The organism is Vogesella mureinivorans (assembly GCF_007644035.1).
Classification (GTDB): domain Bacteria; phylum Pseudomonadota; class Gammaproteobacteria; order Burkholderiales; family Chromobacteriaceae; genus Vogesella; species Vogesella mureinivorans.
Map to the genome: position 1 here is coordinate 1 of NZ_VMTV02000178.1, position 57,671 is coordinate 57,671.

48 protein-coding genes and 1 rRNA gene (1 of these 49 running past the window's edge) are annotated in these 57,671 nt (G+C 61.0%); 13 read left to right on the forward strand and 36 right to left on the reverse strand.

Going from position 1 to position 57,671, the window contains the following annotated elements; all coding sequences use genetic code 11:
* From FLQ44_RS06380 to FLQ44_RS06410, 7 genes are all read right to left on the reverse strand, one after another.
* Positions 1 to 1,015: ribosomal RNA gene (locus FLQ44_RS06380) — 16S ribosomal RNA — on the reverse strand; the annotation flags it as partial.
* A gap of 316 nt (positions 1,016 to 1,331) precedes the next feature.
* Positions 1,332 to 3,641, reverse strand: coding sequence for a Tex family protein (locus FLQ44_RS06385; protein ID WP_147693594.1), 2,310 nt, complete (start codon positions 3,639 to 3,641; stop codon positions 1,332 to 1,334).
* Positions 3,642 to 3,783: 142 nt separating this feature from the next.
* Complete coding sequence (locus FLQ44_RS06390) at positions 3,784 to 4,140, reverse strand: SpoIIAA family protein (RefSeq protein WP_147693595.1); 357 nt, start codon at positions 4,138 to 4,140, stop codon at positions 3,784 to 3,786.
* 91 nt (positions 4,141 to 4,231) lie between these two features.
* Positions 4,232 to 5,062 carry a DMT family transporter gene (locus tag FLQ44_RS06395; RefSeq protein WP_240801198.1) on the reverse strand — a complete coding sequence of 277 codons (831 nt, stop codon included), beginning with the start codon at positions 5,060 to 5,062 and terminating at the stop codon, positions 4,232 to 4,234.
* On the reverse strand, positions 5,062 to 5,916 hold the full coding sequence (locus FLQ44_RS06400; protein ID WP_147693596.1) for a DMT family transporter: 855 nt from the start codon (positions 5,914 to 5,916) through the stop codon (positions 5,062 to 5,064). Before FLQ44_RS06400 ends, FLQ44_RS06395 begins: the two co-directional genes overlap by 1 nt.
* A gap of 4 nt (positions 5,917 to 5,920) precedes the next feature.
* Positions 5,921 to 6,448: a hypothetical protein gene (locus tag FLQ44_RS06405; RefSeq protein WP_147693597.1), complete on the reverse strand. Its 528-nt coding sequence runs from the start codon at positions 6,446 to 6,448 to the stop codon at positions 5,921 to 5,923.
* Between the two features lie 70 nt (positions 6,449 to 6,518).
* Positions 6,519 to 7,628 carry an aromatic ring-hydroxylating oxygenase subunit alpha gene (locus FLQ44_RS06410; RefSeq protein WP_147693598.1) on the reverse strand — a complete coding sequence of 370 codons (1,110 nt, stop codon included), beginning with the start codon at positions 7,626 to 7,628 and terminating at the stop codon, positions 6,519 to 6,521.
* Between the two features lie 466 nt (positions 7,629 to 8,094).
* Between FLQ44_RS06410 and FLQ44_RS06415 the strand changes: the two genes are divergently transcribed.
* From FLQ44_RS06415 to FLQ44_RS06425, 3 genes are all read left to right on the forward strand, one after another.
* Complete coding sequence (locus FLQ44_RS06415; protein ID WP_147693599.1) at positions 8,095 to 9,285, forward strand: acetate kinase; 1,191 nt, start codon at positions 8,095 to 8,097, stop codon at positions 9,283 to 9,285.
* 9 nt (positions 9,286 to 9,294) lie between these two features.
* Complete coding sequence (gene pta, locus FLQ44_RS06420; RefSeq protein ID WP_147693600.1) at positions 9,295 to 11,385, forward strand: phosphate acetyltransferase; 2,091 nt, start codon at positions 9,295 to 9,297, stop codon at positions 11,383 to 11,385.
* Between the two features lie 209 nt (positions 11,386 to 11,594).
* The gene (locus tag FLQ44_RS06425) at positions 11,595 to 13,070 is read left to right on the forward strand and encodes a methyl-accepting chemotaxis protein (RefSeq protein ID WP_147693601.1); all 1,476 of its coding nucleotides are present in this window, start codon (positions 11,595 to 11,597) and stop codon (positions 13,068 to 13,070) included.
* A gap of 88 nt (positions 13,071 to 13,158) precedes the next feature.
* Here FLQ44_RS06425 and speA read toward each other — a convergent pair whose 3' ends face one another.
* The 6 genes from speA to FLQ44_RS06455 all read right to left on the reverse strand — a co-directional run bounded on the left by speA (position 13,159) and on the right by FLQ44_RS06455 (position 21,974).
* Entirely contained in the window at positions 13,159 to 15,039 is a 1,881-nt protein-coding gene (speA, locus tag FLQ44_RS06430; RefSeq protein WP_147693602.1) for an arginine decarboxylase, read from the reverse strand.
* 355 nt (positions 15,040 to 15,394) lie between these two features.
* On the reverse strand, positions 15,395 to 16,684 hold the full coding sequence (locus FLQ44_RS06435; RefSeq protein WP_147693603.1) for an NAD(P)/FAD-dependent oxidoreductase: 1,290 nt from the start codon (positions 16,682 to 16,684) through the stop codon (positions 15,395 to 15,397).
* Between the two features lie 107 nt (positions 16,685 to 16,791).
* Positions 16,792 to 17,643, reverse strand: coding sequence for an ABC transporter permease subunit (locus FLQ44_RS06440; RefSeq protein ID WP_147693604.1), 852 nt, complete (start codon positions 17,641 to 17,643; stop codon positions 16,792 to 16,794).
* A complete protein-coding gene (locus FLQ44_RS06445) occupies positions 17,636 to 18,553 on the reverse strand; it encodes an ABC transporter permease subunit (protein ID WP_147693605.1) in 918 nt (305 codons plus the stop codon). The genes FLQ44_RS06440 and FLQ44_RS06445 overlap by 8 nt, the downstream gene beginning before the upstream one ends.
* Positions 18,554 to 18,564: 11 nt before the next feature.
* Positions 18,565 to 19,698 (reverse strand): ABC transporter ATP-binding protein, encoded by a 1,134-nt coding sequence (locus FLQ44_RS06450; RefSeq protein ID WP_147693606.1) that lies wholly within the window; start codon positions 19,696 to 19,698, stop codon positions 18,565 to 18,567.
* 488 nt (positions 19,699 to 20,186) lie between these two features.
* On the reverse strand, positions 20,187 to 21,974 hold the full coding sequence (locus tag FLQ44_RS06455; RefSeq protein ID WP_240801199.1) for a GGDEF domain-containing protein: 1,788 nt from the start codon (positions 21,972 to 21,974) through the stop codon (positions 20,187 to 20,189).
* A gap of 145 nt (positions 21,975 to 22,119) precedes the next feature.
* Between FLQ44_RS06455 and FLQ44_RS06460 the strand changes: the two genes are divergently transcribed.
* From FLQ44_RS06460 to astE, 3 genes are all read left to right on the forward strand, one after another.
* Positions 22,120 to 22,908, forward strand: coding sequence for an alpha/beta fold hydrolase (locus FLQ44_RS06460; RefSeq protein ID WP_147693607.1), 789 nt, complete (start codon positions 22,120 to 22,122; stop codon positions 22,906 to 22,908).
* Between the two features lie 12 nt (positions 22,909 to 22,920).
* Positions 22,921 to 23,709 (forward strand): enoyl-CoA hydratase-related protein, encoded by a 789-nt coding sequence (locus FLQ44_RS06465; protein ID WP_147693608.1) that lies wholly within the window; start codon positions 22,921 to 22,923, stop codon positions 23,707 to 23,709.
* A gap of 96 nt (positions 23,710 to 23,805) precedes the next feature.
* On the forward strand, positions 23,806 to 24,813 hold the full coding sequence (astE, locus tag FLQ44_RS06470; RefSeq protein WP_147693609.1) for a succinylglutamate desuccinylase: 1,008 nt from the start codon (positions 23,806 to 23,808) through the stop codon (positions 24,811 to 24,813).
* A gap of 124 nt (positions 24,814 to 24,937) precedes the next feature.
* Here astE and FLQ44_RS06475 read toward each other — a convergent pair whose 3' ends face one another.
* The 18 genes from FLQ44_RS06475 to leuC form a co-directional block, all read right to left on the reverse strand.
* The gene (locus FLQ44_RS06475) at positions 24,938 to 27,262 is read right to left on the reverse strand and encodes a bifunctional diguanylate cyclase/phosphodiesterase (protein WP_147693610.1); all 2,325 of its coding nucleotides are present in this window, start codon (positions 27,260 to 27,262) and stop codon (positions 24,938 to 24,940) included.
* Between the two features lies 1 nt (position 27,263).
* The gene (locus tag FLQ44_RS06480) at positions 27,264 to 27,890 is read right to left on the reverse strand and encodes a methylamine utilization protein (RefSeq protein ID WP_147693611.1); all 627 of its coding nucleotides are present in this window, start codon (positions 27,888 to 27,890) and stop codon (positions 27,264 to 27,266) included.
* A gap of 358 nt (positions 27,891 to 28,248) precedes the next feature.
* The gene (gene accD, locus FLQ44_RS06485) at positions 28,249 to 29,121 is read right to left on the reverse strand and encodes an acetyl-CoA carboxylase, carboxyltransferase subunit beta (protein WP_147693612.1); all 873 of its coding nucleotides are present in this window, start codon (positions 29,119 to 29,121) and stop codon (positions 28,249 to 28,251) included.
* A gap of 77 nt (positions 29,122 to 29,198) precedes the next feature.
* A complete protein-coding gene (trpA, locus tag FLQ44_RS06490) occupies positions 29,199 to 29,993 on the reverse strand; it encodes a tryptophan synthase subunit alpha (RefSeq protein ID WP_147693613.1) in 795 nt (264 codons plus the stop codon).
* The gene (locus FLQ44_RS06495; protein WP_147693614.1) at positions 29,990 to 30,319 is read right to left on the reverse strand and encodes an antibiotic biosynthesis monooxygenase family protein; all 330 of its coding nucleotides are present in this window, start codon (positions 30,317 to 30,319) and stop codon (positions 29,990 to 29,992) included. Before FLQ44_RS06495 ends, trpA begins: the two co-directional genes overlap by 4 nt.
* Positions 30,316 to 31,515 carry a tryptophan synthase subunit beta gene (trpB, locus tag FLQ44_RS06500; RefSeq protein ID WP_147693615.1) on the reverse strand — a complete coding sequence of 400 codons (1,200 nt, stop codon included), beginning with the start codon at positions 31,513 to 31,515 and terminating at the stop codon, positions 30,316 to 30,318. The genes FLQ44_RS06495 and trpB overlap by 4 nt, the downstream gene beginning before the upstream one ends.
* 23 nt (positions 31,516 to 31,538) lie before the next feature.
* On the reverse strand, positions 31,539 to 32,192 hold the full coding sequence (locus FLQ44_RS06505) for a phosphoribosylanthranilate isomerase (protein WP_147693616.1): 654 nt from the start codon (positions 32,190 to 32,192) through the stop codon (positions 31,539 to 31,541).
* A gap of 1 nt (position 32,193) precedes the next feature.
* Entirely contained in the window at positions 32,194 to 32,982 is a 789-nt protein-coding gene (gene truA / locus FLQ44_RS06510) for a tRNA pseudouridine(38-40) synthase TruA (RefSeq protein WP_147693617.1), read from the reverse strand.
* The gene (locus FLQ44_RS06515; protein WP_147693618.1) at positions 32,979 to 33,605 is read right to left on the reverse strand and encodes a hypothetical protein; all 627 of its coding nucleotides are present in this window, start codon (positions 33,603 to 33,605) and stop codon (positions 32,979 to 32,981) included. Before FLQ44_RS06515 ends, truA begins: the two co-directional genes overlap by 4 nt.
* Before the next feature lie 2 nt (positions 33,606 to 33,607).
* Positions 33,608 to 35,605, reverse strand: a complete 1,998-nt coding sequence (locus tag FLQ44_RS06520) for a FimV/HubP-related protein (RefSeq protein ID WP_500692535.1) — start codon at positions 35,603 to 35,605, stop codon at positions 33,608 to 33,610.
* Positions 35,606 to 35,705: 100 nt separating this feature from the next.
* The gene (locus FLQ44_RS06525) at positions 35,706 to 37,946 is read right to left on the reverse strand and encodes a motility hub landmark protein FimV (protein WP_147693620.1); all 2,241 of its coding nucleotides are present in this window, start codon (positions 37,944 to 37,946) and stop codon (positions 35,706 to 35,708) included.
* 154 nt (positions 37,947 to 38,100) lie between these two features.
* Positions 38,101 to 39,114, reverse strand: coding sequence for an aspartate-semialdehyde dehydrogenase (locus tag FLQ44_RS06530; protein ID WP_147693621.1), 1,014 nt, complete (start codon positions 39,112 to 39,114; stop codon positions 38,101 to 38,103).
* A gap of 249 nt (positions 39,115 to 39,363) precedes the next feature.
* Positions 39,364 to 40,470 (reverse strand): aspartate-semialdehyde dehydrogenase, encoded by a 1,107-nt coding sequence (asd, locus tag FLQ44_RS06535; protein ID WP_206208706.1) that lies wholly within the window; start codon positions 40,468 to 40,470, stop codon positions 39,364 to 39,366.
* A gap of 151 nt (positions 40,471 to 40,621) precedes the next feature.
* Positions 40,622 to 41,686 carry a 3-isopropylmalate dehydrogenase gene (gene leuB, locus FLQ44_RS06540; RefSeq protein ID WP_147693623.1) on the reverse strand — a complete coding sequence of 355 codons (1,065 nt, stop codon included), beginning with the start codon at positions 41,684 to 41,686 and terminating at the stop codon, positions 40,622 to 40,624.
* Positions 41,687 to 41,740: 54 nt separating this feature from the next.
* The gene (locus tag FLQ44_RS06545; RefSeq protein WP_147693624.1) at positions 41,741 to 42,076 is read right to left on the reverse strand and encodes a DMT family transporter; all 336 of its coding nucleotides are present in this window, start codon (positions 42,074 to 42,076) and stop codon (positions 41,741 to 41,743) included.
* Positions 42,077 to 42,176: 100 nt separating this feature from the next.
* Positions 42,177 to 42,815, reverse strand: coding sequence for a 3-isopropylmalate dehydratase small subunit (gene leuD, locus FLQ44_RS06550; RefSeq protein WP_147693625.1), 639 nt, complete (start codon positions 42,813 to 42,815; stop codon positions 42,177 to 42,179).
* Positions 42,812 to 42,934 carry an entericidin A/B family lipoprotein gene (locus FLQ44_RS06555; protein WP_147693626.1) on the reverse strand — a complete coding sequence of 41 codons (123 nt, stop codon included), beginning with the start codon at positions 42,932 to 42,934 and terminating at the stop codon, positions 42,812 to 42,814. The genes leuD and FLQ44_RS06555 overlap by 4 nt, the downstream gene beginning before the upstream one ends.
* A gap of 14 nt (positions 42,935 to 42,948) precedes the next feature.
* The gene (gene leuC / locus FLQ44_RS06560) at positions 42,949 to 44,355 is read right to left on the reverse strand and encodes a 3-isopropylmalate dehydratase large subunit (protein ID WP_147693627.1); all 1,407 of its coding nucleotides are present in this window, start codon (positions 44,353 to 44,355) and stop codon (positions 42,949 to 42,951) included.
* A 187-nt stretch (positions 44,356 to 44,542) separates the two neighbouring features.
* On the opposite strand from leuC, the gene FLQ44_RS06565 reads away from it, so the two are divergent.
* Positions 44,543 to 45,316: a helix-turn-helix transcriptional regulator gene (locus FLQ44_RS06565; protein ID WP_147693628.1), complete on the forward strand. Its 774-nt coding sequence runs from the start codon at positions 44,543 to 44,545 to the stop codon at positions 45,314 to 45,316.
* A gap of 7 nt (positions 45,317 to 45,323) precedes the next feature.
* On the opposite strand, the gene FLQ44_RS06570 is transcribed toward FLQ44_RS06565, so the two are convergent.
* From FLQ44_RS06570 to FLQ44_RS06585, 4 genes are all read right to left on the reverse strand, one after another.
* The gene (locus tag FLQ44_RS06570) at positions 45,324 to 45,698 is read right to left on the reverse strand and encodes a YybH family protein (protein WP_147693629.1); all 375 of its coding nucleotides are present in this window, start codon (positions 45,696 to 45,698) and stop codon (positions 45,324 to 45,326) included.
* Positions 45,699 to 45,755: 57 nt separating this feature from the next.
* Positions 45,756 to 46,904 carry an MFS transporter gene (locus FLQ44_RS06575; protein WP_147693630.1) on the reverse strand — a complete coding sequence of 383 codons (1,149 nt, stop codon included), beginning with the start codon at positions 46,902 to 46,904 and terminating at the stop codon, positions 45,756 to 45,758.
* Between the two features lie 148 nt (positions 46,905 to 47,052).
* Positions 47,053 to 47,460, reverse strand: a complete 408-nt coding sequence (locus FLQ44_RS06580; RefSeq protein WP_017509238.1) for an RNA-binding S4 domain-containing protein — start codon at positions 47,458 to 47,460, stop codon at positions 47,053 to 47,055.
* Complete coding sequence (locus tag FLQ44_RS06585; RefSeq protein WP_147693631.1) at positions 47,457 to 48,101, reverse strand: fumarylacetoacetate hydrolase family protein; 645 nt, start codon at positions 48,099 to 48,101, stop codon at positions 47,457 to 47,459. The genes FLQ44_RS06580 and FLQ44_RS06585 overlap by 4 nt, the downstream gene beginning before the upstream one ends.
* A 114-nt stretch (positions 48,102 to 48,215) precedes the next feature.
* On the opposite strand from FLQ44_RS06585, the gene FLQ44_RS06590 reads away from it, so the two are divergent.
* The 6 genes from FLQ44_RS06590 to FLQ44_RS06615 all read left to right on the forward strand — a co-directional run bounded on the left by FLQ44_RS06590 (position 48,216) and on the right by FLQ44_RS06615 (position 56,950).
* Positions 48,216 to 49,826 carry a methyl-accepting chemotaxis protein gene (locus tag FLQ44_RS06590; RefSeq protein ID WP_147693632.1) on the forward strand — a complete coding sequence of 537 codons (1,611 nt, stop codon included), beginning with the start codon at positions 48,216 to 48,218 and terminating at the stop codon, positions 49,824 to 49,826.
* Between the two features lie 303 nt (positions 49,827 to 50,129).
* Positions 50,130 to 51,905: a PHA/PHB synthase family protein gene (locus tag FLQ44_RS06595; RefSeq protein ID WP_147693633.1), complete on the forward strand. Its 1,776-nt coding sequence runs from the start codon at positions 50,130 to 50,132 to the stop codon at positions 51,903 to 51,905.
* A gap of 72 nt (positions 51,906 to 51,977) precedes the next feature.
* Positions 51,978 to 53,159 (forward strand): acetyl-CoA C-acetyltransferase, encoded by a 1,182-nt coding sequence (locus tag FLQ44_RS06600; RefSeq protein WP_147693634.1) that lies wholly within the window; start codon positions 51,978 to 51,980, stop codon positions 53,157 to 53,159.
* A gap of 207 nt (positions 53,160 to 53,366) precedes the next feature.
* Entirely contained in the window at positions 53,367 to 55,160 is a 1,794-nt protein-coding gene (locus FLQ44_RS06605) for an aminopeptidase P family protein (protein ID WP_147693635.1), read from the forward strand.
* 121 nt (positions 55,161 to 55,281) lie between these two features.
* Positions 55,282 to 56,049: a substrate-binding periplasmic protein gene (locus FLQ44_RS06610; protein ID WP_147693636.1), complete on the forward strand. Its 768-nt coding sequence runs from the start codon at positions 55,282 to 55,284 to the stop codon at positions 56,047 to 56,049.
* Between the two features lie 58 nt (positions 56,050 to 56,107).
* Entirely contained in the window at positions 56,108 to 56,950 is an 843-nt protein-coding gene (locus FLQ44_RS06615; RefSeq protein ID WP_147693637.1) for a substrate-binding periplasmic protein, read from the forward strand.
* Between the two features lie 511 nt (positions 56,951 to 57,461).
* Here the strand turns inward: FLQ44_RS06615 and argS are convergent.
* Positions 57,462 to 57,671, reverse strand: partial view of an arginine--tRNA ligase gene (argS, locus tag FLQ44_RS06620; protein WP_147693638.1) — the end only. 1,509 nt of this gene lie beyond the right edge of the window; 210 of the gene's 1,719 nt are visible here — the last part of the coding sequence; its start codon lies off the right edge, out of view — the gene reads right to left on this strand; the stop codon is at positions 57,462 to 57,464.

The following is a 57,671-nucleotide window of genomic DNA, read 5'->3' on the forward strand; positions in this document are numbered from 1 at the left end:
TCTACATCTCTGCAGAATTCCGTACATGTCAAGAGCAGGTAAGGTTCTTCGCGTTGCATCGAATTAATCCACATCATCCACCGCTTGTGCGGGCCCCCGTCAATTCCTTTGAGTTTTAACCTTGCGGCCGTACTCCCCAGGCGGTCAATTTCACGCGTTAGCTACGCTACCAAGGATTCTAACCCCCAACAGCTAATTGACATCGTTTAGGGCGTGGACTACCAGGGTATCTAATCCTGTTTGCTCCCCACGCTTTCGTGCATGAGCGTCAGTGTCATCCCAGGGGGCTGCCTTCGCCATCGGTGTTCCTCCGCATCTCTACGCATTTCACTGCTACACGCGGAATTCCACCCCCCTCTGACGCACTCTAGTCTGACAGTTCCAAACGCAGTTCCCAAGTTGAGCTCGGGGATTTCACATCTGGCTTATCAAACCGCCTGCGCACGCTTTACGCCCAGTAATTCCGATTAACGCTTGCACCCTACGTATTACCGCGGCTGCTGGCACGTAGTTAGCCGGTGCTTATTCTTCAGGTACTGTCATCCCCCAGCGGTATTAGCGCTGGGGATTTCCTCCCCGACAAAAGTCCTTTACAACCCGAAGGCCTTCTTCAGACACGCGGCATGGCTGGATCAGGCTTTCGCCCATTGTCCAAAATTCCCCACTGCTGCCTCCCGTAGGAGTCTGGGCCGTGTCTCAGTCCCAGTGTGGCGGATCATCCTCTCAGACCCGCTACTGATCGTCGCCTAGGTGAGCTCTTACCTCACCTACTAGCTAATCAGACGTCGGCCGCTCGAATAGCGTGAGGCCCGAAGGTCCCCCACTTTCTACCTCAGTACGTATGCGGTATTAGCACAACTTTCGCTGCGTTATCCCCCACTACTCGGCACGTTCCGACGCATTACTCACCCGTTCGCCACTCGTCAGCGGAGCAAGCTCCCTGTTACCGTTCGACTTGCATGTGTAAAGCATGCCGCCAGCGTTCAATCTGAGCCAGGATCAAACTCTTCAGTTCAATCTCAAGCAATTTTTTTGGCACGCAAGTTCAAAGAAACATCGTTTCTCTAAATCTTTGCAGTGCAAGTATTTGGCTTAGCCAGACACTTACACCTATCGGTTATTTGGTCTGTTAAAGAGCGGTGCTGACTGGCTTGTTTCGTTTGCGTCGTCAGCTGAGGAGGCGAACTATACCCAGACGGGCGAAGGGCGTCAATACTTGCACAGCAATAAACTGCAAGTATTTGCTTAAGGTGTTGATTTGAAACGGCAGCAAAAAGCAAAAAAGTTGGCCGCAGGCGGCCAACTTTTGATTTAGTGCATTTACGATACGGTCAGGACTTCTTCAGCTTGGCAAACGCCGCTGCCATAGCCCCACCGCCCAGGTCGGCGGGCGCTTGCTGCGGGCGGCCGCCCTGGCGGCGCGGCTCGCTGCGCGGCGCACCGCTGCTGCGCGAGGTGGCACCAACTTCGTCATCCAGGCGCATGGTGAGGGCAATGCGCTTGCGCGGGACATCGACCTCTAGCACTTTTACTTTCACCACATCACCCGCTTTCACTATCTTGCGCGGGTCGTCGATGAATTTATTGGACAGTGCCGAGATGTGTACCAGGCCATCCTGATGCACGCCGATATCGACAAACGCACCGAAGTTGGCCACGTTGGTGACTACGCCTTCCAGAATCATGCCGGGCTGCAGGTCTTTGATGTCTTCGACACCGTCCTGGAAGGTGGCGGTCTTGAACTCGGGGCGCGGGTCGCGGCCGGGCTTGTCCAGCTCTTTCAGGATGTCCATGACGGTGGGCAGGCCGAAACGCTCATCGGTGTAGTCTGCTGCACGCAGCCCTTTGATAAAGGCCGAGTCACCGATGATCTGCTTTACCGGGCGGCCGGTTTTGGCCACGATCTTTTCTACTACAGGATAGGCTTCCGGGTGGACCGACGACGCGTCAAGTGGGTTATCACCATTGCCGATGCGCAGGAAGCCTGCTGCTTGTTCGAAGGTTTTGTCACCGAGGCGGCTGACTTTGAGCAGCTCGCGGCGTGATTTGAAGGCGCCGTTGGCATCGCGATGCGCCACAATGTTGGCCGCTAGCGTGCTGTTGAGGCCGGAAATACGGGTGAGCAGCGGCACGGAGGCCATGTTGACATCCACACCCACGGCGTTGACGCAGTCTTCTACTACCGCATCCAGGCTGCGCGCCAACTGGCTTTGGTTGACGTCGTGCTGGTACTGGCCCACACCGATGGATTTGGGGTCGATCTTGACCAGCTCGGCCAGCGGGTCTTGCAGGCGGCGGGCAATGGACACCGCACCACGCAGACTGACATCCAGGTCGGGAAACTCTTTAGCTGCCAGCTCGGAGGCGGAATACACCGACGCGCCGGCTTCGCTGACCACGATCTTGGTCATTCCTAGCTGCGGGAAGGCCTTGATGACGTCTTGCGCCAGCTTGTCGGTTTCGCGGCTGGCGGTGCCGTTACCAATGGCGATCAGGTCTACCTGATGGCGATGCGCCAACGCGCCCAGTATGGCAATGGAGCGCTCCCAGTCGCGGCGCGGCTCGTGCGGGTAGATGGTGGTGGTTTCCAGCAGCTTGCCGGTATTGTCTACCACCGCCACTTTTACGCCGGTACGCAAGCCCGGGTCCAGCCCCAATGTGGCACGCGGGCCGGCGGGTGCGGCCAACAGCAGGTCTTTGAGGTTGGCCGCAAATACCTTGATGGAGTCAGCGTCGGCGGCGTCTTTCAGGCGCGACACCAGCTCCAGCTCCAGCGACAGGAAAATCTTGGCGCGCCAGCACAGGCGCACACCGTCCAGCAGCCACTTGTCGGCGGCGCGGCCGGCATCCTTGACACCAAAGCGGGCGGCGATCAGCTCTTCGTAGGCCGAACGCTGGGTGATGGGCGTTTCATCCGGCTGGTATTTCAGCGCCACGCTGAGCACGCCCTCGTTGCGGCCGCGCAGCAGTGCCAGCGCGCGGTGCGACGGGGTGGTCTTGATGGCTTCGCGATGGTTGAAGTAATCGGCAAACTTGGCGCCCTCTTGCTCTTTACCCGGCACCACGCTGCCGGCCAGCTCGCCTTCGTTCCATAGTTTTTCGCGCAGCTGCCCCAGCAGCTCAGCGTCTTCGGCAAAACGCTCGATCAGGATGGCACGCGCACCATCCAGCGCGGCCTTGGCATCCTCTACCCCTTTGGCACTGTCGATATAGATAGCAGCGGCTTGCTCTGGCAGCTGCGAGGGGTCGGCCAACAGGCTATCGGCCAGCGGCTCCAGGCCGGCTTCGCGGGCAATCTGGGCCTTGGTGCGGCGCTTGGGCTTATACGGCAGGTACAGGTCTTCCAGCTGGGTCTTGTTGTCGCTACCGTACAGCGCGGCCTCGAGCTGCGGGGTGAGTTTGCCCTGCTCGGCGATGCTCTTGAGGATGGTATCGCGACGATCGTCCAGCTCGCGCAGATACACCAGGCGCTCGGCCAGCAGGCGCAGCTGGGTGTCGTCCAGCCCGCCGGTGACTTCTTTACGGTAACGGGCAATAAACGGGACGGTGGCGCCTTCGTCAATCAGGTTAACGGTAGCGGTGACCTGGGCCTCGCGCACAGCGAGCTCTGCCGCAAGGCGGCTGGCGATACTTTTCAACATGCTTTTTTTGTTCTTGCTGGGAAAACGGAAGCCGCTACTGTAACGGCATGCACCGGAAAATCAAGGCCGAAACGGCCGCCAGCGCGCATGGCAATAAAAAACGGCAGCCACCAGGGCTGCCGCGATGGCCAGGCAAAAGCGCCTACAGTGCTTGCGGGCCGAGTAGCCAGGCTTGCGCTTCTTCAATGGTTTCAAAGTATTGCGCCCGCGCATGGGTAAGCAAGCCGGACAGGTGGGTGGCCAGGTTGACCCATACGTCGTCTGCCACAATGGCAAAGCGGCCGAAGTCGTTTTCATGCGCGCGCATGAAACGTACCTCTTCCAGCGCCATATCCAGCGTGAAGTCTTTCATGCCGGACAGATCCAGCAGCACATCCGGCTTGCCTTGCTCGGCAGCGCGCTTGAGCAGTGCCTGCTCGAGCAGTTTGAAATCCGCCAGGGTGAACTCGTTAAACAGCGCCACGTCCAGGCCATAGTCCTGCTCGCGAATGGAAATCATGCTGTGCTCCTTACGCTACGACACCTTGCCCCCTTGCGCCCTGCCCTGTGCTGGCGCGGCCCGGTGTCTGTTGGTTTAGTCAGTTTTCATTCTAGCGCCGACTGGCCAGAATGCCGCTGAGAATAATCAAACTCATGGCAGCCAGCTCTTGCCAGCCTAGCCAATGCTGCCATAGCACGGCGCCGAACAGCGCGGAAAACGCCACCGTCAGATAAGACAAGTTGGCCACCAGCAGCTTACGGCCAACCTTATAGGCGCGGGTCATGGCCAGCTGCGCCACCATGGCGCTTACCCCCAGGCCCAGCACCCAGGGCAGGTTGGCCGCCGTCAACGGGTGCCAGGTTTGAAATTGCATCAGCAGCAGGCCACCCAGGGTAGAAATGAGGGCAAAGTAAAACACGGTGCGCCACTCGGCTTCGCCCGCTTGCCCCAGCTCCCGCACATGCAGGTAAGACCAGCCGGCCAGCAGGCCGGATAGCAAACCCAGCACACCAGACAACCAGCCCAGCTCATGCCAGGTTGGCCGCAACAGCAGCACCACACCGGCAAAGCCCAGCGCCATGGCCGCCACAGCAATACGCGGCAAGCGCTCGCCCAGCAACAGCACCGATAGCAAGGCCAGGAACATGGGTGAGGTGTAGTTCAGCGTGACCGCCGTGGCCAGCGGCAAATGGCTAATGGCGTAGAAGTAGCACAGCAGCGATACATAGCCGAGCATGCCACGCTTGAAATGCTGGCCCAGCAGCGGCGTGGCAAAGTGCTGCCGGCGCAACAGCGCCACCCCACCCAGCACCAGTACCGCAAACGCTGTACGCCAGAACACCAGCTCCACGGTACCCAGCGTGGCCGAGGCCAGCTTGACAAACACGCCCATCGCACCAAAGCTGGCCGCCGCCAGCACCATCCACCACGCACCACCCACTACGAACCCTTCGCGGCCAACATGCCGCAGCCAATAATCATCAACATGCCCAGCACGGCCCCCACAGATAGCAGCTGGCCGCCAAACACCACGCCCAATAGCGCAGAAAACACCACGGTGAGATACGCCAGGCTGGACACCACAAACTTGCGCCCTTCCTTATAGGCCCGCGTCATGGCCAGCTGGCCCAGCAAGCCCAGCAGCCCCACACCCAGCAGCGCCACCAGATCTGGCAGCGTAAGCGGGGTAAAGCCGCCTTGCAGCATGACCCATACCAGGCCACACACCGTGGACAAACAATACAGCCAGAATACGGTGACGGCTGGGCGCTCGCCCAGCTCGCCCAGCTCGCGCACATGAAACAACGCCAGCCCGGCCCCCGCGCCCGACAGCAGCCCCACCAGGCCAGGCAACCACTGTCCGGCGTGAAAGGTTGGCCGCAAGATCAGCACGATGCCGACAAAGCCCAGCAGCAGCGCCAGCTTCACCAGCCGGGACAGGCGCTCGCCGCGCAGCAGCACGCAGCACACGGCAAAAGACAGCGACGAGGTGTAGTTCAAGGTCACCGCTGTCGCCAGCGGCAGGTGGGTCAGCGCATAAAACAGCATGACCATGGACAGATAGCCGGCAATACTGCGGCGACAGTGCGCCGGCCAATGCACGGTCGCCACACGCTCGCGCCCCAGCAACACCGGCACCAGCAGCACCGCCAGGCCAATAGCCGTACGATAGAACAAGATCTCAATAGCGCCGAGATGCTGGCTGGTCATGGCGGCCAGCAAACTCATGCAGGCGAGGCTGGCTGCTGCGATCACCATCCAGGCCGAACCCAAACGTGCAAACCAGCTAGCCATGGTGCTAACCCCGCGCCGCAACGGGGCGCACAGTCATCCCCAGGCAGATATCTGCAAATGCGCGGCGGTAGCGGTGATACTCGGACGCATTGGCCACGCACTCGGCAAACACGCCCTGCCGGCCATCCTGCTGCACCACTTTTAAATGCTGGCGGACAATCCACAAGCCGCTTTGCACATACTCGCCTTCGCGGTATTCCAGCACCAGCCGCCCGGCCTTGCGGTCCAGCTGGGCGCGGATCGCCGCCTCGCGCGCGCCCTGCGCTTTCTTGTGCCGTGCGGCCAACCTTTCCAGCGCACTGCTACCGCGCAGGCGCTCGCGCCAGACGGTGACCGCCACACCACTGCGCTCGCGGTCTTCCATGGCGGGTGGCACCACGCGCAAACCACCGCCAGGCGCGGGCCGCACCTTCCAGCCATCGGGCACGGACAGCGTCACCCCCAGGCCAGCGTGGCGGTAAGGCGCAGCGTGTACTACCAGGGGAAATGAAAGCAGGATGGCCAACAAGGGCCAGCAACGGCAGGCAGGCATAGGCAGTGGATGGGCAAGCAAAAAGGCGCGGATATCCGCGCCTTGGTATTGTGCCGCATAAGACGGTGTATTAGCCAGCCAGATGTTCACCCATCAGACGACGGTAAAATTCATGGAAGTGCTGCATGCCGTCTTCGGTGGGCGATTGATACGGGCCGACTTCGCTTTCGCCACGCAGCCACAGCGCCTTGCGGCCCTCGTGCATGCGCTGGCAAATCTCGTCGTCCTCTACCGCCGTCTCGAAGTAAGCCGCTTGCTCGGCCTCGATAAAATCGGGCTCAAACCAGATGATGTCTTCCGGGTAGTAAAACTCGGTAATCACCGTGCACTTTTCCGGGCCACGCGGTATCACCACGCTCACCACCAGTACATGCGGGTACCACTCCACCATGATGTTGGGGTAGTAGGTAAGCCAGATGGCACCGAATTCCGGCTGCTGGTCGGCGTAACGCTTCAGCACCTCTTCGTGCCACTTGCCGTATACCTTGCTACCGGAGCGGGCCAGGCGGTTTTTTACGCCCACCGTCTGTACGTGGTACTGGTCACCCCATTCCCATTTCAGGTCGGCGCAATTCACGAAATTGCCCAGGCCCGGGTGGAACGGGTCAACGTGGTAATCCTCCGAGTACACCTCGATAAAGGTTTTCCAGTTGAAGTCGTATTCGGTGGTAAACGACTGGTGGTAGGCAAAGCCTTCAAACGTCATGTGCTTGGCCACACCCAGTTTTTCCAGGTCGCGCTGCACATTGCGCTTGGCGTCAAATAGCAGGCCGTTCCAGCCGGTAAGCTCGGTCTGGTTCAGGTTCAGGCAAGGTGTTTCGGGGAAATGCGGCGCCCCCAGCAGCTTGCCTTCGGCGTCGTAAGTCCAGCCGTGCAGGTTGCACACCATGTGGTTGCCATTGCCACGGCCTTTGTAAATCAGGGCCTGGCGGTGGCGGCACACATTGGAAATGAGCTTGATGTCACCATCGACATTTTTCAGCATTTTGCCGTGGCCCTGCCAGCCTAGCGTGTGATAGTCGCCCGCATTGGGCACCATCAGCGCGTGGCCATAGTATTGCGGGGCATCGGCAAACAGGGTTTTTTGCTCCAGCTCGTAATAAGCCGGGTCAAAGTAAGTAAAGACAGGCAACTGCGCAGCAGATGCTTTGAGCAACTGGGACGAAGCCAGATCAGACATTATTCCCACACCTCCGTGGAAGAAGATATAAGACCAGCCGAATCTCGCTCTTAACGAGTTTACGGAGAGCTATTAAAAAAACATTGGTAGAACAGGGGCTTTTAAAGCAACACCCAAATGTTCAGGGGCGGGATTGTGGGCCAAATCCCCCCATGGGGCAAGTATTTTTTGCCGGGGATTTTGTGCCAAGTCAAGGGATTGCACCATCGAAATTACCCAAAATGGCGTCTTTGAAAATTTCGCGCAAAAACCCTTTTGCTTTCATGATGTTGTCAGACAAGGCTGAAATACTACCCTGCCGCAGCCGATAAGGAACTTCCCTATGGTGCAATGCATCACAAACAAGGATAATGCGCCCCCTGCACGACTGCGGCAGTGCTACGCAAACCGTGCAAACACTCTATAAAAAGAACACGCAACACCAGCACAGACTCATCCATGATGTCTTACTGCTAACGGATAGAACATGACCACCCACACTCTCGTCATCAATTGCGGCAGCTCGTCGCTGAAATTCGCCCTGATCAACGCCCACACCCAGGAAACCACCCTGAGTGGCCTGGCAGAAAAACTGGGCATGGCCGGCGCCTGCATCACCTTCAAACAGGCTGGCCAGAAGGTAGAGCTGACACTGGCACAGGGCGACCACGCCGGCGCCATGAAAGCCATCCTGTCCTACCTGGACGAGCGCGCACTGACGGGCAGCATTACTGCTATTGGCCACCGTGTGGTACACGGCGGCGAAAACTTCCACGCCTCCACCCTGATTGACGACAGCGTGCTGGCCGCCATTGAGGACTGCGCCCGCCTGGCCCCGCTGCACAACCCGGCCAACCTGCTGGGCATCCGCACCGCACAGGCCTGCTTCCCCGGCCTGCCGCAGGTCGCCGTGTTCGATACCGCCTTCCACCAAACCATGCCGCAGCACGCCTATCTGTACGCCGTACCGATGGCGCTGTACCGCGAGCACGGCGTGCGCCGCTACGGCTTCCACGGCACCAGCCACCGCTTTGTCGCTGGCGAAGCCGCCGCCATGCTGGGCCTGCCGCTGCACAACAGCGCCATCGTTAGCGCCCACCTGGGTAACGGCGCCTCGGTCGCCGCCATCCTGAACGGCCAGTCGGTGGATACCAGCATGGGCCTGACGCCGCTGGAAGGTCTGGTGATGGGCACGCGCTCCGGCGATATCGACCCGGGCCTGTTTGGCTACCTGGCTAGCGCGCTGAACACCGACGTGGACGGCATTACCTCCCTGCTGAACAAGCAATCCGGCCTGCTGGGCCTGTCCGAGCTGTCCAGCGACTGCCGCGAGCTGGAAGAAGCCGCGGCCAACGGCCACGCGGGTGCGATTATTGCTATGGAAGTGTTCTGCTACCGCCTGGCCAAGCAGATCGCCGCCATGGTGGTAGCACTGGGCCGTATCGACGTGCTGCTGTTTACCGGCGGCATCGGCGAAAACTCGCCCTTCGTGCGCGCCAATGTGCTGGGCAAGCTGGCTTTCCTGGGCTTCCAGCTGGATGCTGCGGCCAACGATGCCGCCTTCCGTGGCAAGAGCGGCCGCATCAGCCACGCCGACAGCACCGCTGCCGTGGTCGTCAATACCAATGAAGAGCTGATGATTGCGCTGGATACCGCTGCACTGACACAGGGCAAATAAGGACACGCCATGCACACTTTTCTGATTGCACCGACCGGCTTTGACGCTGGCCTTACCTCGGTGTCGCTGGGCTTGGTGCGCGCACTGGAGCAAGACGGCCTGAAAGTAGGCTTCGTCAAGCCCATCGCCCAAGGCCTGGACCCGAACGAGCCGGAGCGCTCCACGCACTTTGCCCGCGAGCTGTGCCACCTGAACGCCCCCGAGCCGCTGCCGATGGAGCGCGCCGAGCACTTGCTGAGCCAAGGCCAACTGGACCAGCTGATGGAAGAAGTCGTCAGCCTGTACCAGCAAGCCGCGCAAGATGTAGACGTGGTGATCGTGGAAGGCCTGGTACAAGACCAGCAACACGTGTTTACCACCTACATCAACAGCAAGCTGGCCAGCACCCTGCAATGCGACATCATTCTGGTGGGTGCGGCCAACACCCAGCCCAGCCACGAGCTGGCAGAAAAGCTGGAAATCGCCATTCAGGCCTTTGGCAGCCGCAGCCACGCCATTGCCGGCTACATCCTGAACCGGGTAGATAGCGAGCAGAGCATCAAGCAGCTGGCCGCCGAGATTGCCGAATCCAGCCAGCTGATCCAGAAGCGCCGCATTCCTTGCCTGGGCGGCATCCCGCTGGAGCCGGAGCTGATGGCACCGCGCACGCTGGACGTAGCCAACTACCTGAAAGCCAAGCTGCTACACGCTGGCCAGCTTACCCGCCGCCGCGTCCGCAGCATGTCGGTGATGGCCCGCAGCGTGCCGCATATCGTGCACCTGCTGAAACCCGGCGCGCTGATCATCACCCCCGGCGACCGCGAAGACATCATTCTGGCCACCGCCATGGCCACGCTGAACGGCGTGCCACTGGCCGGCCTGCTGCTTACCTGCGATGCCGAGCCGGACGAGCGCATCCAGCAGCTGTGCCACAAAGCCTTTACCAGCGGCCTGCCGGTGCTGTCCATCGACACCAACACGCTGGACACCACCACGCTGATCGCCGCCATGAGCCGCCAGGTACCCGCCGACGACCTGGAGCGCATGGAACGCGTCGTCGCGTTTGTGGCCGAGCGCCTGAGCACGGCCCAGCTGCAGCAGCGCATTGGCCAGACGCGTGAAAAACGCCTGTCGCCGCCAGCGTTCCGCTTCCAGCTGATGGAAAAAGCCCGCCACGCGGCCAAACGTATTGTGCTGCCGGAAGGCAATGAGCCGCGCACGGTCAAAGCCGCCGCCATCTGCCACGAAAAAGGCATTGCCCACTGCGTGCTGATCGGCGAGCGCGCCGAGATCCTGCAAGTGGCCGAGGCACAGGGCATCAGCCTGCCGGAAGGCGTAGAAATCGTGGAGCCAGCCGAAGTACGCAGCCGCTACGTGGCCCCCATGGTGGAGCTGCGCAAGAGCAAAGGCCTGAGCGCCCCAATGGCCGAGCGCCAGCTGGAAGACAATGTGGTGTTGGGCACCATGATGCTGGCCCTGAACGAAGTGGATGGCCTGGTATCCGGCGCCGTACACACCACGGCCAACACCATCCGCCCTGCCCTGCAGCTGATCAAGACCGCCCCGGATGCCAAGCTGGTTTCCAGCGTGTTCTTCATGCTGATGCCGGATCAGGTACTGGTGTACGGCGACTGCGCCGTGAACCCGGACCCCAGCGCCGAAGAGCTGGCCGACATTGCCATCCAGTCGGCCGACTCGGCTGCGGCGTTTGGCATCCCGCCGCGCGTGGCCATGATCTCGTACTCTACCGGCAGCTCTGGCAGTGGCGACGACGTAGAAAAAGTGCGCGAAGCCACCCGCATTGCCCGCGAAAAACGCCCGGGCCTGCTGATCGACGGCCCGATGCAGTACGACGCCGCCAGCGTGGAGTCGGTAGGCCGCCAGAAAGCACCGGACAGCCCGGTAGCCGGCCGCGCCAACGTGTTCGTCTTCCCCGACCTGAACACCGGCAACACCACCTACAAGGCCGTACAGCGTTCGGCCAACGTGGTATCGGTTGGCCCGATGCTGCAAGGCCTGCGCAAGCCGGTAAACGATTTATCGCGTGGCGCTTTGGTTGACGACATTGTCTACACCATCGCCCTGACCGCCATACAAGCCGAACAGCTGCACCAGCACTAGCGCTAAACCTTTGACATTCAACCCGCACCGGCACTGCCGCTGCGGGTTTTTTCATTGCCTTTTGCATAAACGCTGTCGATAGATTCTGCAAACCAAGCTCGTGCTTGTTCAATTAAAACAACTGTTTTAGCATCAAACGGAAACCCTTAAAAAAACAACTATACTTTTTAAAGCTGGCGCAGCTCAGCACGACACAACGAGGATGGAAAATGTCGCTACACACCTTTACCGAGTGGTTCATTTCCGATCAACTCAGGCAAGTTCCCGATAACCTGATCCGCGCCCGCACCGTCGTTAGCGTCGGTTTGCTGGCAGGTACGATTGCACCGCTGTTTGCCATTTCCTATTACAAGCTGCACCACGATGCCATGGCGCACGGCATTGTGCTGGGCGGGGTGCTGATGCTGCTGGGCCCCTTTCTGCTCAAGCTCAGCGGTGCCCTGCGCACCGTGGCCCAATACACCATACTGACCATGTTTTCCATGGTGGCATGGATGGTGTATGTCAACGGCGGCATCATGTCCACTAGTGTGATGTGGTTTGCCTGCATTCCGTTTGCCGCCATTTTTGTCGGTGGCCGCACCGCAGGCGTGGTGTGGACGCTGGTTACCTTTCTGATGATCGGCCTGATGTACGGCCTGTCCACCGCAGGCGACATCCCCCCCACGCCCATCCCGCAGGAAGAGCTACCCAAGCTGCAAGCCAAATCCCTGATCGGCTTGTCGCTGGTGGTGCTGACCCTGGCACTGGCCTACGATCGCGCCAAGACGCGCACATTCGAAAAGCTGGAGGCCGCACGGGAAGAGGCCGAGCACGCCACTGCCGCCATGAAACAAATGATGGCCCAGGTCACCAGCTCTCTACAGGCTGCCGGCAGCGAAAGCCGTGACATCGCCAGCAGTACGCAAATGATTGCCCGCACCATGAGCGAGCAGCGCAAGCGCGCTGAGGACATGGTAGGCGCCGCCCAGAACATGGCCGCCGTGACCGCGCAGAACGCCAGCCAGTCTCAAACCGCTACCAGCATGGCGGTGCACGCCGGTGAAGCCGCCAATGGTGGCGGCCAGGCCATGGACAAAGCCGTCAGCCAGCTGAACCAGGCGGGCGAGGTGATTGCCCGTGCCGCCGAGCGCATGGAAGACCTGGGGCAGCGCAGCGCCGAAGTCAGCGGCATTGTGCAGCTGATCCGTGACATTGCCGACCAGACCAACCTGCTGGCGCTGAACGCCGCCATCGAGGCCGCCCGCGCCGGCGAGATGGGCCGCGGCTTTGCCGTGGTGGCGGACGAGGTACGCAAGCTGGCCGAGCGCACCCAGCACGCCACGCTGGATATCGAGTCCAAAATCCGCCTGATTGTGGATGGCACCAACCAGGCCATCGACGCCATTCGTGACGGCAACGCGCAGATGCGCAGCGGGCGCGAAAACACGGTCGATGCCCAGCAACGCCTGGCCGGCATTATCCAGGACACCCATCGCCTGATTCAGCTGCTGCGCGATGTATCGCAAGCCGAGGAGTCGCAAAACCAGGGCTTTAGCCGCTTTACCGGCAATATCACCGCCGTGGGCGAGGCCACGCGCAGCCTGTCCGGCGAGGCGGAAACCATTGCCCAGGCTACCGAGCGCCTGGATAGCCTGATGGCGGAGCTGGGCGAAAGCGTGAAGCTGTTCAAGGCCTCCACCTAGCGGCACCCGCCAAGCAAAAAGCCACGGTGGCAACACCGTGGCTTTTTGCTTGGCAGGGCAAGGTTGGCCGCATGCGGCCAACCTTGGCTTACACGCTCAGGTAGGACGACTGCTTCAGGCCGCGGCAGAACTCGGCAAAGTAGCTGGAGCGCTCTTCCTGGTTCAGCCCTGCCATCCGCGCCTTGGACTCGTAGCGGTTCAGGATCTCTTCTGGCGACAAGTGCACGTAGCGCAGCATGTCCTCGATGGTGTCGTGCTCTTCCACGCCCTCGAAAGTCACTTTGCCCCCTTCACGCACGTACACGTTCACCGAGTCGGTATCGCCGAACAGGTTGTGCATATCACCCAGGATCTCCTGGTACGCCCCCACCATGAACACGGCGATCAGGTACTCGTCCCCTGCCTTTACCTCATGCACCGGCATGCTGTTTTCGATGCTCTGCTGGTCGACATACTGCTTCACCTTGCCATCCGAATCGCAAGTCAGGTCTTGCAGCACGGCACGGCGGGTAGGTTGCTCGTCCAGACGGTGAATCGGCATGATGGGCAGCACCTGGTCGATGGCCCAGGTATCCGGCAGGCTCTGAAACACCGAGAAGTTGCAGAAGTACTTGTCGGCCAGCTTGTCGGTCAGTTCGTCGTACACCTGGCGCTGGCTGCGCTGGCTGGCGGTAAGCTGCGCCTGCAGGCGGCGGCACAGTGCGGCGTGCACCTGCTCGGCGATGGCTTTTTCTTTAAGCGTCAGGCGGCCTTCGGCGTACATATCGGACGCTTCGGACACCAGGTGGCTGGCACGGTAGTAGGTTTCGGTGACCATTTCCGCGTCGGTCAGGTTCATCAGCTCCACCAGCTTGCGTACCGGGCGCGACAAAGCCGACAGGTCCTCGATATGCGGCATGGTGTCGGGCAGGCGCTCCACGTCGGTCACGTTGACCAGCAGCACGGCGTGGTGCGCCGTCATGGCGCGGCCGGACTCGGACAGGATGCGCGGGTGCGGAATACCGTTTTCGTCGCAGAACTCGGACAGCATGGAAACGATCACGCTGGCGTATTCGTCCATGTCGTAGTTGATGGAGCTGGCGTTACGCGAGTGGGTACCGTCGTAGTCCACACCCAAACCGCCGCCCACGTCTACGTGGTCTACCGGCAGGCCCAGGGCGCGCAGCTCGCCAAAGTAACGGATAGCCTCGCGGAAGCCGGCGCGGTAATCGGCAATGTTGGCAATCTGCGAGCCCATGTGGAAGTGCATCAGGCGCACATTGTCACCGTGGCCGGCCGCTACCAGCTTGTCCACCGCCGAGATCAGCTGCGCGGCGGACAGGCCGAACTTGCCCTTTTCGCCGCCGGTATCCGCCCACTTGCTGGACGCCAGCGAAGACAGGCGCACACGCAGACCCAGGTTGGCTTTCACGCCCAGCTTGGCGCTTTCCTGGATCAGCAAATCCACTTCGGATTCTTTTTCGATCACCACGAACACTTCGTGGCCCAGGCGCTGGCCCATCAGTGCCAGGCGGATGAAATCGCGGTCTTTATAGCCATTGCACACAATGGTGCAGCCCTTGGGCGCCAGTGCCAATACGGCCATCAGCTCCGGTTTGGAGCCGGCTTCCAGGCCGATGGACACGTCCTGGGTGGCGATGATGCTCTTCACCACGGCTTCTTGCTGGTTCACCTTGATCGGGTAAATAGCGGTGTAGCGGTTGCCATAGTCCTGGCTGGCAATCGCATTATTGAAGGCGTGACACAGGCGGGTTACGCGGTCTTGCAGAATATCGGGGAAACGCACCAGCAGCGGCATGTCCAGGCCACGATCGCCCAGCGTGTGCGCCAGCTCGAACAGGTCGATTTCGCGTTGTTGATGTACATTCGGGCGTACTTTTACGCAGCCATTTTCGCCGACATTAAAGTAGCCAGCGCCCCAGTGCCGTATGCCATACAGGCTACGGCTATCCGCCACAGTCCAAGCCATGAAAGGATTTCCCTAGTTATGCAATAAATGGAAACTGCTCCTTAGTGCGCGGCTTTCGGGCTGGAAAGCTTCATGTGGGCCTGGGATGTCGGAGCGCGCAGTGCGCGGCGGGTGCCGCAAAAACGAGCGCGGATTTTAGCAACATCACACAGCTTGACAAGTACAATTTTTGGGCGTTGATTTTAATTAACACCCAGCCTGTCAAGCTACCGCGCTCCTGCCCAGCATAACGGTTTCACATGAATGTTTTTTAACTGATGCACCCGGATAGCCTAGAAAAACAGGCATCGGCCACGTGCATGATATTCAACACCCGCCAGCACCGGCTTGCACCAAAGGCCAGCCGGCTACATGCCTATAGATAGTCTTGCAAACGGTACCACGCCATCCCCAGCACCAGCGCGGGGGTACGCAGTAAGGCGCCACCGGGAAAGCGGCGGTGCTGCAGCTGCTCGAACAGCGCCAGGCGGCTATCATCTCCGGCAATGGCCTCGGCAATCACCTTGCCCGCCAAGCCAGTGTTGGCCACGCCATGGCCCGAAAAACCCTGGGCGTAGTAGATATTGGGTGCCAGGCGGCCAAAATCCGGTGCACGGTTAAGGGTGATGTCGCAGAAGCCACCCCAAGCGTAATCCACCGCCACATCGGCCAGCTGCGGGAACACGCGCAGCATGTCGGCACGCATGGCCTGCGCGAGCTGGCGTGGCGCACGGCCGGAATAGCTGACCTTGCCGCCAAACAGCAGGCGATGGTCGGCAGACAGGCGGTAGTAATCCAGCACAAAATTGGTGTCGCATACCGCCATATTGTTGGCGATAAGGCTACGCGCCCGCGCCTCGCCCAGCGGCTGGGTAGCGATCACATAGGTGCCCACCGGCATGATGCGGCTTTGCAGCGATGGCGCCAGCTTGCCCAGATAGGCATTGCAGGCCAGCACCAGCTGGCGGCAGCGCACCGTGCCCTGCTCGCATTGCACCAGCGGCGCCTCGCCGGCACGGAAGGCTTGCACCGGGGTCTGCTCATAGATCTGCACACCCGCCTCACGCGCCGCACGGGCCAGCCCCAGCAGGTAGTTCAAGGGATGGATATGGCCGGACAAGGGGTCGAACAAACCGCCCTGATAACGGCTGGAGCCCAGCACTGCGGCCAACCTTTCCTTGCCCCACAGCTCGCCATGCGGGTAGTCGTAGCGGTCTGCCAACTCGCGCTGCCAGTCTTGCAAGGCGGCCAGGTGCGCGGGCTTGACGGCCACATTGCAAAAGCCGCGTGTCCACTGGCAGTCGATCTGATGCTGGCGCACGCGCTGTTCGATGATCTCGATGGCCTCCACCGACATCCGCCAGAAACGCTGCGCCGCAGCCAGCCCCAGCTGCCCCTTGATGGTGTCCATATCGCAGGCATAACCGGCAATGACCTGCCCGCCATTACGGCCGGAGGCGCCAAAGCCGATGTGGGAGCCTTCCAGCAGTACCACGCGCAAGCCCTGCTCGGCCAGGTTCAGCGCAGCCGACACCCCGGCCAGGCCGCCACCTACCACGCAGACATCGCATTCCACATCACGCTGCAAAGCCGGTGCAGGCAGCCACGGGGTGGCGGTGGCGGCGTAGTAGGAAGGCGCGTGTGGCTGATGGGCAAACGAGAGCATAAGGACCTCGATACAAAACAGTGAATGCGGCCAACCCTGCATGGCAAGGCGGCGGGCATGAAAAACGGCGGCACCGTGAGGTACCGCCGTCGGGTCAACATCACACCTTAGCTGTGCGCGCCGCTTTCACGCATGGCGGCGGCAATGGCTTTGTCGCGGTTACGCTGCGCATTAAGCATCAGGTAGTTCGCCAGCAGTACCACCACCCCCACCACCAGTACGGTAATACTGGCCAGCGCGTTGATCTCGGGGTTGAGCCCCAGGCGCACTTTGGAGAAGATAACCTGCGGCAGCGTGGTAGAGCCCGGGCCGGACAGGAAGGCCGTGGTCACCAGATCGTCCAGCGACAGCGTCATCGACAGCAGGAAGCCCGAGGCAATGGCCTGCGACACCAGCGGCAGCGTAATCACGAAGAAGATCTTCAGTGGCCGCGCGCCCAGGTCCATGGCGGCGTCTTCCAGGCTCTGGTCGATTTCCAGCAGGCGCGAACGCACCACCACCGCCACGTAGGCCATGCACAGCGTGGTATGACCTATCCAGATGGTAATAAAGCCGCGCTCGCTAGGTACACCGATCAGCTGCTGCAAGGAAATGAACAGCAACAGCATGGACAGGCCGGTAATCACCTCCGGCATCACCATCGGTGCCGTCATCATGCCGGCAAACAGCGTGCTACCAGGAAAGCGCTTGAACCGTGCCAGCACAAAACCGGCAATGGTGCCTAGCGCTACCGCAGCCAAAGCACTGGCCAGGGCGATCTGGATAGACAGCTTCACCGCCGACATGATCTGCTCGTTGTTGAACAACGATACATACCACTTGGTAGAAAAGCCGCCCCACACGGTAACCAGCTTGGATTCGTTAAACGAATAGACGATCAGGCTGACGATGGGAATGTACAAAAACAGAAAACCCACCACCAGAACGCCCTTCAGGAATGGCGACAGTTTGTTATGCATTGCCCTTACCCTCCAGCTCGCGCGTCTCGTAACGATGCAGCAGCGCGATCGGCACGATCAGCATCAGCACCATGATGATGGCTACCGCAGACGCCATCGGCCAGTTGTTGTTATCAAAGAACTCGTTCCACAGCACCTTGCCGATCATCAGCGTATCGGTACCGCCCACCAGCTCGGGGATCACGAACTCGCCTACTGCCGGAATGAACACCATCATGGAGCCGGCGATAATGCCGTTCTTGGACAGCGGCAGGGTAATGGTCAGGAAAGCCTTGATCGGCCCGGCGCCCAGGTCGGCCGCGGCCTCCAGCAGGCGCATGTCCATTTTTACCAGGTGCGAGAACAGCGGCAGGATCATGAACGGCAGATAGGCATACACCATCACCAGATACAGCGAGAAGTCGTTATGGAACAGGTGCAGCGGCTCGCTGATCAGGCCGATCGACATCAGGAAGTTGTTGATCAGGCCGGTTTCATTCAGCAGCCCCATCCAGGCGTACACGCGCAGCAGGAACGACGTCCAGAAGGGCAGCATCACCAGCATCAGCAGCACGTTGCGGCGTGCCGGGTCGGCACGTGCAATGGCGTAGGCAATGGGGTAGCCCAGCAGCAGACACATCACCGTGGTGAAGAATGCCACCTTCAGCGACGACAGATAGGTTGCCGCATACAGGCCATCGGTAAAGATAAAGTGAAAGTTGCCAAAGTACAGGCTAAGGCTTTGCAAGACGCCATCTTCCACCTGCAGCAGGCTGGTAAACGGCGGAATGGCCAGATCCTGCTCTGCAAAGCTGATCTTCAGCACAATGAAGAACGGCACCAGGAAGAACAGCAACAGCCAGAAAAACGGCACGGCAATGACCGCCCCTTTGCCTGGCTTCAGTTTGCGCATCAGTCGCGACATATTCATCACGCTACTCCTTACCGGGTCAGCACAACGGGCATGTCTGGGCGCCAGCTCACATAAACGGTGTCACCCCAGGTAGGCGGGGTAATACTGTTCTCGTACCAATGGTTGGCCGCCACCATGGATTTCACCACTTTGCCGCTGGCCAGCTTCACGTGGTACACCGAGAAGCTGCCCAGGTAGGCAATGTCGTGCACCTCGCCACGCGCCACGTTCGGGCCTGCCGGCTGCGGCACCACATCCAGGTGTACGTCTTCCGGGCGGATACTCGCCCATACCTGCATGCCTTTGGGGCCGGTAATGCCGTGGTCGATATGGATACGGCTACCCAGCTCGGGCGAGTCGATTTCCACGCTGTCGGGCTCGTCCACCACCACCGGGCCGGAAAACATATTGGTATCGCCAATAAATTCGGCAGTGAAGCGGCAGTTCGGGTAGTCGTAGATTTCGGCAGGGCTGCCAAGCTGCAGCAGCTGGCCTTCGCTCATGATGCCGATGCGCGTGGCCATGGTCATGGCTTCTTCCTGATCGTGCGTCACCATGATGCAGGTTACGCCCACCTGCTCCAGCGTATTCACCAGCTCCAGCTGGGTTTGCTGACGCAGTTTTTTATCCAGTGCACCCAGCGGCTCGTCCAGCAGCAGCAGTTTTGGCCGCTTGGCCAGGCTGCGCGCCAGCGCCACGCGCTGCTGCTGGCCGCCAGACAGCTGGAAGGGCTTGCGGTTGGCGTACTTGCGCATCTGCACCAGGTCCAGCATTTCGGCCACACGGGCGTCGATCTCGCCCTTGGGCATTTTGTCCTGCTTCAGGCCAAACGCGATGTTGTCGGCCACGCTCATGTGCGGAAACAGCGCATAGCTCTGGAACATCATATTGATGGGGCGATCGTAGGGCGCGAGTGCCGTAATGTCTTCGCCATCCAGAATGATCTTGCCGGAGGTTGGCCGCTCCATACCCGCCAGCATGCGCAGCAGGGTGGACTTGCCACACCCGGAGCTGCCCAGCAGGGCAAAAATCTCGTTTTTGCGGATATCCAGATCTACCCCATCTACTGCCGTGGTATCCCCGAACTTCTTCACCACATTGGCAATACGCAGATACGGCGCGCCTTGTGCGGATGCCGCAGCCTGTTTGACAGTTTCCACCATGATTTTTCCTCGCGAGGGTGTTGCTCACCCCCTGTAATGTTCACTTCTGCCGTTTCAAAACGACCAAACCCAACCCTACCCTGCGGCCAACCCGGCATGCAATATGCCCAAGGGCACAAACGCTACTGCCAGCAGGCACACGACAGCACTTTTTTACCTTGGCAACCTGGCTTTATCCCCGATGACAAGTGGCACGCCACATACAGCAAGCACGCGGCCAACCAGCCATCAGCAGGGCAACATGACACCTCTCGCGCACCAGAATGATGCCCGCCAGCCTTGCAGCCAGACCAGATTAGCCGATGTTTAATAAAATTGACAACACACATGCAAAAGTCGGGCCAGCGCAGCACGAGAAGCAAAAAAATGCCGCGGCGCAGCACAAAAATGCTGACACCACAGCAAGATGCCCGATTTTAGCGGATGGGCACCGCAACACAGGCCGCTCACCAGCCCGTGCGTTTAATCCTTCCAACAGCTGGCCACTTTTAATGCATTACTGCGGCCATGACATCATTTTCGATATAAATAGCGCTACCATCCTGTTTTTTCGCCATTTTTTTGGCCTGAGTCGCGGCGGACGCCACCGCATAGTGCGAGGCAAAAAAGCCCGGCCTAACCTGCAAGACCCCGATAGACACGCTGGTTAGCGGGAAAAACCGCACCTGCCCCTCGCGGTCTGCCACGCAAAACCCGCCGGCCAGGCGGTCGCCCTCGGAAAACAGCGCCAGCACGCTCTGATCAAATTGTTGCAATACGCGCTGCAAACGCAGCTCCCAGTTGCAGCTTTGCAACAACAACACAAAATCATCCCCGCCAACATGGCCGACAAAATCACGCGCGCTGTCCACTGCAGCTTCCAGAATGGTGCCTAACAGGCGAATCATGTCATCGCCTGCACCATAACCGTACTGGTCGTTAAAAGGCTTGAAGTGATCCAGGTCGACATAGGCCACAGCAAAACTGCGCCCTTCGTCCAGCAAGCGCGCCACCTCGTCGCTAATGGGCACATTGCCTGGCAAGCCGGTAAGCGGGTTGGCATAGCGTGCGGCCAACAGCTGCTGCTCGCTGATCACCCGCATCAAGTCGTGGCCTGTGCCCATGCCCAGATAGTGGCCTTCTTCCACAATGATGAAGCCATCCAGCAAATGGCGGCGGTCGGCCGCCACCACGCGGTGGGAAAGCGTCTGGATATCCAGATCGGCGGGCACCACCAGCGGCGCGCCATCGGCCAGGGTCATGCAGGATTTCTTGGCCAGTAATTCGCGGCTGAATGGCTTGGCAAACGATTCCAGCACATGGTGGCGCGACAGCAGCCCCACCGGCCGGCTGCCACGCAGCACCGGTATGGCAAACAGGTCGGGCTGGTCGGCAAACAACCGATAGGCCTGCTCGCAGTTGGCCGTATCAGGCAGGGCCTGCACCGGCAGCAGCAGGCTGCGCGCCTGCGGTAGCGTGCGGCCAACCCTGACCGGGGCATAGCCTGGCAGGGTGTAGCGCGTGGCCTTGCCCGGCTTGGCCACCGGGCGCGACATCAGATAGCCCTGCCCCATCAGCACGCCTAGGTCGCGCAGCACCGCCAGCTCTTCGGCCTGCTCTACGCCTTCGGCCACCAAGGTAGAGCCGGCGGCACGTGCCATATCGACCAGCGAGCGGACAAATTGCAGTTTTATCGGGTCCTGGTGAATATTTTGAACAAAGTACTTATCAAGCTTGACCAGTTCCGGGCCCAGCTCGCTCCACAGCCGCAAGTTCGAATACCCCTCACCCAAATCATCCAACGCCAGCCTCAAGCCGCTAGCCCGCAAGGCATCCACCACTTTGCGCAGCACAGGGTAGCCGGCATTGGGGCGTGTTTCGGTGAGCTCCAGCACCACCCGCTCCGGTGGCACGCCGCTCACCGCCAGCATACCCAGCAGCCCATCTACCGTCAGGTCTTCGCACAGCAGCGTATCTGGCATCACGTTCATGAATAGCTGGCCGGGTAGCTGCTGCCGGGCAAACTCGCGCAACACCACGGCCATGCATACCTGATCGAGCACGGCAGACAGGCCTGCCTCGGCCGCGTAGGCAAACAAGGCCACAGGGGAATGCAGAATGGAGTCGGACGGCCCGCGCACCAGCGCCTCGTAACCCACCAGCTCGCCAGAAGCCAGATAAACAATGGGCTGGAACACAACCTGCACCAGGCCTTCGCGGATAATTTTCTCCAGCAGCAGGCGGCTAGGGGCGGGCTGTGGCATGGCGTGCGTCACATCATCAAGACATGTATTCATGGTGAACCTGCTATCGAGTACCACGGCACTTTAGTAGGTATTTGTGACAGATAATGCAGACCGCCCCGCCGCCCAAGCTGCATTGCCCGCGCAGGCCAGATGAAATTGCCTAGAATGGAGAAAACAGCAGCATAGGGAGCGCACCATGCCATTCATGCAAATCGACCAGCGCCAGCTGTATTACGAAGTCAGCGGCCAGGGCAGCCAAGCACTCATGCTGTTTAACGGCCTGACCATGAGCACGGCAGCATGGACACTGATGGCACCCATGCTGGAGCAGCGTTTCCAGCTGATTCGCCTGGATTTTCAGGGCCAGGGCCAAAGCGAGCGCACCGAGCAGCCCGCCTACGCCCTGGCGCGCCAGGCAGACGATGCCGCGGCGCTGCTGGACCACCTGGGCCTGGATCAGGTTTACCTGGCGGGGCTGTCTTATGGCGGCATGGTGGCGCAGCATTTCGCCCGTCGCCACCCGCAACGGGTTGGCCGCTTATTGCTAGCGGCCACTTTAGCGTGGTCGGATGCCATTAATACCCAGATTGCGTTAAGCTGGTCCCAGGCAGAAGCCGCCGGTGGTGCTGACTTACGCTTTGACATCAGCCTGCCATGGCTGTTTTCCAGCCGCTTCCTGCAGGCAAGCCAAGCCATGCTGCCCGACCTGAAACGCATTGCCGCCACCGTAGAGTGGGCTGCCATCGAACGCATCATTGCCGGGGTCATGGCGCATGATGCGCGTAGCTGGCTAGGCGACCTGGCTGTACCCACACACATTATCGTAGGAGACGAAGACCGCCTGACCCCGCTCTACCAGGCACGGCTACTGCAACAAGGCATATCCGGCGCCAGCCTTAGCGTCCTACCCGGCGCCGGCCACGCACTACACCTGGAAGCACCGCAACTGTTTTGCCAACACATTTTCCAGTTTGCCACCCCGTAAAGGAGGTTTCTCATGGCCCAGGACTGCATCCTGCTGTCTGTAGACGATCGTAATATCGCCACGCTGTCACTCAACCGGCCAGAGCTGCATAACGCCGTCGATGACACCCTGGCACTGCGCCTCACCCGCGAGCTGAAAGAGCTGGGCCGCGACCCGTCCATTCGTGCCATCGTCCTGACCGGCAGCGGCATGAACTTCTCTACCGGGCACGACATGCAATGGCTGGAAAGGCTCAACACCGCCGACGATGCCACATTGCAACAACAAGCACGCCTGCTGGCCGACCTGATGGTGGTGCTGGATACCTTGCCCAAACCCACCATTGCCAAGGTGCACGGCTCGGCATTCGGTATTGGCGTAGGGCTGGTGGCATGCTGCGACGTGGCCATTTCCTGCACCGACAGCCTGTTCGGATTTTCCGAGGTCAAGCTGGGTAGCATCCCGTCCTCCATTGCGCCGTACATCATTCGCGCCATCGGCGCGCGCGCAGCGCGGCGCTACTTCATCACGGCAGAGCGCTTTAATGCAGGCAAGGCCAAACGACTAGGCCTGGTACACCAGGTAGTCGAGGCCGAAGAGCTGGACGCCAGCCTGGAAATGACCCTGCGCCACCTGCTGCACAATGGCCCGCAAGCCATGGTGGCGGCCAAGCAGCTGATAAACGATATCAGCCAGCTGGGCACCAGCCAGGCCGCGCTGGATATCAGCATCGAGCGCATCACCAGCGTACGCACCAGCGAAGAGGGCCGCGAAGGCATCTATGCCTATCTGCAAAAAAGAGCACCTAACTGGATGCCCTGATTTGCACGATTGCGCCATCAACGTTCAGACCCGTGCCGCCAGCGTATGGCAGCGCGGGTCTTTGTTTAGAATGGGCCGAACCGATAAGGAAACAGCATGCGCCCATTCGAACCCGCCCAGGATTTTCTCTCCCTTAGCCTGCAAGGCCTGCAGCCACAACAAGCCACATGGCAACAGCACGGCATTCACGCCCACTGGCTGGGCCATGGCCTGTTACGGCTCTCTCCCAGCGAACCGGAGGCCACTCTGCCGCACCTGCTCCTGTCGGCAGGCGTACATGGCAACGAAACGGCCCCCATAGAAGTGTTGGCAGGTATCGTGAATGACCTGCTGGCGGGCAGCCTGCCACTCCGCGCACACGTGCTGATCGTGCTGGGCAACCTGCCGGCCATGCGCCAGGGCAAGCGCTTTATCGACTACGACATGAACCGCCTGTTCAACGGGCAGCACAGCAGCCAGCCAGCCGCCGCCGAGGCAGTGCGCGCCGCCGAGCTGGAGCAGCTGGCTCTGGCATTCTTTAGCCCGTCCACGGGCACCAAACGGCATTACGACCTGCACACCGCCATACGCGGCTCGGTGTTCGAACGCTTTGCCATCTACCCCTACCTGCACGAGCGCCCGCACAACCGTGAACAGCTGATGTGGCTGGCCCAGGCCGATATCGGCACCGTGCTGCTACACAGCAAGCCAGCAGCCACCTTTAGCTACTTCACCAGCCAGCACTGCCAGGCCGATGCCTTTACGCTGGAGCTGGGCAAGGCACGCCCGTTCGGCCAGAACGACCTGAGCCGCTTTGCCGGCATAGACCTGGCACTGCGCCAGCTTGTCAGCGGCCAACAGCCCGCCACCCCGGCCTACGATGCCAGCCAGCTGCAGCTGTTTCGCGCCAGCTACGACCTGATCAAGCACAGCGGCGACTTTGTCCTGCACCTGGCCGACGACGTGGAAAACTTCACGGCACTGCCTGACGGCATGCTGATCGCCGAAGACGGCGCTATCCGCCACCTGGCGAAAGGTGGGCAAGAGCGCATCCTGTTTCCCAACCCCCGCGTCAGCATCGGCCTACGGGCCGGCATCATCATCGCCCCGAGCAGCCTCGACTAGACAGATATCCACAGCAAATCGGGAAAAAGCTGTGGACAAGCTGTGAAAACCACAAAAAAAATATGCGGCATCAGCCACTTGGCTATGCCGCATATTTTTCAGGCAAACCGCCTTCCCGCAAACGCTAGCGCCCCGCCTGCGCCCCGGCCTGATAGTTGCGCAGCCAGCTGGCAAATGCGGCCAACGGTACAGGACGAGAGTAAAAGTAGCCCTGGCCGAAATCGCAACCCAGCTCACGCAGCTTGTCGCTGATCTCGCGCGTTTCTACTCCCTCGGCCACAACGGTAAAGCCCAGCGAATGCGCCAGCTCGGTCGTAGAGCGCACAATCATGGCATCGGCCTCGCTCTCGACTACCTCTTTCACAAAGGCCCGGTCTATCTTCAGCTCCGAAACCGGCAGCTGCTTGACGTAAGCCAGCGACGAATAACCCGTGCCGTAGTCATCAATAGCCAGCGCCATGCCCATATTGCGCAAAGCATGCAGGGTTTCCAGCGCGCGATCCGGGTCTTCCATCACACCGCTTTCGGTGATTTCCAGGCACAGGTACTCTTTGGGCAAGCCTGCCATGCGCAGGCAGCTATCAACAAACGCCGGCAGCGCAGCGTCCAGCAAATCCCGCGTGGACAGGTTGACCGAAATGCGCACCGGCGAGCCTGCGGCCAACAGCTCGGCGCCATCGATACAGGCGCGCGCAATTACCCAGTGGGTAATCTCGCGGATATAGCCGGTTTGCTCGGCAAAGGGGATAAACTCGAACGGCGGCACAAAACCGCGCACCGGGTGCTCCCAGCGCACCAGTGCTTCGGCTTCGCAATGCAGGCTGCCATCCAGCGCCACTTTGGGCTGGTAATGCAGGGTAAGCTGCTCCTGATTCAGCGCTTCTTTCAGGTCACCCAGCAGGGAAAGATGTTCTTCGCGGAACTGGCGCTTGGCCGCATCGTATACCGACACGGTGCACTTCTTGCGCTTGGACACATACATGGCCTCGTCCGCGCAGCGCAGCAGGTCCTGCGCGGTAGCCGCGTGTTCCGGGTAGCACGCAATACCGATACTGGCCCGCACATCCAGCTTCCGCTCATCTACCGCCAGCTGCCGCTCAAAGCCCTGTAGCACCGCCTGCAACACTTCCTGGTAATCGGTACCGGATACAACAAAAGCAAACTCGTCACCGCCAAGGCGGGCCAGCACACCACCAAAGCGGGCCACCTCGGCGTGCAGCCAGAAACCGATACGCATGATCACCCGGTCACCCGCCACATGGCCCAGGGTGTCATTCAGCTGCTGGAAACGGTCCAGATCCAGCAACATCACGGTCTGGCTCTGCGCGCTACCTTCCAGCCGGCGGCCCAGCTCGCTCAAGAAGCCGGCACGGTTTACCAGACCCGTCAGCGTGTCACGGTAAGCCAGCGCCAGGATTTCCTGCTCGCGCTCGGCAATGGCCGTCTGCATGTGATCCAGGCTGTCGGCCAGCTCGGCCAGCTCGCTGGTTTCCGGCCGTTCTACTTTTTCGGCATAGCTGCCATCACGAATCTTTTTGGCTACCGTCACCAACCGGTGCAAGGGCGTCGTCACTACCCCCGCCACCTTGAAACTGGCAAGAATGCACAACAGCAGGCTGGCAATGGCCAGCGCCAGCAAGGCTTTTTGCAAAGCATAAAACGGCGCCAGGATCTCCTGCAGCGGGCGCTGCAGCACGGCATAAACCTTGTCGCCGCTACCACTGGCAATGGGCAACAAACGGGACTGGTGTGGTGCACCAGCCAGCTCCAGACGCTTTTCGTGCGTAGGGTGGGCCAACAGGTCTTTCAGCTGGTCAGGCGGCAACGTGGACGCAAAACTGTGCCAGCCACCCTTGCCATCCTTGGTCATGAAGGTGACTTCCAGATCGGACATTTCTTTCAGGTCATTGGCCACCTTCTCGGTAAGCTTCACACCTAGCGTAATCCAGCCGATGACCACGGGTGCCTTCACCGGCACCACCACCAGCTCGTATGCCTGGCCTTTTACCACTTTGATACCGCTGGCCACGCCGTCTTTGCGAGCGGCTTGCATCAGATCGGGGAAGGGATACACACCATCGCGCGCCACCCCCAGGTTATCAGCGGGTACCGCACCCTGCAGGTCACTGAGCAACACCAGCTCGGCCCCCAGGCGGGTAGCATGGTTGTTCAGCGCGGACAGCATCGTGGGGCCATCTGCTGTGGCCAGTGCCTCGCGGAACGCAAAATCCCCTACCAGCACCTGCGTGGCCTGAATCAGCAGCTTGCTGTTTTGCTCAAGCAGCCGGTTGAACACCCGCTGCCCGGTTTCCAGCTCTTGCTCGGCCTGCTCTTCGAAAATACCCAGGTTGGCCGCACTGACCATAAAAAAAGACACCCCCAGCACCACCGCCAGCAAGGTGGTAAACAGCAGGGTTACCCTGAAACGCAAAGTTTTGGCCAAGCGCACATCAACCCCCTTGCCGGCGCAAGTCTGGCTTGCTCAATGTGACTCTGGCCCGCACAGTCTGCGCGGCGGCCCCTACTTTGATTTGCTGCATCATTTCTTCTTTCATACGGGGGTGCCATATCATCATGTTGTAATCACCCGCCGGAACATTTTCTACTACGGCATTACCACGGTCTTTACTCACCGCAAACCAGGGCGTTTCCACCACCAGCACATACGCCAGCATCCAGTCGTGGATATTACAGCCCAGTGCTACCAGGCCCGGCTTGTCAAACACCACGGGCTGGCTGGGCGTACCCGAATACAGTTTCAGATCAAATAACTTGGGTGCAGAAAACGAATACACGTGGTGGCGCACAGTGTCTTTATTGGGAAAAGAGACTGCCGTGCCTGTTTGAACAACGGATACATAGGGCACAAAAGTCTTGTCTACCTGCTCGATAGACCCCTTTTGCCCACCCTTCGGCGCCCTGCCCTGCAGTGGCTGCAAGTACACGGCCGCATCCGCCAACGCCACGCCCTGGCTATCGCTAACGGCAACCGTGACATCAGCACCTAGCGCTGGCATGGACAGCAAGCTTGTCAACACAAGGGCGCTGACACCCGCCGCTATTTTGTCATATGTCATCTGGCCGCCTCATGCTTGTATCGCGTCATTATCCAACAAAGCAGCAGACTGGCACACTTGAAGTGGCACGCAAATTAATACAACTCAAGTTAAAGCCTAACTTTTGATATTTTTCAGTTTTAAAAAATAGCCAACAACCTGGCCATCATCCATAAAACTGCGCATTGCATTATAAAATGCAAAAGGAATTATCCGCCAGTTCATCTACAGGCCTTGCAAAATGAAACCCCCTGCTTGCAAAGCAAACAGGGGGTTTCATTGGCAGGCATACTAGCTATTCGACAGTACGGCAGTTTCATGGCGCCGTTACAGGCACAGCGACACGCCATACTGCCGCAGCCAGCAGCTGTGCTAGCTATCAGGCAGCAACCGTCGGCTCTTTTTGCAGCATGGCCAGCAGGGTGGCCACACGCAGCTTCAGCTCCCGACGATCAACGATCATGTCGATGGCGCCTTTTTCCACCAGGAACTCCGAGCGCTGGAAGCCTTCCGGCAGCGTTTCACGCACGGTCTGCTCGATCACACGCGGGCCGGCAAAGCCGATCAGCGCGCCTGGCTCACCGATAACCACATCGCCCAGGAAAGCAAACGAGGCCGACACACCGCCCATGGTAGGGTCGGTGAGGATGGAAATGAACGGCAGATGGTGATCAGACAACAGCTGCAGTGCGGCCGAGGTCTTGGCCATTTGCATCAGCGAATTCAGGCCTTCCTGCATGCGCGCCCCACCAGAGGCAGCCACGCAGACAAACGGCGCACGCGCTTCCACGGCGGCTTGTACGCCACGCACGAAACGCTCACCGACAACCGAGCCCATGGAGCCGCCGATAAAGCGGAACTCGAACGCAGCCACGACCACCGGCAAATTGTGGATACTGCCCTGCATCACGACCAGCGCGTCGTCTTCACCGGTGGTTTCCTGCGCGGCATCCAGACGGTCCGGGTAGCGTTTGCTGTCCTTGAACTTCAAAATGTCTACCGGTTTGACTTCGGCACCTATTTCACGGCGGCCTTCGGCGTCCAGCAGGACATCCAGGCGCTCACGGGCGTGAATCGGGTGGTGATGGCCACACTTGGGGCAGACCTGCAGGTTGCTTTGGAGGTCGGTATGGTAAAGCACCGCCTCGCAGGCCGGGCACTTGCTCCACAGCCCCTCCGGCACCGCCGACGACTTGCTCACGCGCGTATCGCGCTTGATCTTCGGCGGCAGGAGTTTGTTCAACCAGCTCATGCTGACTCCTTGAATCTAAAGCTGCGGCCAACATGGTGCTGGCCGCAGTATCACTGGAACGGGTATCCAGTATTGTCCTAACGGATGGCAGCCTTCAGTGTGGCTACCAGACGGGTTAACTGCTCTACGGCAGTTTCGGGTGTTGCCGCCTCGACTTCCTGTACCAGGCGGCTACCCACCACGACAGCATCTGCTGTCACGGAGATAGCACGGGCGGTTTCGGCATCACGAATACCAAAGCCCACACCGATAGGTACAGTAATGTGTTCTCTAAGGGCGGCAATTTTACGCGCTACGTCGTCAATGTCCAGATTTCCCGCGCCGGTAACGCCTTTTAATGACACATAGTAGACGTAACCCCGCGCCAGACGGGCAATTTCGCGCACCCGCTCAGCCGGCGTAGTAGGCGCAATCAGGAACACCGGGTCCAGCCCGGCCGCCACTAGCGCGGCGGTCAGGTCTTCTGCTTCTTCTGGTGGGCAGTCTACGGTCAGCACACCATCCACCCCGGCGGCGGCGGCAGCCTGGGCAAACGCCTCGTAGCCCAGCACATGTACCGGGTTCAGGTAACCCATCAGCACCACCGGGGTGTGCTGGTTGGTTTCACGGAAGGTTTTCACCATGGCCAGTACGTGGCGCAGGCCAACCTTGTGCGCCAATGCGCGCTCGCTGGCACGCTGGATTACCGGGCCGTCGGCCATCGGGTCGGAAAACGGAATGCCCAGCTCGATAATGTCGGCACCGCCATCTACCAGGCCGTGCATCAGGCCTACGGTCAGCCCGGGGTTCGGGTCGCCGGCGGTAATGAAAGGAATCAGGGCTTTTTCGCCTGCAGCTTGCAGGCGTGCAAAGGTTTCGGCTACACGGCTCATGCGGTATGGTCCTTGCATGGGGAGTTCAATACGGTTTCGAAGTGCTCGACCACCGGGAACGGGTCATAGAAATGGTGCAGTAACGCGCGCCACTGCTGGTACTGCGGCGATTGCCGAAAGCCCACCGTGTGGGCCTCCAGCGTTTGCCACTGCACCAGCAGCAGATAGCGCCCCGGCACTTCCAGGCAGCGCTGCAGGGTATGGCCGGCGTAGCCGCCCGTGGCGGCAATCAGCGGCGAGGCTTGTTTAAAAGCCTGTTCAAATGCCCGCTCTTGCCCTGCCCTCACCTGCAGATAAGCTGCCTCCAGCACCGGGGCGACGATCACAGCGTGATGCCCATCAGGCCGGCTACGGTGTTGATGTCTTTATCGCCACGGCCGGACAGGTTCACCAGAATGATCTGGTCTTTGCCCATAGTGGGGGCCACTTTGGCAGCGTGTGCCAGCGCGTGGCTGGATTCCAGCGCGGGAATGATGCCTTCCAGGTGGCAGCAGTCCTCGAACGCTTTCAGCGCCTCATCATCGTTGATGGCCACGTATTCGGCACGGCCAATGTCTTTCAGCAGGCTGTGCTCCGGGCCCACGCCTGGGTAGTCCAGACCGGCAGATACCGAATGGGTCTCGATGATCTGGCCGTCTTCGTCCTGCATCAGGTAGCTACGGAAGCCGTGCAGCACGCCAGGCTTGCCCGCCGAGAGCGGCGCAGCATGGCGGCCGGTATCCACACCGTCACCACCCGCCTCGACACCCACCAGACGCACGCCATCCACATCTACATAAGGGTGGAAGATACCGATAGCGTTGGAGCCGCCACCCACGCAGGCCACCACCATGTCCGGCTGACGGCCCAACATGTCCTGCATCTGCTCTTTGGCTTCGATACCGATAATGCGCTGGAAATCGCGCACCAGCATGGGGTAAGGGTGCGGGCCGGCGGCAGTGCCCAGAATGTAGAACGTGCTGTCGATATTGGTGACCCAGTCGCGCATGGCTTCGTTCAGCGCGTCTTTCAGGGTTTTGGAGCCGCTTTCTACCGGCACCACGGTGGCGCCCAGCAGCTTCATGCGGAACACGTTAGGCGCCTGGCGCTTCACGTCTTCGGAGCCCATGTACACCACGCATTCCATACCGTAACGGGCGGCTACCGTGGCAGAGGCCACACCGTGCTGGCCGGCGCCGGTTTCGGCGATCACACGCTTCTTGCCCATGCGGCGCGCCAGCAAGGCTTGGCCGATGGTGTTGTTTACCTTGTGCGCACCGGTATGGTTCAGGTCTTCGCGCTTGAAGTAGATCTGCGCACCGCCCAGCTGCTCGGACCAGCGTTTGGCATGGTAAATCGGGCTGGGGCGGCCCACGAAGTGCTTCAGCTCGTGGTGATACTCTTGCCAGAAGGCCGGGTCAGCCTTGGCGCGGGCGTACTCGGCATTCAGCTCGTCCAATGCTGCCATCAATGTTTCCGCTACATAGACACCGCCATACGCGCCAAAACGGCCACGTGCATCGGGGAAGTCATAACTGCTCATGGAATGCTCCTGATGGTTTTGTTTTAAGGCGCCAGACCCATGTCTGGTGCCATTGAATATTGCCCCTCCCGTACTGCGGCCAGAAACGCCGCCACACGCTCGGGGTGCTTGATACCTTTACCCGCCTCTACCCCGCTGGACACATCTACCGCTGCGGGTTTAACGCGGCGCACCGCACCGGCCACGTTGGCCGCATCCAGCCCGCCGGACAAGATCAACGGCAAGGGCAAGGATGGCGGGATAAGCGTCCAGTCGAACACGGCGCCGGTGCCACCATGGGCACCTTCCACGAAGGCGTCGGTCAGCAGGCCGCGCGCATCGTGATAGTTGGCCGCATAGGCTGCCAGGTCCATGCCGGGGCGCACCCGCACGGCTTTCAGGTAAGGGCGCTGGAAGCTGCGGCAAAAGGCCGGCGCTTCTTCACCGTGGAACTGCAGCACGTCGATGGCACACGCGGCCAACACCTGCTGCACTTCGTCTACTGTCGGGTTAACAAACAACGCTACCACGCTGACAAAGGGCGGCAAGGCGGCAATGATGGCCTGCGCCTGCGCTATCGTGACGTGGCGTGGGCTGGGCGCGTAAAACACCAGCCCGATGGCGTCCACCCCCAGCGCAGCGGCGGCGGCCGCGTCCTGCGGGCGGGTAAAACCACAAACCTTGGTACGCACTGTCATGCTATCTCCACAGCGTTAGCCGCTCTGGCTGTGCCTGGGTGGGCAGATCAAAAACCGCCGGATAACCCACGCCCGTCAGGTACAGCCCATCCGGCATGAAGGTAGGCGGTGCCTTGGTGCGGTCGCATGCGGCCAACAAGGCCTGCATGCCCGCCACATCCAGGCTGCCTTTGCCGGCGTACACCAGTGCGCCCACCATATTGCGCACCATGTGGTGCAAGAAGGCATCGGCGGTCAGGTCAAAACGGATCAGACCCTGGCTCTCGCTGATATCCAGCTGCTGCAAATGCTTGAGCGGCGACTTGGCCTGGCATTCCGCCGCACGGAAACTGGAAAAATCATGCTGCCCCAGCAATACCGCCGCAGCGGCGCGCATGGCGTCGATATCCAGCGGCTGGTGATACCAGCCCACGCGGCCGGCAGTCAGCGCCGGGCGCACCGGGTGCGTTAGCAAGAAATAGCGGTAAGAGCGGGAAAACGCAGAAAACCGGGCGTGGAATTCATCACTGACCTCACGCGCCCACACCACGGCCACCGAGGGCGGCAAATGCGCATTGACGCCGCGCACCCAGGCATTCAGCGGGCGGCTGACCGGCGCGTCAAAATGCACCACCTGCATCAAGGCATGCACACCGGCATCGGTGCGCCCTGCTGCCAGCGTGCTGACAGGCTCGCCGGCAATCGCCGACAGCGCCTGATTCAGCTTGTCTTGTACGGTATTGCCGCTTGGCTGGGTTTGCCAGCCGGCAAATGCGCGCCCGTCGTATTCCAGACCCAGCGCGATTCTCATTGCACTACTTTCATGATGATGATCAGAACCAGGCCGGCCACACACACCAGCGCCCCATCCCGATACTGCCAAGAGTAAAAACCCAACTCTACCTTATCCGGCAAGGTTTGTGACCCCTGATCTGCCTGCAGGCTGGCTGCCAGCCAGGCCAGCGACAAGCGCGGGCGGGCCGCCAGCAGCAGCTCGGCCTGCTGCAGGGTCAGTACCAGCCGCAGGTTAAAACGCCCTACCGGCAAGCCGATCATCGCCAGCGGGGCCAGCAACAGATGCAGGCCCGCCAGAAAACCGGCCTGCCCGTAAAGCAGCCACAGCAGGCGCACGCTGGCCGACATCACCAGCAAGCGCAGCGCCTGCTCGCCGCCCAGCTGCAGGCCCTCACGCGACGGCGACCACGCCTGCCCTGCCCAACACGGCACGCCCGGCACAAACCAGCCAGACAGCAGGCACACCGCCAGCAGCAAGAAGCGCATACGCCATGCCGCGCGCAGCAGCGCACGCCAGGCACCCGGCACCATCAGCCACAGCCCCGTGGCCCACAGCAAGCCCGCCCCATGCAAACCGGACAAGGCCACAATGAAAAACAGCCAGACAAGGAGGCTGGCTGCGGGGTGAAAGGGGCGCATGATCACACTTTGATACCGGCCTCGCGCAACAAGGCATCGGCGGTTTCGGTATCGCCCATCTCGCGATAAAGCCGCGCCAGATCCTGCGCCGCTTCCACGTTATCCACCTGGCGGGCCAAGGGCACCATCTCGTCCGGCTCTGGCGCAAAGTTACCCAGATCCACCGGCGCGCGGGGCTCATCCAGCACGAAATGCTCCTGCGTATCTTGCGCCGGGCGATACAGCGGGTTGTCCGGGTCCAGCGTAGCGCCCAGCTGCAGCACGCGCTTCCACAGGCCACTCGTCGGGCCGAATACGGCCAACAAGTCCAGCGCTACAGACTCGAACTCCTGCCGGTTGCCCTTGCGTGCAATCAGGTCCAGCAGCTTCATGCGCAGATCTTCGCGATCCGGCTCGTTGGACAGGCTCTCACGCAGCAGCTGCTCTGCGGCGTCAAAACGGCCATAAGCCATCAACACATCCGCCTCAGCCAATACATCGATGGCCTGCAGGTTGATATCGTCGGCAATCGGCTGCACCAGGGGCTGCTCGTCCGGGCCCAAGGAGGCACTTATCGTGACAGGACCCATGGCACTACGTAACCGTGAAACCGGCCGCACCGGCTGGGCAGCGACACGGCGGCGCTTCACCAGCAGCCATGCCAGCAGGCTGGCTACCGACAAGCCCCCCACGCCATACAGCACCCACTGCGTGAGGTTTTCGTCCAGAAACGCTTCGTCTTGCACCGTGGGTTCTTCCGGTCGATGTGCAATGGTTGCTTTGGGCGGCTGGGCAGACAAGCGGTTGATCTCGGACTCCAGCCAGTCAAGTCGCTGCTGGGCGGCTTTTAGCTGGGCCAGTTTCTCTTGTTCTTCCGCAGAAGCCACCGGCGCCGAAGCCGGCTGCGCGGCCGGCCCGGCAGACGCCTCTGGCACCGCCGCAGCTGACGCAGAAGCAAGCGGTTTTACCGCTACCGGTTTAGCTACACCAACTGGCACCGCTTCCGGCTTTGCCGCTGCGGGCTCGTCACCTGCGGCAGCTACCGGCACACGCATCAGCGCACCGGCAAACAGCTTGTTCCTGTCACCACGGGCAAAGGCTTTGGGGTTGGCCGCATACAGTGCATTTTCTGTTTGCGATACCGTTTTACCCTGGGTAAAACGCCGCGCCAAACCGGACAAGGTATCACCAGGCTGTACACGGTACTGCCCTGGCATGTCGATAGCTGGCGCGGCTTGGCGTACAGGCAGTTTGGCCAGGTAGACGCCGCGCTGCGGCACGGCAAACACAAAGCCACGCTGGATAATGGCGCCATCGTGGCGGGCTTCCACGCCAAACGCCACACGGGCCTGCTGCAAGGGGATGCTCGAGCTGATCGACAGCCACTGGCGGCCTTTACGCTGATGTAGCGCCAGCACGGGCTTGCCCAGGGCACTATCATCGGAAAGTACCGCAAACGTGGCCGCACTGATGGACGCTGGCCAGTCACCCAGCAGCTCGATTTCGGCACGCATAGGCAGGCCGCGGGCAGACAGCAAACGCCCTTCGCCAAATGCCAGGCCACCGGGTTCGTCTATCAGGGGGTGACGCTCCGCCAGGGCGGCGCTGCTGTCTTCTTTCTTGCCGGACGGGCCGGGCGCCGGCGCGCCGCCACTCACACGGTATTCGCGCACCACTTTGCCAGAAGGCCAGGAAAGCTCCAGCGCAAAATTGAATGGTTCACCCGGCGCCAGCGCCGGGCCAGTAACACGTACCAGGTATTGCTGCGGCGCCACTTCGACCGTTTTGATCTGCAACTGGCTGGCTTTGTCGGAATAAGGCGCCAGCGTGGAATACCGCTCGCGGGATGCCAAGGCAACAAAGGGGTTTTCCAGCCCCTGCTCCGGATCCAGTGTTATCTCCGCATAAAACGGTTCTCCCGGGCCAGCCAGCAAGCGAATCCCCCCCAGACCCGCTTGTGCCCATGGCGATGCAGCAACAAATGCGATCGCCAGCCCCGCAACTAATGGCCGCAATGTCACCCCATGTCCTTTTTCAGTTTTTTTGGATGTTCAGACATAGTACCCATAAGCTGCAGTACTAACAAAGCACATTAACTTCTTACACGACCTGTATCAATATTTACAGCGACGCCAGCAAAGTCTCTGCCTCGGACTTCAGGCTGCCTTGCGCCTCTGCGGCCAACTCTTCCAGCACCTCGCGTGCGCCTTCCTTGTCGCCCATATCCAGATAAACGCGCGCCAGATCCAGCTTGGTAGACAGCGGGTCATCCGACAGGCTCATGCCATCCAGCGATGGTGCTGCCGGCTCGCTAGCCTGTGGGCTACCCAGGCTATCCAGCGTGGACATATCAAAATCAAATGCGTCATCTACAGACTCAGGCTGGGCGGCAGGGGCTGCTGCTGGCGGCTCCGGCGTATCCAGATTGAAGTCAAAGTCCAGCATGTGCTTGTCTTCTGGCGCTTCCTCTGCTGGCGGTTCAGGCTCTGGTGCAGGCTGCGCCAGCAGGCTTTCCAGATCCAGATCCGGCTCGGGCGCAGGCTGGGCCACGGCAGGCTCGCCAAACAGCGCATTACGCAGCGGGTCGTCATCCGCGATGGCGATGGATTCCGGCTCGATAAATGCTTCCTGCGGCAATGGCTCAGGCTCGCCCATCAGCTCCGAATCCAGATCGATACTCATGGCTGCAGCAGCCGCCACCGGCGTAGCGGCGGCTACCGGTGCTGCCGGGCTGGCCTCGCCGGCATACAGCGGGTTAGCCGGGTCCACGGACATACCCATGGCTGCCGCACGCGACCACAGCGAACCCTTGCCATCTACCGCAGCATGCAGCTCACGCGCCTGGGCTTCCAGCGCGGCCTTATCCTGGCGCGATGCATAGATTTCCATCAGTTTCAGGCGTACTTCGTGGCGGGTCGGGTCTTTGGTCAAAGCATCTTTCAGGATGTCTTCGGCCTGCTGGTCGCGGCCATAAGCCAGGTACACCTCGGCTTCGGCAATCGGGTCAACCTCGCCTGCGTCCACGCCATTCATGCCGGTGCGGGTAAAGTCTGCCAGGAAGGTGTTACTGCCCGCCTCGTCCACACCGGCTACGCGGCCAACGGTACCGGCACCCAGAATGGAAGCGCCAGCGGCCTCGGTAGCTGCCTTGGTACCGCGCTTGCGGCGGCGCATAAACAGCAGCGCAGCTGCGCCCAGCAGTACCGCAGCACTGCCACCGGCAATCAGGGGCAGGTAGTCCATCACCTGGGACATCAGACCCGGGCCTTCTTCCTCCGGTGCGCTGGCCGGCTGCTCCGCAGCCGGTTTTTGCGCCGGGGCCGAGGCAGCAGGCGCCGGCACCGGTGCCGAGGCTGACTCGGCCGGGATAGCCGCCATGGCCGATGCCGCCGACGCGGCCATCTGCATGGACTTCAGTTTGTCTTCCAGTTCCTGGATTTTCTGCTGCGCCGCCTTGAGCTGCGCATCTTGTGCAGAAACAGGCGCCGACGCAGTCTCAGGCTGCTCCAGCTTCAACACGGGCTGTGCCGTACTGGTGGCAGGGGCCGCCGGGGCCGGCATCAGCGGCTGGGCCGCCTTCTGCACCGGTTTGGCCGGCGCTGCGGCAAAACCATCCAGCACCTCGGCCACGCGGGCCGACTTCAGCGCACGCGCTGTGGCAGCCGATGGCACACGCAGACGGGCACCGGTTCTGAGTGTAGCGGGGTCACCGTTAACAAAAGCAGACGGGTTAGCCAGCACCAATGCCGCCATGGTCTGGCGCAGGGTGGCGCCATCTGCACGGGCGATGCGGCCAACCTGGGCCAGGGTTTGCCCACGCTTGACCACAATGAAATCTGGTGGCAACGCCGGCGCGGGTGCAGCCGGTGCAGGCAGCGGTATACGCACGGCAGACGGGGTAGCGGGCTTCAGGCGCGCCGGCTCGGCGGCAGCAATGGCTTTGGCCGAGCGCTCGATGGCATCTGCCTTGTTGGGGTATTCCAGCGGGTCCAGCAGCACGGTGTATTCGCGAATCGAGCGGCCACTGGCGGTTTTGGCCTCTACCACAAAGCGCAGGTAGGGGTCGCTGATAGGCTGAACCGACAGCACCCGTATATAGGGCTTGCCGTTGGAGCGATATGCCAGGGCAAAGCGCAGGCTGGTGAGTGCCGGGCTGTAGTCTACTTGCAGATCACGAAAGGTATCGGGAGAGGCCAGGCCAACACGCACGATCTCGTCTTCGGCACTGCCGGTCAGGTCGATATCGGCACGCAGCACCTCGCCCAGATTGGAGCGTACTGCTATCCCCCCCAGCCCGCCCCAGGCCGCCGTAGAAAACAGCAAGGCCACCAACAGCGAGCTCATCTTTTTATTGGCTAGCATCGTAATGCGCTACCTTTCGGTGAAATATTCTTGTTTCCGGCCCGCAGCATGCGGCCATCCAGGTAATGGCGGCCACACCGCAACGCAAGGCGGCCGGAAATCCAATCAAACTACATAGCTTTGTTTATCCGCAATACTACTAGTAGTTATCGAGTCAGGCAAAATACCCGCGTTTCATGAGCGCCGCCGTGGCATCAACACACGGCAATGCAGCACCGGTACGGGCATTGTCGGCGGCCAGCCAGAATGACAGGCTACGGCCAGTCTGGCGCACACGGCTTACCCACACCGCCTCGTTACCCGAGGCCTCCAGCGGGGTGATGTAAGGCATCTCGCCAGCGGGGTCGTCCATCACCTGCAAGCGCGCGGCCTTGAACAGCTCGCGGGCCTTGTCTGCGGTGATGGGCTCGTCGGTTTGCACCGTTACCGCCCAGCCATGGCCAAAGAATACCGGCACACGCACACAGGTGGCTTCCACTTCCAGCTCTGGCAGCGCCAGCACTTTGCGCAGCTCTTGCTCTACCGAGCGCTCTTCTTCACTGACACCCTGCTCGTCCACACCACCAACCAACGGCAATACGTTGAAGGAAATACGCTTGGGGTACACCTCCAGCTCCACGTCGCGGGCACCAAACAGTGCGGTGGTCTGGTTAGCCAGCTCTTCCAGCGCAGCGCGGCCAGAGCCGGACACCGACTGATAGGTAGACACAGTCACGCGCTGCAGGCCCGATGCACGCAGTGCGGCCAACGCTTGTGCCAGCGGCGTCACCGTGCAGTTGGGCACCGACACCAGCAGGCCTTCGGCCAGATCGTCCAGTACAGCGTCGTTCACGCCCGGCACATACAGCGGCACATCGTCAGCCAGACGGTAAATACTGCTGAAATCGATAATGGCACAGCCAGCCTGGCGCGCTTCCGGCACGTACTGGCGGGTAAGCTCGGCGCCACCGACAAAAATGGCCAGCGAGGCATTGGCAAAGTCGAACTCGTCTACCATGGCGACATCCAGCTCCAGGTTGCCAAACGAAACGGTTTCCCCTTCTTTATCGGCAACATCCAGTGCAAATACACGGCCAATCGGCAAGTGGCGCTCGGCCAGCAAATCGAGCACAGCTTCACCAACCAGGCTGGTGGCACCAACAACAGCAAGACGAATCGTTTCAGACATGTAAATACCTTGAGTTTCAATACAGATAAGGGCAGAAAAGCGGCCAGCACGTGGCGACAAACCGGCGACACTGGCAGCAAAACTGCCTTATAAAAAAGAGCGGCCCATAAAATAAAGGCCAACAAAAAAAGAGTTGCCATCATTTTAGCGCACACGGCCTGCAAATGAAGCGTGCTGCACAGTAAAAAAGCCTGCCACCCAAAGGTGACAGGCCGTTTATCAGCAATACCCGGTACGCTACAGCTAGGCTCAGCGCTCGATCAGGATGCGCAGCATGCGGCGCAGCGGCTCGGCCGCGCCCCACAGCAGCTGGTCGCCAATCACGAAAGCCGACAGGTATTCACCACCCATGTTCAGCTTGCGTACGCGGCCCACGCCAATTTGCAGGCCACCGGTAATAGCGGCCGGGGTCAGCTCTTTTACGCTGATTTCGCGGTCGTTCGGCACCCATTTCACCCAGTCGTTACCGGACTTGATGATGGCTTCGATTTCTTCCAGCGGCAGGTCTTTTTTCAGCTTCACGGTCAGCGCCAGGCTGTGGCAGCGCATGGCGCCAATGCGCACGCACAGGCCATCTACCGGAATGGTGCTGTCGGTGCCCAGAATCTTGTTCACCTCGGCCTGGCCCTTCCACTCTTCCTTGGACTGGCCGTTATCCAGCTGCTTGTCGATCCACGGGATCAGGCCGCCCGCCAGCGGCGCGCCGAAGAATTCGGTCGGCACGTCTTCGCGGATGGACGCTGCCACTTTGCGGTCGATATCCAGAATGGCGGACGATGGTGTCGCCAGCTCGTCGGCCACGGCAGCGTGTACCACGCCCATGCCTTTGAGCAACTCGCGCATGTGGTTGGCGCCGCCACCGGAGGCTGCCTGGTAAGTCATGGAGGACACCCACTCCACCAGGCCTTCGCGGAACAGGCCGCCCATACCCATCAGCATGATGGAGTTGGTACAGTTGCCGCCGATGTAGTCTTTTACGCCCTTGGCCAGCGCCGCATCGATCACGTTGCGGTTTACCGGGTCCAGCACGATCACGGCGTTGTCTTCCATACGCAGACTGGAAGCTGCGTCGATCCAGTAGCCAGTCCAGCCGGCCGCGCGCAGCTTGTCATACACCTCGGCGGTGTAATCGCCACCCTGACAGGTCACGATGGCGTCCATTGCCTTCAGCTCGTCGATATTGCGCGCGTCTTTCAGCGGCGGTACCTCGCGGCCAACGTTTGGTGCTGCACCGCCTACATTGGAGGTAGTAAAGAACACCGGCTCGTTGATCACGGCAAAATCATTTTCTTCCAGCATGCGCTGCATCAGCACGGAACCCACCATGCCACGCCAGCCTACAAAACCTACTCGCACGATAATTTCTCCTGAATGTCGTCGGGTGTTTGAAACCGCTGCCCTCGGTTGAAACCGGGGCTTATCTAGTGATCTACCCCATTGTGCAGGGCAACAGCAGCTCGCACAATGGGGTAGATGTTTTTTATTTGAACGGCATTAAAACGACTATTTACATGGCGGCAACCACGGCATCGCCCATGCCGCTGCAGCTGACTTTCTCGCAGCCTGCTTCAAAGATATCCGCAGTGCGATAGCCTTTGGCCAGCACGGCTTTCACGGCGTTTTCCACGCGCTGGGCGGCGGCTTCCTGGCCGAAGGTATAGCGCAGCATCATGGCCGCAGACAGGATCGTGGCCAGCGGGTTGGCCAGGTTTTTGCCGGCGATATCCGGTGCGGAACCATGGCTAGGCTCGTACAGGCCTTTGTTGTTCTGGTCCAGCGACGCCGACGGCAGCATGCCGATGGAGCCGGTGAGCATGGAGGCTTCGTCGGACAGGATGTCGCCAAAGATATTGCCGGTCACCATCACGTCGAACTGCTTGGGGTTACGCACCAGCTGCATGGCGGCGTTATCCACGTACATATGGCTCAGCTCTACCTGCGGGTATTCGCGTGCCACGTCGATCATGATTTCTTTCCAGAACTCGGTGGTTTCCAGCACGTTGGCCTTGTCTACCGAGCACAGCTTCTTGTTGCGCTTCATGGCAATGCCAAACGCCACGTGGGCAATGCGGCGGATCTCGCTCTCGCTGTAACGCATGGTGTTGTAGGCTTCGCGCTCGCCCAGCTCGTTCACGGCAATGCCGCGTGGCTGGCCAAAATAGATATCACCGGTCAGCTCGCGCACGATCATGATATCCAGACCCGACACCACTTCCGGCTTCAGCGTGGAGGCGTTGGCCAGCTCCGGGTACAGAATGGCCGGGCGCAGGTTGGCAAACAGGTTCAGGTCTTTACGGATCGCCAGCAGGCCGCGCTCCGGGCGCAGCGGGCGGTCCAGGTTGTCGTACTGCGGGCCGCCAACGGCACCCAGCAGTACCGCGTCGGCCTGGCGACACAGGTTTTGTGTAAACGATGGATAAGGTTGGCCGAACGCGTCGTAGCCAGCGCCACCCAGCGGGGCTTCTTCCATTTCGATAGGCAGGCCGTCGCTGCGCAGTACGTCCAGCACGCGTTTGGCTTGAGCGATGATCTCCGGACCGATGCCGTCACCCGGCAGAACTGCAATCTTCATGTTTATTTCCTTTCGCGCACTGCCTGTCAGGCAGCGCTGTCAATCATTAACCCGTCAGTGGGTACCTTGCAGGCTGAGCACCACAACACCCGCCAGAATCAAAGCCAACCCCGCCAGCCTTGCCACATTGTAGGGCTCGCCAAACAGCAGCATGCCGATCAGCGCGGTGCCCGCCGTGCCACCTGCCGCCCAGACCGCATAGGTCAAGCCCATATCCAGACGGCGCAGCGCGATACCCATTAGCCACACGGCCAGCAAATAACAGCTGATGCAGGCCACGACCGGCCACAGCTTGCTGAAACCCTGTGACTGTCGCAATGCCAGCGTACCGGCAATTTCAGCCACGATGCTGGCCAATAGTAACAACCATGCTTGCAGGACTGTCGTCATACCCTCTCCCGCCTGCTACTTATACCGAGTAGCAGGCAACGTGACGGATGGCGGTACCCGCAGCTTGGCCGCATGCGGCCAACCCTATGCCATGAACCCCTCAGGCAAACAGCCAAGGCTGGGATTGGCGACGCTGCGCCTCGTAAGCCTTGATCTGCTCAGCGTGCTGCAAGGTCAGGCCGATTTCGTCCAGGCCGCCCAGCAGGCAATGCTTGCGATGCTCGGTAACCTCAAAACCGAACACCTGGCCAGATGGCGTGGTGATGGTCTGCGCGGCCAGATCCACGTTCAGCGTGTACCCCTCGGCCGCTTCACATTCGCGGAACAGCTGGTCTACCACCTCGGCGGGCTGCACGATGGGTAGCAGGCCGTTCTTGTAGCAGTTGTTAAAGAAAATATCGGCAAAGCTCGGCGCGATCACCACGCGGAAGCCCTGGTCTTCCAGCGCCCACGGTGCGTGTTCGCGGCTGGAGCCACAGCCAAAGTTTTCGCGCGCCAGCAGCACCTGGGCACCGGCATAGCGCGGGAAGTTCAGCACGAAATCCGGGTTCAGCGGGCGCTGGCTGTTGTCCATGCCAGGCTCGCCGTGGTCCAGATAGCGCCATTCGTCGAACAGGTTGGGGCCAAAGCCGGAACGCTTGATCGATTTCAGGAATTGCTTGGGGATGATGGCGTCGGTATCAACGTTGGCGCGGTCCAGCGGGCAGACCAGGCCGTTGAGTGTGGTGAATGCTTTCATTGTGCAGCCCTTTCAATGGCGCTACCCGCCTTCTTGATGTCTTTGCCGATACCGGAAACCGTGTTGCAGCCAGTAATGGCCAGGGCGACGCAGATCAGCACAAAAAGTCGGGTAGTCATGATGTTTGCCTCTATTACAGCGAGCGGATGTCAACAAAGTGGCCGGCCACCGCAGCGGCAGCAGCCATGGCCGGGCTGACCAGGTGGGTACGGCCCCCCTGGCCCTGACGGCCTTCAAAGTTGCGGTTGGAGGTGGACGCACAACGCTCGCCCGGCTGCAGGCGGTCGGCGTTCATCGCCAGACACATCGAGCAGCCCGGCTCGCGCCATTCAAAGCCTGCTTCGATAAAGACCTTGTCCAGACCTTCTTGTTCCGCCTGTGCTTTTACCAGGCCAGAGCCCGGCACCACCAGCACCTGCTTCACGTTGGCCGCTTTCTGGCGGCCACGGGCCACGGCAGCGGCGTCGCGCAGGTCTTCGATACGGCTATTGGTACAGGAGCCGATAAACACGATATCCACCGGAATCTCGCTCATCGGGGTGCCGGCTTGCAGGCCCATATAGGCCAGCGCGCGTTCGATGGAGCCTTTTTTCACCGGGTCGGCTTCCTGCGCCGGGTCCGGCACACGGCCGTTGATGTCGGTCACCATTTCCGGCGAGGTACCCCAGGTCACTTGCGGCTGGATGTCGGCCGCGTCCAGCACGACTACCTGGTCAAACTGCGCGCCATTGTCGGAATGCAGTGTGTTCCAGTAGGCCACGGCGGCGTCCCACTGTTCGCCCTTCGGGGCAAACGGGCGGCCTTTGACGTAGTCGATGGTTTTCTGGTCTACCGCCACCAGGCCGGAGCGGGCACCGCCTTCGATGGCCATATTGCACAGGCTCATGCGGCCTTCCATCGACAGCTCGCGGATGGCTTCGCCGCCAAACTCGATAGCGTAGCCGGTACCGCCAGCGGTGCCGATCTTGCCGATAATCGCCAGCGCTACGTCTTTGCCGGTAATGCCGGCTGGCAGCTTGCCGTCCACGCGCACCAGCATGTTCTTGGATTTTTTGGCGACCAGCGTCTGGGTAGCCATCACGTGCTCGACTTCCGAGGTGCCGATACCGTGCGCCAGCGCGCCAAAAGCGCCGTGGGTAGAGGTATGGCTGTCACCACAGACCACGGTCATGCCCGGCAGGGTGGCGCCCTGCTCCGGCCCCATCACGTGCACGATGCCCTGGCCTTTATCCTTGAACGGGAAGTAAGCCAGCGCGCCAAAGGCTTTGATGTTGGCGTCCAGCGTTTCTACCTGCTGGCGCGAGATCGGGTCCTGGATGCCCTTGTCCCAGTCATTGGTGGGGGTGTTGTGGTCGGCAGTAGACACCACCGAATCCACGCGCCACAGCGGGCGGCCAGCCAGTTTCAGGCCTTCAAACGCCTGCGGGCTGGTCACTTCGTGCACCAGGTGGCGGTCGATATAAAGCAAAACGGTGCCGTCGGCTTCTTCGTGCACCACGTGGCTGTGCCACAGCTTGTCGTACAGGGTTTGTGCGGTCATGGTCGCGCCTTCAGGTAAAGAGGGAACAAGGGATTTGCCTGCCGGCCAGCCTGCGCCATGTAGCACAGCCCGGCTTTGCGCCGGCGCAAATCCTGCGTTGGCCACCATCATGACGCAGGCGTTTTCCTAGTACAAGATAAGCTTTTATACTAGTACTAACACTAACAGCTACAGCACAGGCCCACGCATGAGCAAGCCCAGCCAACCCAGCCCGCTAGGCGACTTTATCCGCAGCCACCGCGAGCGCCTGCAGCCAGAGCACGCCGGCCTGCCCGCCGGCAGCCGCCGCCGCGCCAAAGGCCTGCGCCGCGAGGAGGTGGCCGCGCTATGCGGCATCAGCCCCACCTGGCTGACCTGGATAGAACAAGGCCGCACGCAGTCGGTATCCGCCGCCACGCTGGCGGCGCTAGCCAGCACCCTGCAGCTGTCACGCGCCGAAACCGACTACCTGTTCAACCTGGCCGGGCAGAAGAACCCGCAACACAGCAGCGCTGCGGCCAACCCCGAGGCCGAACAGATGCTGGCCGCGGCCACCGCCCACATCAGCCGGCCAGCCTATGTGCTGGATGCGCTGTGGCAGGTACCCGCCTGGAATGCTGAAGCCGGCGCGCTGTTTACCGGCTGGCTGGACGAGCCGGGCAGCAAGAACTTGCTGCAGTTCATGTTCTGCCACCCGCTGGCCACGCAGCTGGTGGACGATTGGCCCACGCGGGCGCGGCGCATGGTGGCCGAGTTTCGCGCCGACACCAGCGTATTGCAGCACGAAGCCGCCACCGCGCTGATCGCCAGCCTGCGCGAAGCCAGCGCGACATTTGACGAGCTGTGGCGACAGCAGGATGTACTGGGGAGAGAAGGCGGCGAGCGGGTATTCAACCACGCCCGCCAGGGGCGGCTAAGCTATCAGCAGCTGACGCTACGGCTGGCGCACGCGCCGGAGTTGAAGCTGGTGATGCTGTTGTAAAAATGGGTTACTCCGGCAACGGCCCCAGATGCTCGTTTAGCAATAGCCAACGTTGGTCTTGGCAAACCAGTACGCAAGTACCTCGCCCTGCGCCAGATGCCGGCTGGCCATCGATTACGCCGCACCACTCGAAACGGTAAACACAAGTGGCAAACGACGGGGTCTGCATCACCCATTGCAACTCGCCAATGCGGTACTGCTCGTCACGGATGATGGTAAAAACTCGGCGCACTGCTTCACCGATGGCCTCTCGCCCCAGATGCGTGCCACTGGAAAACACGAAACAGGCATCGGGGTGGATAAGAGGCGCAATCTGCACCCAGTCGTACGTAGCCAAGGCTGCTTCATAAGCACGCAAGGCCTGTTCGGGTGTCTGCTGCATCTGCCTCTCCTGAAAACTCGGTTTACCCAATGGTGGCACACCACTACGCCTGGTTCATCAAGGCGCAGTTGGCCGCAACCACTTCACACACACCGCCACGCCCAGCAACAGCGCCAGGGTAGACACGCCAAAGGTCAGCTGCACGCCGCCGTATTGCCACAGCACGCCGCCCAGCAGGCCGCCGACACTGCCACCAATGCCGAACGACGCCACGGTGTACAGGCCCTGGCCACGTGCCTGGTGATGCTCGGCAAAGTTGCGGTGAATCAGCCCCACGGCAGCGGCGTGGTGTACGCCAAAGGTAAAGGCGTGGCCCAGCTGCGCCGCAAACGCCACCGCCACCACCGGCAACAGTGTGGCCATCAGCGCAAAGCGCAGCGCGGACACCAGCAGCGAAGCCAGCATCAGCTTTTCCAGCGTAAAGCGTGCCATGAGGCGCGGCATCTGCCAGAACACCACAATCTCGGCCATCACCCCGGCGGCCCATAGCAGGCCGGTGGTGCTGGCGCTATAACCCGCCTCTTTCAGGCCGATGGAGTAAAAGTTGTAGTACGGCCCCATGGCAAACGACAGCAAAAAGCAGCAGGCAAACAGCGCCACCACGTGCGGCTGGCGCACCGTGGCCCAGATCGGCTCCGTGCGGGCTTTATGGCGCTCGATGGCCACCTCTGGCACGCGCCAGCAGGCCAGCACGATCAAGCCCAGCAGGCCAACGATCAGCCACGGCAAGTTGGCCATGGTGATCAGGTTCAGCAGGTAGCCACCGCTGGCGGCAAAGCAGACAAAGCCGATAGAGCCCCACACCCGCACCCGGCTGTAGCGCCCCGGCTGGCTGCGCGTCAGGTGCGCGGTAGACGCCTCGCCCAGCGGCAGCGCGGCGGCCCAAAAGAAATGGTTGACCGCCAGCCAGATGAACATGCCCCAGAAGCTGTGCTGCCAGGCCACCATCACAAAGCTGGCCATGGACACCACCGAGGTCCACAGCATGATGGCGCGGCGCTGGCCGCTACGGTCGGCCAGCCAGCCCCAGAACATGGGCGCCACAATGCGCGCCAGCGTGGACAGCGCCATCAGGATGGAGATCTGGACCGTATTAAAAGACAGCGATTCGAGGTATAGCGACCAGAACGGGCCGAACAGACCCTGAAAGGCAAAGTAGGAAAAATAAAACGCCGCCAGGGCAGCCAGAGGGGCAGATGCAGACATGATGCAGAACAAAAGGGGAAGCGGGTGCCACGCACCGGGGCGTCAATATAGCGCAAAAGCCCCGGCACATGAAGCACGCATGCCCCGGCTGGCCATAAAACAGACTGTTTCGTGCCAGCAGCAGCCGTGCACGCGGCGGGTGGCAGGCTTACCAGCTGTCCTTGAAGCGCACGATATCGCGGCGGGCCTTCTTGGTGGGCCGCCCGTCGCCATACGGAAAGCTGGCGTGCTCGGCTTTTTGCAGGCCGATCTGGTGCTCGCGCGCGGCGATGGACTCTTCGCTTTCGCTATACAGCAGCCGCGCCTCCGCCGCCGGGCGGCGCTGGGTGGCCAGGCCCAGCACGGTGACGTTGTACACCAGCTTGTCGATGCGGATCTGCAGCAGCTCGCCTTCGCGCGCCACGCGCGAGGCCTTGACCCGCTCGCCGTTCACCAGCACGCGGCCCAGCTCCAGCGCCTCGTGCGCCAGCTGGCGCGTCTTGAAAAAGCGTGCCGCCCACAGCCATTTGTCCAGCCGGACTTTGTCGTCGTCTGCGGCCAACTTTGCCTTGCTCATGCTGCCACCTGCCACTGCGCTTGCACCACCCCCAGGTCCAGCTGCAGTACATCACCCGCGTGCAGCTGCCCTACCCCTTCCGGCGTGCCGGTAAAAATGACATCGCCCGCGCGCAGGCCATATACCTGCGACAGGTAGCTCACGATGTACGGCACCGAAAAGCGCATCAGCGTGGTGTCGCCCTGCTGGCGCAGCTGGCCGTTTACCTGCAGGGTAAAGCGTGCGGCCAACGGGTCCAGCGCGCTGGCTGGCACAAAAGCGGATACGCAGGCGGCACCGCGAAAGCCTTTGGCCTTGGTCCACGGCAGGCCTTTGGCTTTTACCTGGCTTTGCACATCACGCGCGGTCAGGTCCAGCCCGATACCGTAGCCGGCCACGTACTGCAGCGCGTCGGCTTCGGCAATATTGTCGGCATCGCGGCCGATCAGCACCAGCAGCTCGCACTCGTAATGCACATCTTGCGAAAAAGCGGGCAGCTGCAAAGGTTGGCCGCTGGGCAGCAGCGCCGCCGCCGGTTTCAGGAATACCACCGGCTCTTCTTCCATGGCATTCCCCAGCTCGGCAGCGTGGGCGGCGTAGTTACGACCAATGCAAAACAGGGTATTGGCACGCTGCTCTACCCCAGCCAGACAAACATTCATAAATCCATACCTATCAAATGAATTGGCTTTAACAACAGAAATCTACAACAAAACCCAAAATACACTAAAAACAGATAAGAGCATGATATTGAATCGGCACATAAAGGGGGCGCTATGAGTATCAAGGCACGGGTTTTCTGGCTGGCAGGCAGCCTGCTTATCTTGATGGTTTTGCTGTGCGGCAGCATGGTTTTCCTGCTGCAGAAAAGCAATAGCGCCTTTGCTACTACCTATCAGGACCGTGTCATCCCGCTAAAACAGCTAAAAGTCGTCGCCGACATGTTTGCCGTAAACGTGGTGGACACCATCCATAAAACCAATGCCGGCACCCTGTCACCCGCAGACGGCAGCGCCGCCATTGCCACCGCAGAAGCAGAGTTCAGCAAACAGTGGTCTGCCTATACGGCCACCCACCTCACTGCAGAAGAGACCGCCCTGGTAGAGCAGGCCAAAACCAAGATAAGCAATGCACTGGGTGTTGCCCGCCAAGCCAGCCAGCTGATGCAAAGCGGGCAAAAAGAAGCACTGCAAGCACTGGCCAACAGCCAGCTCTACCCTGCCGTAGACCCGCTCAGCACCGACATCAGCAAGCTGATAGACCTGCAGCTGGCCGAAGCCGAGAAAAACTACCACAGCAGCGAACAAAACCTGCAACAAAGCATACTACTTGCCACCGCCGCCCTGCTGCTGAGCCTGGCGATAGGCAGCATCATGGCCTGGCGCCTGGCCAGCCGGCTGAACAGCAGCGTGCGCGAGCTGGCCGATACCTGCCAGGTCATTACGCAGAAGCATGACCTGAGCCTGCGCATACCGGTGCGCGGCAAAGACGAGCTGGCCGTGATTTCCCGCCAGCTCAACAGCCTGCTGGACAATATGGGCGCCATTATCCAGGACGTACGCAGCAGCAGCGATAACATTAACGACATGGCGCGCCAGATTGGCCAGACCTCCGACACCATCAGCAGTAGCTCGCGCCAGCAAAGCGAAGCCACGGCGTCCATTGCCAGCACGGTAGAGCAGTTTGCCGTCAGCATCACCCACATTGCCGACAGTGCCGATATTGCCCAGCAGCGTGCCAGCCAGGCGGGCAAGGCATCCAGCGACAGCTCGCGGGTGATCGATGCCACCTTGCAGGAAATCACCGCCATCGGCGCCGCCATACGGCATAGCGAACAACAGGTAGCCGCGCTGACCCAGCAAAGCCACACCATTGTTAGTGTGCTGGATGTGATTCGTGACGTAGCCGACCAGACCAACCTGCTGGCACTGAATGCTGCCATCGAGGCCGCCCGTGCCGGCGACCTGGGGCGCGGCTTTGCGGTGGTGGCCGATGAGGTACGCAAGCTGGCAGAGCGCTCGGCGCAGTCCACCGTGCAGATAGACCAGATGGTGCGCGAGATCACCCAGTCCGCCCAGGCGGCCAACCTGGCCATGCAGCAAAGCGTGAGCCGGGTCAGCAAAGGCGAGGCACTGACGGCAGAAATGCAGGACGCCATCGGGCGCATCCAGTGCAGCATTCACGAGGTATCACAATCTGCCAGCGAAATTGCCGACGCCCTGGCCGAGCAACGCACTGCCAGCAACGACATGGCGCGCCGTGTAGAACAGATCGCCCAGCTATCGGAAAACAACGCCAACAGCGCGCTAAACCTGGATAGCTATGCCAGCCAGCTGGAAGACAAGGCAGACCACCTGGAAGACAAAGTCAAAAACTTCAGCGTATGACCATGCCGGCAGCCCCTTCGCCGCGGCGTCGGCGATGGGGCTGCCGGTATATTTAATGCCATGCAGCATGTCATAGCAATAATTCTGCCATACTCTCGTCATTAGCCCGACACCGGGCTGCCACCTGTTGTTGCCCGTATACCCATTACCCGCGTTTATATCGCAACGCAGCATGGTCTGGCTGTGTTTTGTCATAAACCAGTGGTAAAGTCTTTACTCAACAGATTGCGCCCAACAAGAAAAACATCCTGTCACGCAAGGCAGCACGGCCTGTTTGTCTTCCCCCATTTGAAGGAGATATCAATGAGTCAGGAAACCACCACATCACTGGACAGCTTTTTTGCCAACCTGTCCGAAGCCAATCAAAAGTGGATGCAGCAGTTCGTGAATTCGCTGGGTAGCGGCCTGTCGCCACAAGATGCGGCCAACCCCATGGCCGGCGCCTGGCAGCAAATGGTAGACAACGCCAACCAGTTTGTTGCCCTGCAAAACAACCTGTACCAGCAACAGATGAACATCTGGCTCTCTTTCCTGGGCCAGCCGGCCGGTGGCGCCCCCGCCGCACAGCCTGCCGCCAGCGACCGCCGCTTTGCCGCCCCGGAATGGAACGAGCACCCGTTTTACAGCTTCCTGAAACAAAGCTATCTGCTCACCAGCAAATGGATGACCGAGCTGGTAGACAAATCGCAGCTGGAAGGCGAAGACAAAGAACGCCTGGCCTTTGCCACCCGTCAGTATATCGACGCCATGGCACCGACCAACTTCATGCTGACCAACCCGGAAGTGGTCAAGCGCGCGCTGGAAACCAAAGGCGAAAGCCTGGTAGAAGGCATGAAAAACATGGTGGAAGACCTGCAAAAGGGTCACATCTCCATGTCTGACGAGAGCAAGTTCGAGATCGGCAAAAACATTGCCTGCACCCCGGGCAAGGTGGTGTTCCGCAACAAGCTGATCGAGCTGATCCAGTACACCCCCACCACCGAGCAGGTATACGAAAAGCCGCTGCTGATCGTGCCGCCGTGCGTGAACAAGTACTACCTGATGGACCTGCAGCAGGATAACTCCATGGTGCGCCATTTTGTGGCCCAGGGTTATCGCGTGTTCCTGGTGAGCTGGCGCTCGGCCACCCCGGACATGAAGCACTACAAGTGGGACAACTACATCGAGGAAGGCGTGATCGCTGCCACCGAAGCGGTACGCAAGATCACCAAACAACCATCGATGAACGCGCTGGGCTTCTGCATCGGCGGCGTTATCCTCAACACCGCCCTGTGCGTGATGAAACACCGCAAGCTGAACTACATCGACAGCGCCACCTTCATGACCTCGCTGCTGGACCACACCGAGCCGGGCGAAATCAAGGTCTTCATCGACAACAAGCTGATCCAGGCGCGCGAAGCCAAGCTGGCCACCGGCGATGGCGGCATCGTCAGCGGCAAGGAGCTGGGCCGTACCTTTGCCAGCCTGCGCGCCAACGACCTAGTGTGGAACTACGTGGTGAACAACTACCTGCTGGGCAAAACCCCGCCACCGTTCGACCTGCTGTACTGGAACAACGACGCGGTAGACCTGCCACTGCCGATGCACACTTTCTTCCTGAAAGAGTTCTACATCAACAACGCGCTGACCAAGCCGGGCAGCATCGAGCTGTGCGGCGTGAAGATCGACGTATCGCAGATCGACGTCCCGCTGTACATTTTTGCCGCCCGCGAAGACCACATCGTACCGTGGCAATCGGCCTACGACGGCGTGAAATACCTCAGCGGTGCGCCTTCCCGCCGTTACGTACTGGGCGCGTCCGGCCACATTGCCGGCTCCATCAACCCGGTGACCAAAGACAAGCGCAACTACTGGGTGAATGACGCACAAGCAGCCAGTGCCGACGCCTGGCTGGACGGCGCCGAAAGCCGCCCGGGCAGCTGGTGGAAAGACTGGGACGGCTGGCTGGCACCGCAGTCCGGCGAGAAAGTCGCCGCCCCGAAAACCTTTGGCAGCAAAGAACTGCCAGCCCTGTGCGACGCGCCGGGCGAATACGTGCAAGCCAAGGCCATGCCGGCCCAGCTGGCCACCCTGCAATAATCTGCAAAACTTCTGTGCTAGATTGCGGCTTCACCCGAATCTGGCACAGAACAGAACAACCTGGAGAAAACCATGCAAGACATCGTTATCGTTGCAGCACTGCGTACTGCCGTTGGCAGCTTTGGCGGCTCCCTGGCCAAAATCCCGGCCCCGGAACTGGGCGCTACCGTGATCAAGGGCCTGCTGGAAAAAACCGGCGTGAAGCCGGAAGACGTGAGTGAAGTGATCCTAGGTCAGGTACTGACCGCCGGCGCCGGCCAGAACCCTGCCCGCCAGGCACTGATCAAAGCCGGCCTGCCGGTTTCCACCCCGGCCTCCACCCTGAACGTGGTATGCGGCTCCGGCCTGCGCGCCGTGCACCTGGCCGCCCAAGCCATTGCCAATGGCGATGCCGAGATCGTGATTGCCGGCGGCCAGGAAAGCATGTCGCTGTCCCCGCACATCCTGCCGGGCTCGCGTGATGGTTTCCGCATGGGCAATGCCCAGCTGGTGGATACCATGGTGGCCGACGGCCTGACCGACGCCTACAACCACTACCACATGGGCATTACCGCCGAAAACGTGGCAGCCAAGTACAGCATCAGCCGTGAAGAGCAAGACGCGCTGGCCCTGGCCTCGCAGAACCGTGCCGAAGCCGCGCAGGCAGCGGGCAAGTTCGATGCCGAAATCGTGCCGGTACTGGTACCACAGCGTAAAGGCGACCCGGTAGCGTTTGCCAAAGACGAATACATCAAGGCCGGCGCTACGGCCGACAGCTTGGCCAAACTGCGCCCGGCCTTCAAGAAAGACGGCAGCGTTACCGCCGGTAACGCCTCCGGCATCAACGATGGCGCTGCCGCCGTGATGCTGATGACCGCCGAGCGTGCCGACAAGCTGGGTCTGAAGCCACTGGCCATCATCAAATCCTACGCCCTGACCGGCTGCGAGCCGGAAATCATGGGCATCGGCCCGGTAGCCGCTACCCGCAAGGCGCTGGACAAAGCTGGCTGGAAAGTAGAAGACCTCGATCTGGTAGAAGCCAACGAAGCCTTCGCCGCCCAGGCGCTGGGTGTGGCCCGCGAGCTGGGCTGGAGTGCTGACAAGGTCAACGTGAACGGCGGCGCCATCGCCCTGGGCCACCCTATCGGTGCATCCGGTTGCCGTGTTCTGGTGACCCTGCTGCACGAAATGCAGCGCCGTGACGCCAAAAAAGGCCTGGCTACCCTGTGCATCGGCGGTGGTATGGGTGTGGCGCTGGCAGTAGAGCGCCCATAAGTCCGGTATCCATCGGCAAGCAAGGCCCCGCTACGGCGGGGCTTTTTTATTGTGCTTCATTGACTGCGCCGCACCCCAAGCCCCTTGGCATGAATGCACTGCCGAGCGGCATTCTGTTTGCAGAACATTGCGTCCTGTCCCATTGGCCGACTTGCCAGCCGCTGCCTGTCGCCGCAAAATGAATACAATATTCCAGCGAGAACCATCATGAGCGCCACCCCAGTCTCCGCCCGCCTGGCCGCCTTGCGCCAGAGCATGCAGCAGCACGGCATAACCGCCTGTCTGATTCCGTCATCCGACCCGCACCTGTCCGAATACCTGCCCGGCTACTGGCAGGGCCGCCGCTGGCTGTCGGGCTTTCACGGCTCGGTCGGCACGCTGATCGTGACCCGCGACTTTGCCGGCCTGTGGGCCGACAGCCGCTACTGGGTACAGGCCGAGGCAGAGCTGGCCGGTAGCGAGATCCAGCTGATGAAAATCCAGACCGTGGCCAGCCCGCTGCACCTGGACTGGCTGGCGGCCAACCTGGTGAGCGGCAACGTACTGGCAGTAGATGGCGACGTACTGGGCCTGGCCGCCGCACGCGCACTGCAAGCGGCACTGAACAAGGCCGGCGCCACCCTGCGCACCGACTTCGACCCGCTGGCGGCCATCTGGGCCGATCGCCCCACCCTGCCCGCCGCAGCGGTTTACGCACACCTGCCGCCGTTTGCCAGCACCCCGCGCCACGCCAAGTTGGCCGCAGTACGTGCCGCCATGCAGCAGCACGGCGCCGACGCGCACTTTATCTCTACACTGGACGACATCGCCTGGCTGTTCAACCTGCGCGGTGCCGACGTGAATTACAACCCGGTATTCGTGTCGCACGCGCTACTGCACCACGATGGCGCCACGCTGTTTGTCGGCGCCGGCAAGATCGACAGCGCGCTGGCCGCCACGCTGGCCGCCGACGGTATCACCGTCGCCGACTACCACGCCGCCAAGCCGGCCCTGGCCGCGCTTCCCACCGGCAGCCGCCTGCTGCTGGACCCGCGCCGCATTACTCTGGGCCTGCGCCAGGCGGTAGCCGACGGCGTACAGGTAGTCGAAGCCATCAACCCGTCCACCCTGCTGAAATCGCGCAAAACGGCGGAAGAAGCGGCTTTCGTGCGTGACGCCATGGCGCAAGACGGCGCTGCACTGGCCGAGTTCTTTGCCTGGTTCGAGGCCAACGTTGGCCGCAGCCGCATTACCGAGCTCACCATCGACGAGCAGATCAGCGCCGCCCGCGCCCGCCGCCCCGGCTTTGTCTGCCCCAGCTTTGCCACCATCGCCGGCTTCAACGCCAATGGTGCGCTGCCACACTACCGCGCCACCGAAGAAAGCCACAGCGAGATTAGCGGCGACGGCCTGCTGCTGATCGACAGCGGCGGCCAGTACCACGGCGGCACCACGGATATCACCCGCGTGGTAGCGGTAGGCACACCGAGCGAAGCGCAAAAGTACGACTGCACCCTGGTACTGAAAGGCATGATCCAGCTCAGCCTGGCGCACTTCCCGCAGGGCACGCTATCGCCCATGCTGGACGCGCTGGCGCGCGCGCCGATCTGGCAGGCCAACATCGACTTTGGCCACGGTGTAGGCCACGGGGTGGGCTACTTCCTGAACGTGCACGAAGGCCCGCAAAGCATTTCGCGCGCCATCCCCGAGCCGCACATGGCCATGGAAACCGGCATGATCACCTCCAACGAGCCGGGTATCTACCGCCCGGGCCGCTGGGGTGTACGCATCGAAAACCTGCTGCTGAATGTGGACGCCGGCAGTAGCGAATTTGGCGACTTCCTGCGCTTTGAAACCCTGACACTGTGCCCCATCGACACCCGCTGCATCCTGCCCGCGCTGCTAGCCCCGGCCGAGCTGGCCTGGCTGAACGCCTACCACGCCCAGGTCTATGCCCGCATCAGCCCGCTGGTGAGCGGCGACGCGCTGGCCTGGCTACAGCACGCCACCCGCACACTGTAAGGCGCTGCCCAAGCCGCCCGTGTCGCGGCAAAAACAAGTTGGCCGCACGGTAACAATGTACCGTGCGGCCAACTTGTAACTGTGCCATATTAAAGTCAACATTCTGGCACGTGGATAATCCATGAAATATCGCCTGATACTGCTGGCAACCCTACTGGCCACCAGCCTGCCCGCGGCCGCGCTATCCTTGCTGACCGAAGACTGGCCACCCGTCAGTTTCACCAACAGCAAAGGCCAGCCCGACGGCATGGCAGTAGAAGTGGTGAAGCTACTGCAAGAGCGCTTAAAAGACACCACCCCCATCCAGGTACAGCCTTGGGCACGCGCCTACAATAGCTTGCTGAACGAAAAAGACGTGATGCTGTTTACCGTTGGCCGCAGCGCCGAGCGCGAACGGCTGATGACGCTGGTAGGCCCCGTCCTGGTATCCAGCACCGACGTCTTTGCCCTGCGCCAGCACGCGGCAGAAATCCGCAAGCTCGGCCCCGCTGCCATGCAAAAGCTACCCACCGCCGCCTACCGCGGCAGCATTTTTGAAAGCACCGCCCACAGCCGGGGGTTTAATGTTTTCCCCACTACCGACCCGGCACACTCGGCCCGCATGCTGGCCGCCGGCCGCGTCAAGCTATGGGTAGAAGGCAATGTGGTGGTGGGCAATGTCTTGCGCGAGCAGGGCCTGCCGCTGGCCACGGTAGAGCGCGTTGCCACGCTGGACCGCCTGAGCCTGTACCTGGCTTTTTCGCCCAACATGCCACGCGATACTATCCTGCGCTGGGAAAAAGCCCTGGCGGACATCAAACAGGATGGCAGCTTTGCCACCATCCATCAGCACTGGTTCCCGCAAGACCCGGTACCCCTGCAGGTAGAGCGGCTGGGCATACAGCGCTGATATTGTCAGACAATCGGTGTTATGATGACTGCCAACCAGCCATGCGTCATACCCCAAAATGCTACTGCGCGCACTATTCCTGCTTACCCTCTTGCTGCCCCGGTTTGGCCAGGCTGCGCCGCTGACTATCCTGGCCGAAGAATGGCCACCCTTTGTCTATCTGAATGCCGTAGACCAGCCAGCCGGCATGGCGGTAGATATCGTGCAGCAGCTGCAACAGCGCACCGGTGACACCGCACCCATCCTGCTCAAATCCTGGGACCACGCCAGCGCACTACTGCGCAGCCAGCCGGACCACATGATGTTTACCCTGGGCGACACCGACGACAACCGCCGCGATTTCACCCAGCTCGGGCCCATCATGGTGGCCAGCGTTACCGCCTATAGCCTGCCTCGCAACGCGGCAGCACTGGCCAGCTTGCCCACCGCCCAGCTGGCACGCGAGCCCAGCGTGGCCGCACAAGACAGCATCGCCGAGGCGGCCGCGCAGGAAGCCGGCTTTCGCCCCACTCGCACACGGGACAGCGAGCAAGGCCTGCGGCTGCTGCTGGCCAACCGGGCCCGCCTGTGGGTAGAAGCCAACACGGCCGTGGCCACCCAGCTGCGCTTTGCCAATACGCCGTCACAGGCCATTGCCCCGGTGGCCACGCTCAGCAGCCTGCCCTTGTACCTGAGTTTTTCCCGTGGCACGGCGCCAGACACCATCCGACGCTGGCAGCAAGCACTGGAAGGCATGCTGCAAGATGGCAGCTATCTGGCCATCCACCTGCGCTGGCTACCGCTGGAGCCGCCAGTCGAGCAAGTAGCCCTGCACAGCCACGACCCGGCGCTGGTGCCAACAGCCGCCACACCCACCGCGCCGCCAAACGATGCCAGTGGCACACTGGCCGCCACACCATGAAAAAACCCGCCTCACGGCTAATGCTAGTCAGTTAGGCGAATATGTTTGGCTATCAAGTGGAAGAGCGTGACTGAAGCGCCCCATCCCGTTGGCGCGAGCCGGGCAAAATGGTGCGCCCCAGGGTTGTGCTGAGCAAATCGAAGATTCGCACGCGCAAGACGCCGATTTGTTTGAGTCCCGAGCCATTAGCGATCTGCGTGCAAATCTCTGATTTGCTCAGCGATGCGAGTTCGGCGGCGCCTGGGGCGTGCCTTTTTGCCCGGGGTTTCGAGCAGCCCCGGGTTGCGGAGGTATGAAAAGGGGACGGCAATCCGCCCCCTTTCCCGTCCTATTCCCTCGCGACGCTGCGCTTGCCTCGCTCGGTCACGGGCGGAACCGGCATCCAAACATCGTCCGCGTAGCGGACACACTAGCACTGGTCAACGAAACAAACCCCTAACCAAAAAATGCCAGTCAGCGTTAACTGACTGGCATTACGCCATGAGGCGGTTTTTTTTGGCAGCAGGCTGGCTTACATGGTTTCCAGCACGGCAATGCCCAGCAGGCCCAGGCCGGCTTTCAACGTTTTGGCGGTGGCGGCGGCCAACTGCAGGCGGCTCTGGCGCACCTCGCCCTCGCTCTTCAGGATCGGGCAGGCTTCGTAGAAGCGCGAGAACAGCGTTGCCACGTTGTACAGGTAGCTGCACAGGTGGTGCGGCTGGCTGCCCTCGGCTACCGCAAA

Excerpts from the sequence above, each read along its gene's own strand:
- FLQ44_RS06580 (WP_017509238.1), bottom strand. The coding sequence starts at position 47,460 with ATGAGCAAGGCAAAGTTGGCCGCAGACGACGACAAAGTCCGGCTGGAC.
- trpA (WP_147693613.1), bottom strand. The coding sequence starts at position 29,993 with ATGAGCCGTGTAGCCGAAACCTTTGCACGCCTGCAAGCTGCAGGCGAA.
- FLQ44_RS06505 (WP_147693616.1), bottom strand. The coding sequence starts at position 32,192 with ATGACAGTGCGTACCAAGGTTTGTGGTTTTACCCGCCCGCAGGACGCG.
- FLQ44_RS06590 (WP_147693632.1), top strand. The coding sequence starts at position 48,216 with ATGAGTATCAAGGCACGGGTTTTCTGGCTGGCAGGCAGCCTGCTTATC.
- FLQ44_RS06610 (WP_147693636.1), top strand. The coding sequence starts at position 55,282 with ATGAAATATCGCCTGATACTGCTGGCAACCCTACTGGCCACCAGCCTG.
- FLQ44_RS06450 (WP_147693606.1), bottom strand. The coding sequence starts at position 19,698 with ATGGTGGAAACTGTCAAACAGGCTGCGGCATCCGCACAAGGCGCGCCG.
- leuB (WP_147693623.1), bottom strand. The coding sequence starts at position 41,686 with ATGAAGATTGCAGTTCTGCCGGGTGACGGCATCGGTCCGGAGATCATC.
- FLQ44_RS06565 (WP_147693628.1), top strand. The coding sequence starts at position 44,543 with ATGAGCAAGCCCAGCCAACCCAGCCCGCTAGGCGACTTTATCCGCAGC.
- FLQ44_RS06425 (WP_147693601.1), top strand. The coding sequence starts at position 11,595 with ATGTCGCTACACACCTTTACCGAGTGGTTCATTTCCGATCAACTCAGG.
- FLQ44_RS06460 (WP_147693607.1), top strand. The coding sequence starts at position 22,120 with ATGCCATTCATGCAAATCGACCAGCGCCAGCTGTATTACGAAGTCAGC.
- trpB (WP_147693615.1), bottom strand. The coding sequence starts at position 31,515 with ATGAGCAGTTATGACTTCCCCGATGCACGTGGCCGTTTTGGCGCGTAT.
- FLQ44_RS06595 (WP_147693633.1), top strand. The coding sequence starts at position 50,130 with ATGAGTCAGGAAACCACCACATCACTGGACAGCTTTTTTGCCAACCTG.
- FLQ44_RS06570 (WP_147693629.1), bottom strand. The coding sequence starts at position 45,698 with ATGCAGCAGACACCCGAACAGGCCTTGCGTGCTTATGAAGCAGCCTTG.
- FLQ44_RS06530 (WP_147693621.1), bottom strand. The coding sequence starts at position 39,114 with ATGTCTGAAACGATTCGTCTTGCTGTTGTTGGTGCCACCAGCCTGGTT.
- FLQ44_RS06385 (WP_147693594.1), bottom strand. The coding sequence starts at position 3,641 with ATGTTGAAAAGTATCGCCAGCCGCCTTGCGGCAGAGCTCGCTGTGCGC.
- FLQ44_RS06575 (WP_147693630.1), bottom strand. The coding sequence starts at position 46,904 with ATGTCTGCATCTGCCCCTCTGGCTGCCCTGGCGGCGTTTTATTTTTCC.
- FLQ44_RS06515 (WP_147693618.1), bottom strand. The coding sequence starts at position 33,605 with ATGCGCCCCTTTCACCCCGCAGCCAGCCTCCTTGTCTGGCTGTTTTTC.
- FLQ44_RS06585 (WP_147693631.1), bottom strand. The coding sequence starts at position 48,101 with ATGAATGTTTGTCTGGCTGGGGTAGAGCAGCGTGCCAATACCCTGTTT.
- FLQ44_RS06600 (WP_147693634.1), top strand. The coding sequence starts at position 51,978 with ATGCAAGACATCGTTATCGTTGCAGCACTGCGTACTGCCGTTGGCAGC.
- FLQ44_RS06410 (WP_147693598.1), bottom strand. The coding sequence starts at position 7,628 with ATGTCTGATCTGGCTTCGTCCCAGTTGCTCAAAGCATCTGCTGCGCAG.
- FLQ44_RS06415 (WP_147693599.1), top strand. The coding sequence starts at position 8,095 with ATGACCACCCACACTCTCGTCATCAATTGCGGCAGCTCGTCGCTGAAA.
- leuC (WP_147693627.1), bottom strand. The coding sequence starts at position 44,355 with ATGACCGCACAAACCCTGTACGACAAGCTGTGGCACAGCCACGTGGTG.
- FLQ44_RS06465 (WP_147693608.1), top strand. The coding sequence starts at position 22,921 with ATGGCCCAGGACTGCATCCTGCTGTCTGTAGACGATCGTAATATCGCC.
- FLQ44_RS06545 (WP_147693624.1), bottom strand. The coding sequence starts at position 42,076 with ATGACGACAGTCCTGCAAGCATGGTTGTTACTATTGGCCAGCATCGTG.
- truA (WP_147693617.1), bottom strand. The coding sequence starts at position 32,982 with ATGAGAATCGCGCTGGGTCTGGAATACGACGGGCGCGCATTTGCCGGC.
- FLQ44_RS06400 (WP_147693596.1), bottom strand. The coding sequence starts at position 5,916 with ATGGCTAGCTGGTTTGCACGTTTGGGTTCGGCCTGGATGGTGATCGCA.
- FLQ44_RS06405 (WP_147693597.1), bottom strand. The coding sequence starts at position 6,448 with ATGCCTGCCTGCCGTTGCTGGCCCTTGTTGGCCATCCTGCTTTCATTT.
- astE (WP_147693609.1), top strand. The coding sequence starts at position 23,806 with ATGCGCCCATTCGAACCCGCCCAGGATTTTCTCTCCCTTAGCCTGCAA.
- FLQ44_RS06555 (WP_147693626.1), bottom strand. The coding sequence starts at position 42,934 with ATGACTACCCGACTTTTTGTGCTGATCTGCGTCGCCCTGGCCATTACT.
- FLQ44_RS06480 (WP_147693611.1), bottom strand. The coding sequence starts at position 27,890 with ATGACATATGACAAAATAGCGGCGGGTGTCAGCGCCCTTGTGTTGACA.
- FLQ44_RS06615 (WP_147693637.1), top strand. The coding sequence starts at position 56,108 with ATGCTACTGCGCGCACTATTCCTGCTTACCCTCTTGCTGCCCCGGTTT.
- speA (WP_147693602.1), bottom strand. The coding sequence starts at position 15,039 with ATGGCTTGGACTGTGGCGGATAGCCGTAGCCTGTATGGCATACGGCAC.
- FLQ44_RS06605 (WP_147693635.1), top strand. The coding sequence starts at position 53,367 with ATGAGCGCCACCCCAGTCTCCGCCCGCCTGGCCGCCTTGCGCCAGAGC.
- FLQ44_RS06445 (WP_147693605.1), bottom strand. The coding sequence starts at position 18,553 with ATGAATATGTCGCGACTGATGCGCAAACTGAAGCCAGGCAAAGGGGCG.
- pta (WP_147693600.1), top strand. The coding sequence starts at position 9,295 with ATGCACACTTTTCTGATTGCACCGACCGGCTTTGACGCTGGCCTTACC.
- accD (WP_147693612.1), bottom strand. The coding sequence starts at position 29,121 with ATGAGCTGGTTGAACAAACTCCTGCCGCCGAAGATCAAGCGCGATACG.
- FLQ44_RS06435 (WP_147693603.1), bottom strand. The coding sequence starts at position 16,684 with ATGCTCTCGTTTGCCCATCAGCCACACGCGCCTTCCTACTACGCCGCC.
- leuD (WP_147693625.1), bottom strand. The coding sequence starts at position 42,815 with ATGAAAGCATTCACCACACTCAACGGCCTGGTCTGCCCGCTGGACCGC.
- FLQ44_RS06440 (WP_147693604.1), bottom strand. The coding sequence starts at position 17,643 with ATGCATAACAAACTGTCGCCATTCCTGAAGGGCGTTCTGGTGGTGGGT.
- FLQ44_RS06455 (WP_240801199.1), bottom strand. The coding sequence starts at position 21,974 with ATGAATACATGTCTTGATGATGTGACGCACGCCATGCCACAGCCCGCC.
- FLQ44_RS06525 (WP_147693620.1), bottom strand. The coding sequence starts at position 37,946 with ATGCTAGCCAATAAAAAGATGAGCTCGCTGTTGGTGGCCTTGCTGTTT.
- FLQ44_RS06390 (WP_147693595.1), bottom strand. The coding sequence starts at position 4,140 with ATGATTTCCATTCGCGAGCAGGACTATGGCCTGGACGTGGCGCTGTTT.